Genomic DNA, 57,671 nt, shown 5'->3' with positions numbered 1-57,671 from the left:
TTTTTCCATACTCGCGAGTAAAACTTCAAATGCAGCTTTTGCTTGCGGCCAATCTTTACGCTCATAAGCGATTAATGCTAACAATGAAATTGCATCTAAGTTGGTAGGTTCAACTTTTAGTACTTTTGAAAGCATGCCTGCAGCACGTGTCATATTAGCTTCACTACCTTCGAGTAATAAAACTTGGCTGTAACTAATAAGTACCTGCATATTGTCAGGATTCATACGCAGTGCTTTATCAAAGGACTGCTGCGCCATATCAAACTCATTCAGCGACATAGCAACACGGCCGAGTAACATCCACGCCATTTCATCATCGCCTGAGCGGCTTAACTTAGTGCGCAATGCCAGTGCAAACGCTTGTAACTCATTTTGAGTAAGCGGCTCACCTTTTTGCATTACAGCACGCTCGCCATAATCAGCTAAATTATCCATTGCATCATGCCAAGCCGAAATTTGCTGCTGACTACCCGTTAGGCCATAAAAAACACCTGTTAGAGCAAGAACAAATGCGCCACCCGTTAAAGCAAAAATACGATTATTACCTTTGCTGTTTAGTGATTTTTCAGGAGATAACTCGTTCAATAAACGGCGTTTTAATTCAATAATTGATTCTGCATGATTTACTGTATCGATACGCTGATTATCTAAATCGGTTTGTAAATCAACTAAACGCTGCTCATAAATGCTAATTAGCTCCGCATTGGCGTTATGAGCAATTGTTTGAACGCGCTCTTTTTTTAAAAAAGGCAACATAACAAACCCAAGAGCAATCAGTGTGAGTAAAGCAAAACACGCCCACATTAAAATCATTTAACTTTGCTCCTGACGTTTATTTTGTTTGATTAGCTTAGCTAGCAACATTTCATCGTCGCTGCTCCATGTTTGTTTTACCGACGCTTTTCGCTGGCGAATAACAATAAACCCAAACCCGGCTATAACGATTAATACAGGCAATACCCACAAAACTAAAGTCGCAGGCGTAACCGGCGGATCGTAATGGACAAAATAGCCAAAACGGTCAATCATGTAATCAATCACTTCGTCTTTGTTCTTACCCTCTTTAACCAATACAAGCACCTTATCGCGTAAATCTTTGGCAACCACAGCATCCGAATCAGCAATATTTTGATTTTGACACTTTGGACAACGTAGCTCTTTGGTCAGCTCTTCAAACAATATTGCTTGTTTATTGTTATCAAATTGGTAACGATCTTGCTGTGCAAACACCCCTAGGCTTAAAAAAAGACTAAGCGTAAGTAATAACCACTTCATTATTTAAGCTCCTGCATAATTGGCGCAAATTTAGCTCGCCATACTCGTGGGTTTATATCACCCGTGTGATGCAACAAAATAGTGCCATTTTTATCGACTAAAAATGTTTCAGGCGCGCCCGACACACCTAAATCCAACGACAAAGTACGGTGTAAATCTAAAATATTAAATTGGTATGGGTCACCTGCTCGTTGCAGCATATCGGTGACTTCTGTGCGAAGTGATTGCATATCAAACGGACCATCAAAATCAGCATCGTAACCTTGCACGTAATAAAGCCCAATAATTTTAACGCCTTGCTCGCGTAGCTTAGTTAAATAGCCAAGTTCAACTAAACATGTAGGGCACCAAGTACCCCATACATTTAATAAGTAAACCTCGCCTTTTAAAGACTCATTAGTCCACTGTTTATTATCTTGCATTAAATCAGGTAAATTAAACGCTGGCATTTCTTGGCCTAAGCGCCCCGTTTGAATTTCACGAGGGTTAGCAAAAAGTCCTTGGTATAAAAATACACACACAAAAGCAAACACTAAAAGCGGTGCAATGGCTAAAACTTTGCGATTCATAAAACACTCTCCGGTGAATTTTTACGAGATGTTTTAGCTGATGTGCGGTAGCGTTTATCAAATAAAATCATGAAACCTGCAAACGACATAAGCACGCCACCAATCCATATCCAACGCACGAATGGTTTATGATAAATGCGAAGTGACCATGCATCACCACTTAGTTGCTCACCTAACGCTAAATATAGATCACGTTTAAAACCGGCATCTATTGCCGCCTCAGTCATAAACTGCATACCAATGTCATACTTACGTTTTTCGGCATGTAAGCGTGTTACTAGCTCATTATTTTTAAGCACCGATACAACGCCCGCATGACCACTGTAGTTTGGCCCGCGAATAGTTTTAACACCATCAAAGCGATATTCATATTCATTAAGCTGTGCTGTTTCACCCGGTTTCATCGATACATCACGCTCTACTGAATAAGCAGAGGTTAGTGTTACGCCCGCAATAATAAATGCAATACCAATATGCCCAAGTACCATAGCCCAGTAACTTACAGTAAAGCGCTTCAAACCTTCTTTTAAGGTGCCGTGCACAGCGGCTTTTGTGTAAATGTCGATCCCAGTTGATATGGCAATCCAAACCGCAAGCGTAGTGGCTAATAACGTAAGAGGTTTTACTAAATCGTAACTTGAGAACAACCAAGCACAGGTAATCACTACACTGGCTAATACGCCCATTAATATTTTGTTTTGTAAGAAAGCCCACTTGTTTTGCTTCCAGCGTAAAAGCGGCCCTATCCCCATCAAAATAGCAAACGGCACTAAAATTATTGCAAACATCTTATTAAAAAACGGTTCGCCAATAGAAATACTACCCAGCCCCATTTCTTTATGAACCATCGGCAACAATGTACCTAGCATAACAATTAAAGTAGCAACGACTAAAAATATATTATTGAGCCACAACGCCACTTCGCGAGATACAAACTTATATCGACCTTCACTGTGAACTTGCGACACACGCATTGCATATAATGCCAAACCGCCACCTACAACGACGCCTAAAAAGGCGAGTATAAATAAGCCTCTATCTGGGTCAGTAGCAAAAGCATGTACCGATACAATAATACCCGAGCGCACAATAAACGTACCTAGCAAACTTAAAGAGAATGCTGCAATTGCGAGTAATACTGTCCATGATTTAAATATGCCGCGTTTTTCTGTCACACTTAATGAATGCAGTAATGCGGTTGCAACAAGCCAAGGCATAAGCGCTGCGTTTTCTACTGGATCCCAAAACCACCAGCCGCCCCAGCCTAGTTCTGAATACGCCCACCAACTACCAATAGTCAGACCTAAACCTAAGAAACCCCATGCTGTCATCGTCCACGGGCGTGACCATTTAGCCCATGTGTTATCGAGTTTGCCAGTTAACAATGCTGCAATAGCAAAAGAAAAAGCAACCGACAGTCCTACATAACCCATGTAAAGTAATGGCGGATGAATGATCATGCCTGGATCTTGAAGCAGCGGATTTAAATCACGCCCCTCAACTGGAAAATAAGGAAGTAAGCGCTCAAACGGGCTTGAAAGCAGCAAGGTGTACATCATAAAACCTACACCTAAAAAGCCAAGCACACCCAATACGCGAGCACGCAACACCCAAGGTAATGATTTAGAACGCGCTGCAACGGCAGCTGTCCAACCCGCTTGCATAACCAACCATAATAAAATGGCGCCTTCATGACCACCCCACGTAGAGGTGATTTTATAGTACCAAGGTAGCGTACTACTTGAATGATACGCTACGTAAGATACGGTGAAGTCATCTGTTAAACTCGCATAAATTAGTGCAGCAAAAGAGATTAGTACAAAAGCAAATTGCCCTATTGCTAAAGATGGAGCCGCACGCATTAATCGAAGGTTACCGGTATGCGCGCCCCAAAGAGGAAAAATACACAGTAAAACGCTCAGCACCATGGCGAGCGTTAAAGAAAAATAACCAATTTCTGGGATCATAGCTAATTACCACTATCTAAGTTGTATTTTGGTTTTTCGTGCTTAATGCCTTTAACCGCCTCAGCGACTTCTGCTGGCATGTATTCTTCATCATGCTTGGCCAGTACTTCAAACGCTTCAATAACATTAGGCTCGATTAAAACACCTTGTGCAACAATACCCTGCCCCTCGCGAAACAGATCAGGCAATATACCTTGGTAACGCACAGTCACTAATGGTCCTGTATCAATTAACTTAAAGCTAACTTCTAAGCTTTGCTCATTTCTTTCAACAGACCCTGGCACCACCATGCCACCAATACGAAGTTTCTGGCCAATAAATGGTTTTTCTTTGTTCGGGCCTTTGCCGTCAATCAATTCACTCGGGGTATAAAATAAGTTTATATTTTCTTGTAATGCATAAAGTACTAAGCCAATGGCAGAGCCAATACCAAATAAAATAGCGACAATGACTAGTAAGCGTTTTTTACGTCTGGGGTTCATGATGCTTGCTCCTGCTTGGCTTGCTTAATGCGCTCTTCGCGCACAATTTGTTGCTCTACTGAAGCCATGATACGTTTAGTATCTCTTAAAGAGCTCACTAAAATACCCAGTAAAATAAGTGCACATGTGCCAAATGAAAGCCATACATAAAACCCATAGCCTCCCATTGCAATAAAATCAGAAAAAGAGTCAAACTGCATAATTACCCCCTATTAAGCAACTGGCGCACCCATGGGCGATGCTTTTCACGTTGCAAAATTTCATTTTTAAGACGAATTAAAGTGACCGTGCCAACAAAGGCTGCAAAGGCTAAAATATTTACCATTAGTGGCCAAAACATGCTTGGATCGACGGCATTGGTATTAAACTTAGTAATACTTGCTCCCTGATGAAGGGTGTTCCACCACTCAACCGAAAAGTGAATTATGGGTAAGTTGATTACCCCTACAATGGCTAAAATAGATGCAGCGCGCCCTGCTGATTTTTTATCTTCAAAAGCGTGGTATAACGAAATTACGCCCAAATATAAAAATAATAAAATAAGTTCAGACGTTAAACGTGCATCCCACACCCACCAAGCGCCCCACATAGGTTTACCCCATGCAGCACCAGTTATAAGTGCAATTGCAGTCATACATGCACCAACAGGGGCAATCGCTATAACGGCCAGCTCTGCATTTCTAAGTTGCCATACAAGCGCAACAATGGCGGCAATTGCCATTGAAGAGTATGCGCCCATAGATAAGATGGCAGAAGGTACGTGAATAAAGATGATACGGTAGCTGTCTTTTTGTTGGTAATCGGCAGGTGCAAAACCAAGCCCCCATGCCCATCCAACAATCATACTAACCACGGTAACTACGGCAAAATAAGGCAGTAACGTATTGCATAACTTATATGCACGCTCTGCTTTAGCATAGGGATGTAACCACTTCCACATTAACTTATACTCACTTTTAAAGCTGACGATATGGCAATTGGTGCGCTAATGATAGCGATAACTAACATAGCACCAAGGATGGCAAGTTGTCCGCTATAATCCAGCGACATGGTGCTGGTATCGATAGCCGACGTTGCAAAAATTAAAACAGGAATATACAAAGGCAGTACGAGTAAACTCATCAAAATACCTCCTTTTTGTAACCCCACAGTAAGCCCAGCACCAATTGCGCCAATAAAGCTCAATAGTGGTGTACCCAAGAATAATGTTAAAACAGTCGCTGTTAGCGCCGTAGTTTCGAGATTTAATAACAATGCAAATAACGGTGTCATTAGTACAAGCGGTAAACCTGTTACCACCCAATGAGCAGCCACCTTTGCAAGTACAGTTAAAGATAACGGATAAGAGGACACAATTAACTGCTCAAGTGAGCCATCGTTAAAATCATCTCGAAACAACTTATCCAAACCCAACATGGTAGAGAGTAAAGCTGCAACCCAAATAATACCGGGTGCCATTCTCGCAAGTAGACCCGGTTCAGGTCCTATTGCTAACGGAAACAATGAAATAACAATTAAAAAAACAATATTGGGTTTACAATTTCGGCTCGCTGGCGAAACGCAAGTTTTACATCTTTGGTAAATACCGCACTAAATAGCAACCAATAAGAATGTTGACGAGTCATTAGTAACGATACTCCAGCGTAACCGTTTGCAAGTTACTAAATTGAGTGGTTAAGTTTTGGTGGGTTGTTAATAAAATAGCACCACCGCTTTGTAAGTGTTGTTCAAAACGCTGCTGTAAAAAGGCAACACCACTTTTATCCAGCGCTGTGAATGGCTCATCAAGGATCCATAGTTTAGCGTCACTTAAACAAAGCCTTACCAAAGCTACACGTCGTTGTTGTCCAGCAGATAACATTCTAACCGGTACATCTTCAAGCCCAACAAGACCAAGTTGCGCTAAAATAGGATATAAGTCAGATTCGTTTATGTAGCCATTAATTTGTAACCAATGACGAACATTTTCGATTGCACTGAGCTGGGTATTTACACCTGTTTTATGACCTATAAATAGTAGCTCTCTGGCATACTCTTCATAGTACTTAGATATTGGTTGTTCTTGGAACAAAACAGACCCTTCATCAGGCACAGAAAAGCCAGCGATAATACGCAACAGCGATGTTTTACCAGCCCCATTAGGCCCCGCTAATTGCATGATTTGACCGCTATTAAGGCTGAAATCAAGATCCGCAAACAAACAACGATCTTGCTTGATACAGGTGACGGACTTAATGTGTAACAAGATGACGATTCTCTCTGCCAAAAATTAGGCGTTAGTCTACCATAATGATAGGGTAATACGAATATTGCTTTAAAATCGATTTACTTAAAATAGAGAAAACTTGATTTAAAATAATGAATACACCAACGCAAATAACATTATCCAACTCATTGGTCATTAATCAATCAACCAATACCCAAGCCAATGAGTTATCACAATTACCTAGTGAGGTACTTGCGGCTAAGAATATTCAATTTTCGAAAGACTCGATTGCGCTTGATGTATTTATTAATAAACATTGGCAAACATTAAGGCTTGGCACTACAAATGCGCCTCAAAATTTACAAAAAATAGCCAGTGCCAACATACAACTCAGCCCCGATGGCCAACAACTCAACATTACGCCAATAAATAGTACAACCCTTACTTTAAATCAACCAGCTCAATTACAGCGTTTATTAAATTATGTAAACACAGGTACCGAGGTACAAAGTCAACCGATGGATATACAAGTGGTTGTATCTCCTAGCCCTAAGCTAGTCATTAATAAACTCAACGCCAGTATCGCAATAAATAAAGAGGTTGCGCAGTTACTTACAAGCGAAGAGCCTTTAAAAATAATTGTTAGTACGAATAACAAAGGCACGCAGGTCAATGTTATTAATCGCTTTGCTGATTCAGTATATTTACAACCACTGAGTCAAACTAAGTTGACTAAATTACTTGCTACTTTGTTACCAAAAGCACAACTACAAGCAACCGCTAAACTGGCTATTTTAACTCATCCACAAAAGTCAGGCTCGTTTACAACACCTATTACTAATAAACAAATTACCGAGTTACCCAACGTACCTATTAAGGTAAGCTTAGTAAATCAAGCCGATAAGCTATTTATTAAAACCGACACTAGTAATATAAAAGTAACCCTTAACCACTCTTTTTCTAAACCGTTTAACGACCTGCTTTTATCTCAGAAAAACAACGCACTTGCTGTACCTGCTTTTGAAGCAAGCCTCAAAACAAGTCCACTCCTAAGCGCAGATAGCCCTATAAAATCTTGGTTGCAAAATAGTTTTAGTGATTTAAAAACACGTATTAATGACGCGGTTAAATATTTTGAAAATAAACCTTTTGCTGCACAAAAAAAATCTGAGTCAACAGTAACGCTTTTATCGCCTGCACTACAAAAAAGCGCTGCAGCCATACGGCTGACCGAATCAGCAATAAATAAAGTAAATATTACCCAACATGCCGCGACTCAATTAACCAGTAAAACAAATAACACGAGTAATATTTTACCAGAGCACTTTTCTAGGCTCCCGCCGCTTATGCAGCTGACACAACTTGTAAAAGCAAGTGTTAGTCTTTGGCAGTCACCTGCAAGTGCAACAGCCGATAACCCAATCTCTAATAACAGTACACCAACAGCAATAGTTAGCGCTAAGCAAAATGATACAAAAGCCAACCAATTGAGTACTTTGAACATGGGTGTCAGCAATAAAATTGATACGATAATTAAATCTGGAAATGAGGTTATTAATAAAGAGCAAGTAACCCTAAAAGCTCAATTAAGCATTAACGATAACAATAAAAGTACAGCAAGTTTAGCTCCCCTTAAAAACATAATGCCATTAGCAGATCCTATATCTAGCATTGCCTCTCGTAGTCAAATGCTACAACCCATAGAAGCAAAACTATTAAGCACATTATTAACGTTTCCTGATACCACAGCACCTACAGATAGACTGGCTAGTAATAAAGCATTTTTAAGTAATCAAATAATGGATATTGCCAATAAAGCGACGAAAGAAACACCCGACCTAACTCGCTTAGTCAATCAAGCATTTAATCGCATGGTCTCAAGTAATAATGTCAACCCTGCAACTATACAGCGTGAAGTATTAGCCACCTTACAACCATCTCAGCTAACAAGTGATATACTTCAAAGTAGCTTCACTAAAGGGCTTGAACAAGTTGCAGTGAGTATTTTAGCAGCCCCTATAATTAGCCAATCTGTAACACCAATAAGCTTTAATAACCAAACTGGGTTAGATGCACTTTTACAAGTCCTCATACCGACGTTTAAAACGGGCAACACGGGAGCAAAAATGCTTGAGCAACTCCAGCAGGCTCAAGTGCAAGCTTTAGCTAGCGAAATTGTACACGTTAAAAACACACTGACCCAAGTGAGTGTTTCAACACCCAATCAACCAGATACAAACCCGCTTGCACAATTTTTATTACCAATGAAATTGCCGCCAGAGGCAGCCCAAACAGAAATAACGCTAGGGCAGTATAAAAAACCAAGCGCAGATAAATTAGAAGATAAAAATGTATGGTTTGTGAGGTTAAACTTTGATTATGCCCAAATAGGCCAATTACAAATTACCGCGGAGTTAATGGATAAGGCACTTGATTGCCAGCTATTAGCATCAAGCCAAGAAATAAGTGCAATTGCTCACCCTCATTTAGATAATTTAAGATCAAAACTAGCTAAACATGGTTTACAAGTTGGGGAGCTTAACTTAAAACGAGGCGATGTAAATAATCAGGCATTTTATAAATCTCATGCAATTATTAACATTAAGGTTTAGCTATGAGTAATACACCTATTAATAAATCAGCCATTGGGCTTTTATACGAAGCAGGTAACACCCCCATAATTAGTGTTAAAGGGTTTGGTGAATTAGCTGACGAAATAATAGCAGCCGCTAAACTAAAGGGAATTATGATCCACGAGGATGCAGCACTTGCTAAAACGTTGTCGCACTTAAGCTTAGGGGAAGAAATCCCTAAAGAGCTTTATTATGTAATTGCAGAGCTTATTGCATTTTCGTATGTGTTAAGAGGACAATTCCCACCTGGATGGCAAGACTTTCAAGGTAAATTAAACATAAAAGCGTGAAACTTTTAAAGCACTAAGCGCCTTAAAATGGTTTGCGTAAATAGTTACTTAGGCAAGTTACTTATTTTTTTCTGCTCAAGCATTTCTTTCCAATGCATTACCTCGCTCGGTAAAATTGGGGTTTGGCCATTAAACCCTGCCACTTCAAGCATCTCATCAATACTTATAACCCCCTTTTTACTCTTAAATACACCTCGTACATAGGCAATGGCATGCAAACCGCGCTTAGAATGAAATTTTTGCTCTATATAAAAGTATTTGTGATCCCATCCAACGAGCCTGGTACTTATTGTATATTGTTGCATTGGTTTAATATCACGAATGTACGTAATAGCTGTTGCGTTAACAATTGGAAACCATCGACGTTTCATTATTTGCTTAAGAAGACCAACTCGCTCTGTCATCCAAGTGCGCGATAAATCCATCATTGCTAAATAGCGAGAATTAGTCATATGCAAGTTAATGTCACAATCACTTGGCAACGCTTTAAAATCAATATCTACTGTATCGAGTAAATTTTGAAATTGATGATTACGTTTGATTTTAAAAAACAATAAAAGAAGTCGAAAATATAAGTTCACAAAAAAGGTCTTACCAGTTTAATTTATTCGAGTGTAGCACAGCCTCTTGCTAAGACGAATATTCTACTTTAATCTTAAATAATTATTACATCAAAAAAATAACTCATGAAATCAAAACTAAACATTATCGTTGCGTTGGCCCTATTAATGCCTTGTTATAGTGCATTTGCGGATTTTTCATTACCAGGTAAAGGGACTGTTACTTACCCTACAGGTGTAGTAAAAGAATTTAAATTTGGTTTTGAATGGCAGAAAAAAACTGAAAAATTCACTATTGGCTCTAAAAGTTACAATATGGATCAAATTCCTAGCACTTACTCAGTAGCAATTACCCTTTCAAAAGATGACAGTCAAGTATGGGTGCAAGAATTTAATAATGGTTTTATACAAGAATTTGAATGGCAAATTGGCGAACATACGGTAATTTTAAAAAAACAAAAATTTAGCAATTCTGTAAAAGGTGATTATGTTATTGAGCTTAACGGCCGTAGCTATTTTTTTACTCGCAATAACGTCAGTATTTTAATGAACTTTAATGAAGAAGGTATTGAGACAATTGCAATTGATGGGGTAACAAAAAACATGGGTACTAAAGGCTAGTACCCATATTTTAAAACTAAACTTTAACTGTTTTACGATTAATACCGTAATCACGTAGCTTGTTAGCTACGGCCGTATGGCTTAAGCCCAATCGCTTAGCTAACTGACGTGAACTTGGGTAAGCAGGGTAGAGCTTACGCAGTAAGGTCGCTTCAAAGCGCTTTACTGCTTGGTCAAGTGAGCCTTCAAAATCGGACTCTAAATACCCCAAATCGTGAGTAAAAGTTGGTAACTGCAAATGCTCAACACGAAGCTCACTGTCATCTAATAAAGAGACTGCACGGTAAATCGCATTTTCAAGCTGACGAACATTTCCTGGCCACGGGTACTCTTGTAAAAAGCTTAAACATTCTTGAGATAATAAAGGTATTGCATGACCATTTTGCTGTGCATATTTTTGAATAAAGTGCTCAGCAAGCGGCCCCACATCTGCTTTTCTATCTCTTAGTGGCGCTATTTCTAAAGTAAGTACGTTAATACGGTAGTATAAATCTTCTCTAAAAACACCTTCTTGCACCATAGCAGGTAAGTCTTTTTGGGTAGCAGCAACAATGCGTACATTTACTTTAACTTCGTTTTCATCACCTACTTTTCTAAACGTCCCATCTTGTAAAAAGCGCAGAAGCTTAGTTTGTAGTTGAGTCGACATTTCGCCCACTTCATCTAAAAACACAGTACCACCATCGGCTTGCTCTAACACACCGCGCTTTGGTGCCGCATTCTCTTCATACCCAGCATAACCAAACAATTCAGACTCGGCTACATCATCGGGTAACGACGCACAAGACAAAGCAATAAACGGCTTAACAGAGCGATTAGACGCATAATGACATGCCCGAGCAAGTAACTCTTTGCCCGTGCCTGTTTCACCAGTAATTAATATAGGCGCTTCTAATTGTGCCATTTTACGTGCTTCACGAACAACACGTCGCATTGCAGTACTAAAATTATGAATCGTGGCAAAACTCTCTTGCCCATAACGTCTAAATGCACTAACTTGCTGCCCTAAACGACTTTGAGACTTTATATTTATAACCGCACCTGCAAGTACGTCGCCTTCTGCACCTTGAGGTACTGCAATTGGCAGAATATCTGCAATAAAATCTTCGCCAGCGACTTCAACACGCGTCGTTTGCCCTAGGACTTCTTTACTTTCTAACCAGCGCGTAAAGTTAAAGCCTTTAAGCAAGTTATTAATGTTTGCACCAATAACTTCTTTTTCAATAAGCTGTAAATCTTTACATGCGGCATCGTTACACAAACGCACCCAGCCTTTAGCGTCAATAGAAATAACCCCATCAGGTAATGCACGCAGTAAGGTATTTAATTCGTTATGCTCACGCTCAGAAGGTAAAAATGCAGTAGTACGGACGTCGTGTACACCGTCGATTAAACGTATAGATGGCATGATTTTTTGAAACTGCTCGAACTCAATTTCGGGAAAGCTAACATACATACGGCAATTAACAGAATCAACCTCAATACCTTTTAAGTCAACACTGTAGTTAACTAAAATATTAAGTATTTCTTGGGCTATACCGATTCGATCAGCACAGTGAATATCTAGACGCATACATCCTCAAAGAAGGAAAAACTAAATTAGTCGAATAATACGCTAAGTCGCATTGAGAAGGTAGTTTATTGTAAACATATTTGGACAAACTAGCGTTTTATTAACGCATAGAAGTTATAAACTAAAACGACTTCACAACAGTGCTCTACTGTTGCGAGATAATATAAGGTTTAACCTTGAGGATAGACAGACCATTCTTCGCCATCAAGCTGTATATAAGGACGTTTATTTACATACATCATGATTGTGCCAGCATTTTCGGCCACTTTTGGTGCTTTAGGCAAGTTTTCAACTAAATTAGCAATGCTGTTATGACCTCCAAAAACATTTGTTTCAAGTGTTTTTGCAACAATTTCAGACAGTGCAAAATAGCTGGTCGACTCGTTAATCAGAATTTGCGAATAATTTTTAACATCCGGGCCAATAAATTTAATAGCCGCTGGCACAGACACAATAGTTGGACTTGGTATTTCTCGCAGGCCAGCAAATTGCACTTTGTCACCTTTTAATGCCGCGCCATGCTCAGGCACTATCATTAACATGACGTTACGACCGCGCTTTTCAAGGTTTTTAATAAAGCGGTTTATATCCGATAATAAATTAGCATGTCGAATTGGATAACTTTCAAGGCTATTCATGCGTTTTTTGTTAGCCAGTTGGTTACCATCGTGCAAACTTGTTGTGTTGTAGTACATAGCACACGGCTTACAATCTTCTGCTTCGTTTTCAAGCCAGCTATTTAGCACTGCCCCATCAGAATAAATAGGGCTTTCATCAAAACCATATTGCGCCACGGGTAGTGAGTCAATATTAAGCGGTTTATTATTTAGGCCACCAAATTTATTAACCAATCCTTTAAAGTCATCAAAATGCCCGTCGTGATTCATCACTACGCTGCTTTGATACCCTAATTTTTCTAAGTTTTTAAATAAGTAACACTGCTCTGGTGCATCACTAAATAAAGCTGTTTGACTTGTTTGCCCACAACTTGCACGCAAAAGCCTAATAGCAGCGGGTCCACTGTACGAGGTTGCCGAATTAAAATCTGAAAACACCACATCGAAATCGTTGAACATATCTTCAACACTGACACCAATGGCGTTCAAATCATCAATTGCCATTGAACAAATATTTAATACAATCACATCAAACAACTCACCATTGTTCTGTGAAGGAAAATGGCTAACTAAATGGCTTTGTTGTTGATAAAAGTCTGTTAATTTTTCATCGGGTGTTTGAATAGCACGCGTAATAACTTGAGCTTGATTGTCAGACTCATTTATAACAAAGGTGTTAGTAGAATTGGTATTTGAAACGACTTGCGATTGCTCACCCTCTCCTTGCCAGCCAATAACAAGCAACCCAACAATTGTAATAGTTGTAAAGCGTAACCACTGCGATGTGTACCAAAAACACACTGTAATAACAAATAATGTCAATAACATATCTACACTAATTATACGCGCTAAAAGCTCAATGAAGTAGCCAAAACTAAAGTCTTGAACATTATTGGCTTGTTTAGTCAGCCTATTTAAAGGCGGCAGCCACGAGTCTTGGTACAATATAATAATTGCAAAAAAACCACCCAGAACATGTTTTGATTTTTCAAATATTGCTTTTTTAAACTTGAGCGCCAAAAGCGCGGCAAGCGCTGCATTAGTCAATACATTGAAATCAATTGCGCCGTAATAAAACAGGGCAAATTTAGCTAGAAAATAAAGATTCCAAGCCCCTAAACCTGATAATTTCACTGCTCATCCTTCTTTTTGTTGTTGGGTGTAAAAGGTTCAAGTACTTCGTGTTTAAAAGTAAGCTTGTAATAATATTTTTTTACTCTAGCTAATATATAGGTTGCTGACATACATAGCATAATACCGACTATCATTGCCAAAATTGCGGTAATAAAAAGCTGATTAATACTCATTGATTAGGCCTTTAATCTCATTACAAACGAAACCGCATCTGGTCGTGCATCATTTGAAAATTCAGGCGTTTCTAATGCCTGAGTAATACTTTCTGACACACTCGGCTCAAACTTATAGCTGTCATTTTCGGTTAACTGCTTAGAGTAATCAACAATAGTTTTGCCAACATAAAGCCGCCTTAATTGCTTGCATTCTTGCTGTATATGAAAATGATCTGAAATAACATTTTGCTGCACAAAAAAATCACTAGTTTGTAATTTAAATAAGTGCTTAATTGCATTATTCACATCGTTTTCCCTACAAGCATGCAAATATAAATAAACGGTATTATCAGCAAGACTAAATATGTCCCCCTCTCGCTTAATATGAAATAAGTGCAATGGGTGAATTGGCTCTATTCGCGGCAACAACTCAAGTTTAACTAACACGCCACTAACGCCTAGATTAACTGCAGAGTCGCTATGAACCTCTACTTGGCGAGTGAACTCATCAAAAGGAAGGTAACCTTTCGAGAACGTATTTTCAGTGTATTTTAAAACATGCTCAACTGAAGGCGGTAAGGGCCTAGAAAATTGAAAGCCTTGTATTGACTGTATTTGAGACAACAATCGCGAAGGCTCAGAAAAGCTATACAAAATTAGGTTAACGCCTAATGTCAAAAATAAACATTCATCTTGGTGGCGAATAACCCCATCTACATTTTGTATTACTAGTTTTAACCAACGACCGCAGCTTTTTCTGAGCTCAAAACACTGTTTGCCTAACTGTGCTAAATCTGTGTAACGGGTAACAGCAAACACCAGTGTGGATGCTTCTAATTTTGGCCCCTTGTCAAACAGTTCATTATTGTCTTTTACTGTATAATAGTGCGTAGGTAATTTTGTGCCGATAGGCACAGCACTTCGCACTAACCACACATCGTCTTCATCAGGAAAGTGTGAGCCATTAAATACTTTTGAATCGTTTACAGTTCCCTCTTCCACCAAAAATTGATTGTTTTCAAGCGACAATTGAAACTGCATAGCAGCAAACACACCGGTACTATGTTGCCAGTAATCGTATTCTAAAACGCGTGTAGCGGAGTCGTTATCAACAAAAATTAAACCATCAAAAATCTTATTGAGACGTCTAATTAAAAATCGATAATGTGTCACTTCAGGGCCTGATATTAAAAATAATAAGGTAACCCCTGTTTTATTGGCAAACTTACTGTAATCATTCATTATTACCTCTGTACTTGCTTCGCTTGCAGCACTCAGTAATTCTGTATTGAGGTGTATGAACACAAGCGCATTTTTTAAATTTTTATATGCGCTGATCTCTTTGATTATACCTTTATTTATTCGCTCTATTGAATAATGTTGGGTTTCAGATGAAAAAGAAAACGGATGAACCTTGTTACGTTTATAAGCATTGTTAAGTGCAGACGAAAAGGGCGATTCAAAAAATGATTCAACTTCTTGAGAAACTATATATATATCATTTGAGAAACTTTGATTAATTGCATGTAAAGCAAGTTCAACTACAAAATTGTCTAAAGGCGCCAAAACAGCATAGCTTGAAGCCGATTTTAACTCCTTTGCAGCCGACTCTAAACCCGTTATGTTAAAGTTATGCACTTAAAAAGTCCTTAAAAAAATACTTTTTTACTAGTTTTACCCGCTATTCTATATATAATAGCCAAATATTGTCCACTTTTAATAAAAATAAATATTACGCTGACAAAGGTTGTGATGAATAATTTAGCTACAAAAAGCTCTCAAATACTCACATCAAGTGACATAGAAAACCTAGCTCGCCGTTTTGGTGGGAAAAGCGATGACTACATAGAAATTATGAATACACAAAAAAATCAAAAAACAATTAATAAATATGCGCTATTAAAAGAAATTGATGACGCAATAAAAACATCTAAAGATAAAAAATAAAAAGGTAAACTCCATTGCAAAGGATCTTCATTAAAGGCATCAAGGGCGGAATAGGAAGCACATCGATTGTTGCTAATCTTGCGTGCGTTTTAAAAAAGTCTGATGTTGATGTTGTTGCCATAGACCTCGATGCTAAAAGCGACCTTGGTTTACACTTTGGTTTGAAGTGGACAACTACCAAAGGTTGGAGCAACGAAGACACTTTTGAAGATGCCTTGCTACACTTTCGTAAAGACAGTGACGGTGTTGTTTTTTTACCCTTTGGTGATAACGAAGCAACGTTGGATGATATTACTTCCATAATTAATAATTGCAAAAATCTGGATTATAAAGAATCAGCTTGGATTATATTCGACTGCCCTTCTCATATTAATATCTCTCACTATCCCTTAGATCAAAACGATATTGTTATAGAGCTTGTTACTTGTGATGCGATTTGCCACAGCCTCATATACAAACGCCTGCAAACTCTCAAAACAGTCGAATCGACCTGGAAACACTTTTTTGTAGTTAATCGTTACAATGCGGCTTCTGTTCTTGAATTTGACCTGTTCTCACTTTGGCAATCAACGTTGCCCTTGATGGCGCCATTTTTTATCAATAGCGATGAAGTTATTAAAGAAGCCACAGCTAATCGCAATGTTGCCCTTAATTGTGCACCTTACAGCGTAGCTAACGATGACTTTGAAACACTGGCCGGTTGGCTTGTAAGTAAAGCGGCGTTTTAACGATGAGCCTTACTCTTTTCTACAAAAGACCCATACACAGTACTTTATATATATTATTGAGTGTATTGTTTACTGATAGACTTGTGCGCTACATTTTATTTAAATTCCACAGTTATTTTAATCAACACAAAGTAAATGTAATTGAAGCTTTTTTTATGCCTTTTATTACTTTGTTCGTCTCATTATTTATAAATATAAAAAAGAACAGAGAAAACTTTGAGTTGACACTATATAACTATTACCCGCACTTAAGGCTCCCATATAGAACCTATATCTACTCTAATATAGTACGTTTTATAATTCAGAGCGTATTTTTGCTTTTTGCTGTTCACAAACCTAAAAAAAATCGGTATCCATAAAAAAGCATGCAGTAAATTATTTTTATGATGCAGTGAGTTACAGCCTAATACAACTTCGCTGGTACGACTTAAAGCTAGGTCGACTCATAAAGCGCTTGCTGTCTAAAAATAAATCTAGGTCTAAAAAAAGTGCTTTTAAAACAATGGCTGATGCACGTATTTGGCAAAACAAACTAATAAAATACATTGTTGTTGCGCTTATATTATTTTTGCTCGCAATTTTTGTCACCATTCCATTTAGCTTAGAAGCGCAAGCGGTCTTTATTAGCTTTATTTTATTGGTTGCCTACGCGCTTAAACGCGTAAAAGGTCAAATGGCCACTATTGTAATGATCACCCTTTCTGTCACTACATCGTCTCGCTATTTATGGTGGCGTTATACCGAAACACTAAATTGGGATGACCCCTTAGCGCTTGCGTTAGGCGCAGGCTTGTTACTTGCAGAAACATACGCCTGGTTAGTACTTATTTTAGGCTTCTTTCAAACTATTAACCCGCTTGAAAGAAAACCAGTCATGCTGCCAAAAAATACTGATTTATGGCCAACAGTAGATATCTATATTCCAACTTATAACGAACCTTTGAGCGTTGTAAGACCCACCACACTTGCTGCGTTGAGTATTGACTGGCCAGCAGATAAACTAAGGGTATATATTTTAGATGATGGTAAACGCCCAGAGTTTGGTGAATTTGCTAAAGAAGTTGGTGCGGGTTATTTAACAAGGCCAGATAACAACCACGCCAAAGCAGGTAACATGAATAGCGCTATGCGCTACACCGATGGTGAATATATCGCTATTTTTGACTGTGACCACGTTCCTGCTCGCTCATTTTTACAAATGACAATGGGGCAGTTTTTAAAAGACAGCAAAGTATGTTTAGTGCAAACACCTCATCACTTTTTCTCAGCTGATCCATTTGAGCGAAACTTAAATAACCACAGTCAAATTCCTAACGAAAATATGTTGTTTTACGGCCTTATTCAAGACGGTAACGATATGTGGGATGCCACATTCTTCTGTGGATCGTGCGCGGTACTAAAAAGAGAGGCGCTGGATGATATAGGCGGCTTTGCCTTTGAAACAGTAACCGAAGATGCCCATACCGCGTTACGTATGCAACGCGCAGGCTATAAAACAGCATATATAAATATTCCACAAGCAGCAGGACTTGCCACTGATAGTTTGTCGGCCCACATAGGTCAACGAATTAGGTGGGCACGAGGTATGGCGCAAATATTCAGACTCGATAACCCGCTTTTAGGTAAAGGGTTAAACATACCTCAGCGTCTTTGTTACTTAAACGCCATGCTGCACTTTTTATCCGGAATTCCACGCATTGTCTTTTTAACTGCTCCACTGGCACTTATATACTTTAATGCGTATATTATTTATGCGCCATTTATAGCTATTTTTGTCTATGTAGTGCCAACCCTTATCCAAATAAAAGCAACTAACTCACGCATTCAAGGTAAATACCGATACTCTTTTTGGGGCGAAGTTTACGAATCTGTGCTTGCTTGGTATATATTAAAACCAACTACGGTTGCCTTGTTTAATCCTAACAAAGGTAAATTTAACGTAACCGAAAAAGGGGGGTTAAACGATAAAGAGCATTACGATTGGGGAATATCAAAGCCGTACCTTATCTTATTAGCCATTAATTTATCAGGTATGTTGGTAGGTATTTTACGTCTATTTTTTGGCGATCCAACACAAGTTGGCGTATTGCTAATTAGTATGGGGTGGGCGCTATATAATATTATTATTTTAGGCGCAGCAGTTGCCGTAGCCGCTGAAGCACGCCAGGTTAGGCACTCTCACCGTATTAAAGCAAATTTTCCAGCAGGCGTTCGTTTAGCAAATGGACACACGCTAAAAGTAAAAATTACTGATTACTCAGACAACGGTGTGGGTATAGAAACCGACCACGATCACTCTTGTCGCGTAAACGATAAAATAGAATTATTAATGAGCCGCGGTAATAAGCAATTTTCGTTCACTACCCATGTTTGTAATACCCGGGGTAATCAAATTGGCTTAACCATTAAAGACTTATCTCTTGAAAAGCAGCGCGCATTTATACAATGTACATTTTCCCGAGCAGATGCATGGCTAGACTGGCAAAACAACTTCAGACATGACCGTCCATCTTACAGTTTTAAAGAAGTGCAAAAAACAAGTCTTAGAGGCTTTAGTAACCTGCTCTTCCACGCGCCAAAAGCGCTTCAACCTATTATTCAGTTTATGACTAATTTAGTTGTATACGTAAACTCATTTACTCCAAAAAGACCAATAGTGCATAATAATTATGATTAAAAAGTTGCTTAATACATTCCTAACATTGTCACTTATTTGTAGTGCTTACTTTGCACATGCAATTGAGCCATTACAAAATAAATCAATGTTTATTAATGGCTACCCTGAAAGTGCTCAGGTATCGAGTTTACGTTTAGAGTTTGAAGCTTTAGGCTTTACAGGCTTTAAACTCGATGGAGTAAATAATAACTCCCGCGTCGACTTTACTAACCGAATTGATAAATTAAGCACTAATTTAAAGCTTAATTTTTCGTATACAAATTCGCCTTCATTAATCGCTAATGTATCGCATTTAAAAGTTTACTTTAATGATAATTTAGTCACTGTTTTACCCATTAACGAGCAACTGAGTATTGTAAAAAACACAGTGCAACATAGTCTCGATCTTAACGCTAAATATATCCAAGATTACAACCAAGTACGCTTTGAATTGGTGGGTTATTACGACCTAAGATGTCAAGATTATTTCAGCCGCACTATTTGGACTGAAATTAACAAATCAAGTAACATTATGCTTGATCAAAAGCAGCTTGCTATAGATAGTCGTTTAGAATATTTACCAGAACCGTTTTTTGATGAAAAAGATTACAACAAGCTTAATCTACCGTTTGTATTTGCCAAAACACCCAATACGCAAACAATTGAAGCCGCAGCAACGCTATCAAGCTGGTTTGGCGCACAAGCCGACTGGCGTGGTTTTAATTTCCCAGTAACGGTAAATAAAGCACCTGACCAACACAGTGTGGTTTTTATTACTAATAATTCAAAACCTGATTTTTTAAAAGATTACCCTGATGTTGAAAAGCCAACCATAGAGATCATTTCAAACCCATTTAATCGTTATTATAAAATGTTACTTGTATTGGGTCGTGATGAAGCTGATTTAAAAACGGCTGTAACTGGTCTTGCATTTGGCCACAAAGTTATGACCGGAAGAAGCGCAAGTATTGAAGCTATTAATCAGTTACCACTGCGTAAAGCGTATGATGCACCGCGCTGGCTTAGAAGCGATCGTCCAGTGCATTTTGACGAACTTATTGATTACCCTACGCAATTACAGGCACAAGGTTTAAATAATGGCCCTGTAAAACTCAATATTCGCTTTGCACCTGACTTATTTACATGGCGTGAGAGAGGGATTCCTATTACGCTACAATACCGTAGCACTCCTGAATCAGAAGCCATCGACTCTCGTTTAAATATGCTAATAAACCAAGAGTTTATAAGTGGATTTTTGTTAGACGAAAACAACGACCTATTACAAACAGCGCAAGCATTGTTGCCGCTAGTTGCCAATACCGATACTACACAAAGCACTGAAGGTTTTTCTGTAAACGGCATTAATTTAGCAAACAGAAATGAACTTAACTTTGACTTTAGATTTGGCGTACTTAAAAAAGGTGAATGTGCTGTTGCCCCTCCTGGCGGTGAATTTGGTGTTATTGATGGCGATTCAAGTATTGATGTAAGTGGCTTTGATCACTACATTGCATTACCAGATCTAAACGTATTTGCTAATAGTGGTTTTCCATTTACTAAATATGCTGATTTACAACAAACCCTTGTGCTTATTGATGAAAATCCAACACCGAGCGCATTAACCGTTTTGTTTAACTTAACGGGTCATTTTGGTGCAATTACGGGTTACCCAACTCATAGAATAAGTGTTGCTCATTTAAATGAAGACGCTGATTTAGATGATAAAGACATACTCGTAATCGCAAAACCAAACAGCATTGCTAACGACTTAGATGAAGACGCACAAACAAATATTTTGCTTAATAATAATCAACGCGCAATTAAGCAAGCAATATACAATGGCGCCTATGATGAGCAAACTACCGAAAAGGTAGAGGTAAGCATTAAAAGTAGCGGCGATATGGCGGTTATAACGGGTTTTCAATCACCGTTTGATTCAGACCGCTCAATTGTTTCTTTAAGTGCCACTACGCAACATGCATTTACCATACTCGACGATGTATTAATGAACTCAGAAAAACTTGCCCAAATTAAAGGCAGCGCTGCCATTATCAACTCTGAGGGAATTAAAACTATTCAAATAGATGAGCAATACTTTGTTGGGCACATTCCGGTACATACCTTAGTGTGGTTCCACTTATCTGATCATCCATTTATATTGGCATTACTGTCTATATTAACGCTATTACTGATCTCATTTATTTTATGGCGATTATTACAAGCACTAACTTACAAGCGTTTAGCTGAAGGAGATAAATAATGAAATCACTCGTTAATATATTTTTTACTGTGATTGCACTATTTGCTTTTAATGCAAACGCACAAGTTGAACAGTGTGAGCCATGGCAGCCGTGGCAAGTATTTAAAAATAACTTTGTAAGCCAAGACGGACGCGTTATTGACCTAGGTAGTGAGCAAAGCATCACGACCTCTGAAGGGCAATCTTATGCGTTATTTTTTGCGCTTATTGCCAACGATAAAGCAGCCTTTGACTCTGTTTTAAATTGGACTCAAGAGCACTTATCTGAGGGCGATTTAAGTACGCGCTTACCAGCATGGAAATGGGGATTGGATAAAAACCGTGAGGGTGGCATTTTAGACTCAAACCCGGCGTCAGATTCAGACCTATGGATTGCTTACAGTTTATCGCAAGCTGCCATTTTATGGGATGAACGCCGCTACAGCATTTTAGCCGCAGTACTAGCACAACGTATTATCAGAGAAGAAACCGTCTATATAACTGGCCTTGGCTTATCGTTATTACCGGCACCTGCGGGTTTTGAATATGAAAACGAGCGCTATAGGCTAAACCCAAGCTACTCACCATTATTCATTTATCAACAATTTAAAAAGCTCTACCCACATTCACCATGGCATCAACTTCATGAAGGATCAGCCAAGCTTATTTTAGACACAGCAAAGCAAGGCGTAAGCCCTGACTGGGTTATGTTTGATTCGAACCGTGGTTTTTACTACGACAAAAAAACACGGATATAGGCAACTATAATGCTATTCGGGTTTACCTTTGGGCAAGTATGATGGCAAACGATGCGCCTTATAAACAAGAGCTGCTTACTCAGTTTGCTCCGTTTATAGACACAATTAAAGAACGTGGTTATGTTCCTTTAAATACGTATTCTCAATCAGGTAAATCTGAAAAAAGAGGGCCTTTAGGCTTTAACGCTGCCCTACTGCCTTTGTTAGCAGATGAAGGTAATAATAAATTAGTCATGGCTATTCAACAAAAACTAATGATTGATAAGTCTTTTACTCAAACACGCTATTACGACAGTGTATTACATTTATTTGGTGAAAGTGCTGTGAACAAGCGCTTTAAAATAACGGCTGATGGAACGCTACAACCAACGTGGAGCACTGAATGTCGTTAAGGTTAGCCTTAGCTTGTACATTGGCACTAAGCGCTAATTTAAATGCCGAAACAATAAATGATATTGATACACGATCAGTTGATTGGTTATTAAGTCAAATTAGTATCGGCGAAGCGCAGCAAAACAAAAAACTAGTTGAAGACAGCCTGCAAAAATTGGTTGCTATTGCCCCTACCCGAATAGAAACACAGTGCGCGCTTGCTCATTATGACTTTACAAATGGCAATACAGACCAAGCAAACTTGTTACTGAGTAAGCTTGATAACCAACTAATGCAACAAACACCTTGCGTTAAAAAGCTCAAGATTATGTCTAGTATTCAAGGTAAAGACAAAGCTGCAATTCAAGAAGCAAAGCTACTGGCTCGCGCTGGCAGATACGATCAAGCGCGCCAAATTTATAATAAAATATTTAACAGTGTTTACCCTACCCTAAACTTTGAACTTGAACATTTAAGCTGGTATGCCCAAGACAGTGGACAATGGCAAGGGGTTAAAAATGGTTACGAGCAATTATTAAAGCGTTATGACAACTTAGGCCAAGTGGAAGTTGCTTATGCAAGGCATTTGCTAAGACGTAACCCGCGCGATAAAAAAGCTATGCGTATTTTAGGCAAGTACGGCTCTACATCAGGTTTTAGTGATGAAGTTGAAGGAATATGGCTCTCAGCACTGAGAAACATGCCGATAAACAGTAGTACTGATGAGCAATTTAAACAATACTTTACACTTTACCCGTTTAGTAATAAGGGCGAGTTACAGTATCAAGACTTTAAAAAACAATTAAAAGCACGTCAAAAGTTATTAGCTGATCCGGCTTATCAGCTTTGGCTAAAAGGCGATAAACTACTTGAACAAGAAAGGTTGCGAGCAGCAGAGCCTTTACTATTAAAAGCCTTAAAAGGCCGCCCTACAGATGGCGCAATAATGAATAGCTTGGGCATACTTTACCTTCAACTAGGTGACCATGAAAAAGCCTATAATTATTTTACGCGCGCACAAAAATATACCCCCGATTTTGCACAGCGAAATACCCTCAAAAGTATGGCCAAAACGGCTAAGTTTTGGCTTTATGTTCGCCAAGCAAGAGACGCTATAGATAGTAGTGAATTTAGAGTCGCCAAATTAAAACTGGATTTAGCCGCTGCATTAGAAGAAGAACCCAATACCGTATTGGCTAATCGCGGAACCTTACAATTTGCTCAAGGGCAATATTCACAAGCTGCACTTACCTATCAAGTTGTACTTAAAAACGAGCCTTTAAACGAAAGCGCTCTATTTGGCTTGCTTGAAATAGCAGAGCTTGAGCAAAATGAAAAAACGCTCACGTCGTTTTTTAACCATCTTTCTTTTTCTCAAAAAGAAGTATTAAGAGACTCCTACTTAACTTCGTTAAGCGGTTTATATCGAACTAAAGCCACTAATCTTGCTCAAGCGGGTGATTTAGATGAGGCTGAAAAAACATTAGTAGAAGCAATTAAAGTAACACCTCAAGAACCTTGGTTATATTATGATTTGGCGTTTATATACCAGCAAAAAGGGCTTACCGACAAAGCGCGTTCATTGTTTAACAATGTACTGTGGCAGTTTCCGTTAAACTCTCAGCTTCGTTATAGCCATGCACTATTTTTACGCTCTTTAAGCGATTATCAAGGTGCCCTTGCCACGCTACAATATATTCCGTTTAAATTACGCGATGCTGACATTGTTGCCCTAGAGCAACAATTACAACTTAATGAGTCTTTAGCACAGAGCGAGCGCTTTATTAATACAGAAAACAAAGCTGCTGCTATTTATCACTTAAGCGCATTAGAGGCGCAAAATTTAACGCCAGCGATGAAAGTAGAGTTAGCACGAAGTTGGTTTAGTATTGATGAACAAAAGCACGCTTTAAACCTAATGAATGAAGGATTAGTTGCTGACCCATCCTTGTCTCCCTATTGGCACATGCTTTACGGCGAATGGCTGTTAGCACAAGGTAATAATGGGGCAACCACTGAGTGGTTTAATAATTACAGGCTCCCCGAAAGTGCCTCTGAAAGCGACATAAATCAGTATGTTCAATTACAAAACGCCTATTACACTGAGTATTATAGCGCCAGTGATCTTATTGCTAAGCTAAATCAGCTTGATCAAAAGTACTCAAGCTCGCCGGCTACAACTACTGCATTAATAAACGCAAACTTAGCGCTTGATCAAAACCAATCCGCTATTATTTTGTATGAACAAAAAGTAAAAAATAAACAGCTGATTGAACCGCAAGCCCTAATGGCAATATCTAAAGCCTACAGAGCCCTAGGCGATGATTTTCAGGCCAAAGAGGTTGCACTAGAAGCCATTGAACAAAGTACAACACAAGAAAGTTATTTTCAGCGTCAAATTATGGAATCGTTAAACGATTTTAATTACGCGGGCGATGCGCTTTATTTAGCGCAGCAGCTTATTCAAAAGTCACCAAACGATTTAGAGCTTCGTTATTTAGGGGCGCAAGTTGCTACTAACTTCAATGAAACAGAGCAAGCGCAAACTTGGTATGCACAAACACTTTCGCCTAATCGTCAACTCAACGAAAAAGAGCTCTACACGTCGCTTGCGCGCATTGATGAAAACGACGAGTGGTATATAAATGGTGCAAAACGAGAGTTACTCAATCAACAAAATAAAAACCAAGCCTATATTGCGGTTGGCGTTAACTTTAGCGGACAAGTAAGCACCGAAAGCGAGGCCACGTTAGGTGCTGGTTTAGTCCCTATTGAAGCGTATTTCCCGCTTTGGCAAGGGCAAGGGTTTGTAAAAATAGACCCAACGACCATTAGTGCTCAAACAACGCGGTTTGACGAACAATTTGCTGGCAGCCGTTACGGACAAGGTGCCCTGTGTATATTTACCTGTGGTATTGACGAAGTAAGCCCTGAGCAAGATGGTGTTGATATTGGTATTGGCTGGCAAAACGAAAACTGGCGCGTTGACGTTGGCACCACACCACTGGGTTTTTTAATTGAAGACATTGTATGGGGTGTTAATTACTCAGACAATTTTGGTGACTTTGGTTACAGCCTTGAATTAGAAAAGCGACCAGTAACCAGCTCAGTATTGGCGTATGCAGGCCTTGAAGACGTTAATACAGGTGAAATTTGGGGTGGCGTTCGCTCAACCGGTTTAACCGCCAATGTTTCTCATGATTTAGGCGGTGATTGGGGTTTTTGGTCTAGTGCTGACTTTACGTTGTATAAAGGTCAAAACGTAAAAGACAACCAACGCTACCGCTTAATGGGAGGCACCTACTACCGTGTAATGAGTAATCAAGAACGCGAGTTTACGGTTGGCGCGAGCATATTGCACTGGGCATATAAATTTAATTTAAGTGAAGAAACCTGGGGCCATGGTGGCTACTACAGCCCACAGAACTATATAGGGTTATCAATCCCTTTAACTTACGATGCCCGTTGGGGTGATGACTTTGTATACCGTGTAAAAACAGGCGTGTCGTATTCACAAACTAAAACGCAAGCAATCGACTTTTTCCCTAATGATTCTGACCTGCAAGCAGAAGCTTTTATTCGCCAACTTGAAACCGGTGTAGACCCTGCATTTGATTCAGATACCAGTGCAGGTGTATCGTACAATTTAGAAGGCAGCTTTGAATATAGAATAACGCCACATTGGTTCTTTGGTGGTTATTTAGCTATTGACCGCTCTGATTTTTACGAACCTAATTTTGGCCAACTTTATATCCGCTATTACTTTAATCCTGTTTACGGAACGCTTGAGTTCCCAGGCACTCCTATTGTTCCTTACGCTGAGTTTTAACTTGGCGTAAGGTGATACACCGCGAACACTTCCCCTAGCACTAAGGTATATGTATACTTGAGCGCAATTGTAACTAGGATAAGGGTGTGTCTCTTACTTTGTGGTGTTATAGCCATACAGCAAATCATTATCTTAGCTACAAATACTATACTGATGGTCGAGCATTTTAGGGGTAAAAACTCTAAAATAGCTAAAGCAAAAAATTATAAGGCTATCATAACAATACTTAAAGTTAGGAAGTAAATATGAGTTCAACTCCAGATAGTGGCTGGTGGGGCCACCCTAAAGGACTTTCAACCTTGTTCTTCACTGAAATGTGGGAACGAATGAGTTATTACGGTATGCGAGCTATGCTCGTATTATTCATGACCGCAAGCTTACAAGAAGAAGGCCTTGCCTTTACTGTTGCAACTGCTGCTGCAATTTATGGCCTATATACAGGCTCGGTATACTTTTTAGGTTTGCCCGGTGGCTGGCTAGCAGATAGATTGTTTGGTGGTCAAAAAGCAGTTTGGTATGGCGGCATAATTATTATGATTGGTCATATTATTTTGGCCGTTCCACATGATTATTCATTTTTTATTGGTTTAATATTTGTTGCAACAGGTACTGGTTTACTAAAACCAAATATTAGTGCAATGGTAGGCCAGTTATACAGCGATGCTGATGAGCGTCGTGATGGCGGTTACGCTATTTATTACATGGGTATTAACATGGGTTCTTTAATAGGTTACTACGTATGTGGTTACTTTATGGAGAACGTAGGCTGGCACTGGGCATTTGGTGCAGCAGCTGTCGGTATGGCCATTGGTTTAGTGCAATACAAACTTACACTTAATAACTTACCAGAGCACAGCGCTTTACCTGCTAACCCATTAAGCGCTAAAGGCACTTCACGTACATGGGGCGCTATCGCGTTGTTTGTGGCTGTTGTTGCAGGCGTTACCATAGCCGCTATGACGGGTGCCATTATTATAAACCCTTCGGTTGTAGCCGGTTATACAGCAGTTATATTCACTGTTATATTCTTTGTGTATTTTGGTCTTATTTACTTTAAAGGTAAATTAACCGATGCTGAAAAACAAAGAATGTGGGCACTATTTTTAGTCTGTGTTGCCTCTGCGTGTTTTTGGTCTGGTTTTGAGCAAGCTGGCTCTTCACTTAACCTATTTGCCCGTGATTACACTGACCGTCTTATCGGTACTTTTGAAATTCCAACTACGTGGTTTCAATCTTTAAATTCACTATTTATTATTGCTTTATCGCCATTTTTTGCTGCGCTTTGGATAAACCTTTCAAAGAAAATGATATCGCCTACTTACAGCGTAAAATGTGCATTTGGCTTAATTATTATGGCTTCAGGCTTTTTAGTAATGTTTATGGCAGCGCATTACGCAGCTGAAGGCTTAAAAGTAGCGCCTTACTGGCTAGTTACTACGTACTTTTTACATACTGTGGGTGAGCTTTGTTTAAGCCCTGTTGCATTAAGTGCGGTAAGTAAACTATCGCCACGTCGTTACACGGGTCAAATGATGGGTGTGTTTGTATTGACGTACTCAATAGGGAATGTAATTTCAGGCTTACTAGCTGGTAACTTTGATCCAAACAACGTATCTGAAATCCCTAACTTATACCTACAAATTGCATTATTTAGCATTGGTGTTGGTATTATTCTGGTACTTATGAGCTTTAAAGCGAAAGTATGGGAAAAACAAGGATTAGAAACCCAACCTAACTAATACTTTTGTTTTAATCATTATTTACTGCACAATTCAAATGTAGTAATAAATAAAAAATGCCTCCATAATTGTTATGGGGGCATTTTTATACAGCTATGATCCCCTACTTTTAACTGATATTATGCATTAATAAATTGTTAAATTAGACACCCGAGGACTGCTGTATATGTTATTGGACAAGTTATTAAAAGTAGCTGCAATTTCATTTTTTCTCTTTATTTTAAGTGCGTGTGGAGGTGCAAGTGATGCAGTAACGGTTAATCCAAATGATCCTGTTGAGCCCGAGCCAACCTTACTTTCTTTAACAACCGCTAATGGTTTAAACTCAACCCTTGATGACGGTGGTTTTGAATTAATTATTCCAGCCAATGTAGCCTCATCGAATAGCGAAATCACCTACGAAAAAACAACATTAGATGACGCCAACGCACAGCTGAATATTATTTCTGATTTACATACACTTTTACCAAAACCCGAAATAACATTTTCAAATTCGATTACCATCAGAATCAAAATACCGCAAGACTACGCTTTGGGTGGTCAATTATTTATAGCAAGACAGTTAGGCCTCAATAGTTGGGAAACAATTACTAACTCTACCGTAAGTGGTGACTATGTTAGTGCTCAGGTTACCCAAGTAGGCACTTATGCAATTCAAATGCAGCGAAAAGAAGCATTTGCAGATATAGGCCCCACGTGTGAAGCAAACGCAACAAGCCAATCGGTACGTTTTGTACATGTAGCAGACTTGCATGCCCGCTTTGGCTATCAAGAACAATACTTTAGCCGCATTAAAGCCTATTACAACCAGGTAGCAAGTCAAACGCCACATACACTATTTACAAACGGGGGGGACGACTACGAGAAAGGCACTGTTGCGGAGCAGCTCTCACAGGGTACAGCCACTGAAGAAGCCATTAAAGCCATGCAGTTTGATATACGCGTAGTAGGTAATCATGACTATGCATGGGGACCTGAAAAACTACTGAGTTATTCGCAGGATGATAAAGCTATTGTATTAGCGAGTAATACACGATACGAAGGCGAACAACTCCAAGACTTTGCTGCGGTTAGCTTTGCAAAAGTACAAGTTGGGTGCGTTACTCTAGGTTTGTTCGGTATGACATCGGTCCCATGGAATGAATTAGATGAGCCAATTCAAGACGACCCGATTCCTGATTTTATCAAACAATTTAAAATGAGCTGGGAATGGCAACAAGTAGCACAAAGCATTGTAAGCCAATACCGTGATGATGTTGATTACATGGTCATGCTAAGCCATTTAGGCGTAGGCCTAGATACCGATATGGCAACTGACGTTGAAGGCATTGATTTAGTATTAGGCGGCCATACCCATGGCGGCGAAAGCTTTGATACACTAGAAAATGGCGCTATTGTTATTCAACCTGACTTTTATGCAAAAGGGATAACCGATTTAACGCTAGAGTTTAACTTAGCTGATAAAACATCGCCTGTTGTGAACTATCAAACAATTGCCACCGAAACAATTACCGAACGCGATGAACCGACAAAACAAGCCATTGACGAAATTATGGGCCGTTACGCGCCTGATGCACAAACTGAAATAGCTATTTCAGAAAACTACCCGAGTGCAATTGAGTTAGCTGAAATAACAGCGTTAGCCGCACAACACGCAAGCTCAGTTACTGCTGCACTTTTAAACCCTGAACTGGTTCAAAAACGTTGGACCCCGGGCACGCTTACACAAGAAGATTTCCACGAGGCATTTTATGTAGAAAGGCAGCCCTCGAATACACCTGGCTTTAACGCAATATATAAAGTGACAGTAACGGGAACCGACTTAGCATCTATGTATGCAAGCCAACCAGATTGGTTTTTACTCACACCAGATAACGTTCAAGCCACTAACAATTATAACGTTGCCTTATTTAAAGGTGCAGCACTTAACCCTGAGTTATTTTTTAATGGCGTGACATTTTCAGACGTAGAGCCCATCGCCGAAGCATGGTGGTTACTAGATCAATATGCACGATTTAGAACTAGCCAATGCTTATACCTTGATACCAATAACCAATTGTTTTCATGTACAAACGAAGAAAACATAACGGTATGGAACTTTGATAATACAGCAACCCCACTAGCGGCAGACTTTGGGCCTTCAGTACTCAGTTACTTTGACCCTGAAGAAAAAGAGTGGGGCCCAGAAGAAACTCAATATAAAACCACTACCGAACTCAGTATTAGTGATTTAAGTGATGGCCCTTCAGGTGTTATGGCATTTTCAAGGCATGCACCAACCGAAGGCTTGCATATTGCCTTAAATACCCCCGCTAACGGCGATTATGCCGCTGATGGCATGGTTTCAGACTACACGCTTGTAATGGATTTATATTGGCCCGCTGAAGGAAAAGATATTTACCGTGCAATTATGCAAGCCAATACAACTGATTATCTTAACGATGATGCCGATATGTTTATTGACCCAAGCGGTGGCTACGGACAAGCAACTAGCGATAGTGGCTATTTTGGCAATACACAACCTGATACTTGGCATCGTGTAGCTTTTGTATTTTATACAGCACCCACTAATGGGGTGTTTGAAGTTTATATAGATGGAGAGCTTGCTGGCGTAAAAGAGGATGGCGAAATCGACAGTCGATGGGCACTCAACCAATCTGTATTACTATTTACAGATAACAATTACGAAACGGTACCAGGGTACTTAAACTCCCTGCTTTATGCTGGTCGTGCTATGACCAGAGATGAAATTAAAAGTATGGGTAGCGCGCAACAAAAACTGTCCTTTGAACAACCGACGCGAGTGCTAAATCAAACCATTGAACGTCACTACCAAGCTGCACCAGCGATAAAAACGAACCAATGGATTGAGCAACGTAACAAGTTCTTTGGTGACAACTCTAAAAGTGTAAATAATTAAATACAACTAAGCTTTTGCTTGTTCATTCTAAAAGGAGGCTTCACGCAGGTGAACCCTCCTTTTTATTATTTAAAAACAAAAAGTTAAGAATAAAAACCACTATTCAATCCTATGGTATATAACTTCATTTTACTTAACTGTATTACAAACACGTAACTTTATAATAACCGTCCTATAAAATTTACACATACACTACACACTAAATAGTGCCCCCCTCTTCCCCAAATTAAGAATCTGGTTGATTATCTACTGCAATATGACAACAACACATAATCGCAGTGCTTAATTGCGGGAGTAATAATAATGAGTGAAGTAACTAACTATTTAGGTTTAGTCGGTATTGAGTTTACTGAATACGCCACACCTGATGCAGATTATATGGATAAAGTATTTACTGACTTTGGCTTTTCAAAGCTTAAAAAGTTTAAAGGTAAAGACATTGTTTATTACAATCAAAACGACATTCACTTTTTACTGAACAATGAGCGTGAAGGTTTTTCGGCTGAGTTTGCTAAGAGCCATGGCCCTGCTATTTGTTCTATGGGTTGGCGTGTTGAAGATGCTCAAAAAGCATTTGAAACAGCAGTAGAGCGCGGTGCAAAACCAGCCACTGACTCAACGCATAAAAACATGCCTTACCCTGCAATTTACGGTATTGGCGATAGCCTAATTTATTTTATTGACCAATTTGGCGATAAAGGCACAATTTACGAAAGCGATTTTGAAAATTTAGAAACGCAAACGGTTGTCGAAGACAAAGGCTTTAAACGCATCGATCACCTAACTAATAATGTTTATAAAGGCACTATGGAAACATGGGCAAACTTTTATAAAGACGTGTTTGGTTTTACAGAAGTACGTTACTTTGACATTAAAGGTCAAAAAACGGCGCTAATTTCGTATGCGCTTAAATCGCCATGTGGCACCTTCTCAATCCCAATCAATGAAGGTAAAGGTAATGACAACAACCAAATTGACGAATACTTAGGTGAGTACAACGGCCCAGGCGTTCAACATTTAGCGTTTTTAACAGATGACCTAGTAAGTTCTCTTGATAAGCTTGATAAATCAACTATTGCAACGCTTGATATTATCCCTGAATACTACGACACCATTTTTGACCGTGTGCCGTGGGTAAAAGAAGACAAAGACAAAATTCGCGAACACCAAATATTGGTAGATAGCCAAAGCGAAAATTGTTATCTACTACAAATTTTCTCTAAAAACTTATTTGGTCCAATCTTTATAGAAATGATTCAACGTGTTGATGATGGCGGTTTTGGTGAAGGTAATTTCCAAGCGTTATTTGAATCAATTGAACGCGATCAAGAGCGCCGCGGCGTTTTATAAAATATTTGAGTAAATTAAAAGCAGCGACCTTCGCTGCTTTTTGTCGTTTTAATATTTAAAATGTATGGCTTAAAGTGCAAGTATGCTTAAATAAATACTCCATTGTTGCCATACAGTTAAACCAAAGGAAATGTAATGAGCCTAATTAACGAAACCCACGATATTAATTTAACGAGCTGGGTAGAGTCAGCGAATGTTGCCAATTGCGACTTCCCTATTCAAAACTTACCGTTTGCCGAGTTTCGTCGCAAAGGTACTAACGAAGAATTTCGTGGTGGTGTTGCAATTGGTGACCAAGTAATTGATTTAGCAAAACTGAGTAAATTAAATGTTTTAACAGATGACGCTAAAACAGCCGCTGATGCAGCAAGTGAAGCAATTCTAAATACATTTATGGGTTTAGGGGGGCAGTATTGGTCAGCACTTCGTTTAGCGCTTTCAAAAGCACTACGAGCAGGCTCTGAGCACCAACAAGCGCTCAGCGATACGCTTGTAGCACAAGCTGATATTGAGTTTTCATTGCCATGTCGTATTGGTGACTACACCGACTTTTACACCTCTATTTATCATGCAACGGCAGTAGGTAGTTTATTTCGCCCTGATAACCCACTTTTACCAAACTATAAATGGGTACCTATTGGCTACCATGGCCGTTCTTCATCTATTGATGTATCTGGGCAAACATTTCATCGCCCTAAAGGGCAAACTAAAGCGCCTGATGCGGATGTACCGTCTTTTGGCCCATGTAAACGCCTTGATTACGAGCTAGAGCTTGGCATTTACTTAGGGAAAGGAAATGCGCTGGGCGATGCAATTGCAATCGAAAATGCGGAAAACCATGTATTTGGTTTTTGTGTATTTAACGACTGGTCTGCCCGCGACCTACAAGCTTGGGAATATCAACCACTAGGCCCGTTTTTAGCGAAAAACTTTGCATCAACAGTGTCTCCTTGGATTGTTACCACAGAAGCACTCGCACCTTACAGAACAAGTTGGACGCGTAATGAGAGCGATCCACAACCTATGAAATACTTAGAGTCTGCAGGTAACCGCGAGCAAGGCGCGTTTGATATTCAAATGGATGTAAAAATTCAAACCGAAAAGATGCGCAGTGAAGGACACTTACCTACCCGCGTATCTACTTCAAGCTTTAAGCACTCTTATTGGACTGTAGCGCAAATGGTGACTCACCACACAGTAAATGGCTGTAACTTTATGCCAGGTGACATGTTAGGCTCGGGTACTCAATCGGGTCCAACGCATGAAGAAGCAGGGTCTTTACTTGAACTCTCGCGTGGCGGTAAAGAAAAAATTACGCTAAGTAATGGCGAGCAACGCAGCTTTTTAGAAGATGGCGATAACGTTATTATGCGTGGCTGGTGTGAAAAAGAAGGCTATGCACGTATTGGTTTTGGCTCTGTAGAAGGCACGGTACTGCCTACAAAATAACACGAACATTAAAATAACTATTAAAAGGGCAGCTTACTAAAAGCAGCCCTTTTTTATTAATTTTTGAACGGTTACAATTTTTTCCTAGCTTTTTTAACTCAAATTGCTATCTTAATTGCGTTAATAGCCAGTGTTTATATGCCATGTCAGTATTTATAAAGTCTTTTTATCATAAATTTTTCCCAGCTCGTCAGCTACTTATTCGTCAAAATGGCGAGGTTAAGCATGTCGTTTTAGCGTCTTGGTTTCAGTTTTCTATAATATTACTTATTTTAGCAACTGTGACTTGGTTGAGCATTTCAAGCATTCGCATTTATACCCAGACAAATAAGATATCTGACATAGAACAAAGCCAAATAAATAAGCAAACACTTTGGCAACAAAAAGTTAGTGAGCAGCAAGCCCTTCAAGCTACGCAATTGGAGCAACTTGAAGTGCTTGAGCAAAAGCAGGCGCTATTGCAAAGCATGATAGAATCTCTTCCAGCCTCAATTAGCAAAGACGCAATTAAACTTGATGAAGAACTTCAGTCACCAATTAATGAAATCGATGGCGAATTTCATGAGCCATTGATAGATGAAGACCCAAAAAGTAAACAAGTACAATTAACAGCCCCGGTAACCTTTGCAACAAGGACCGCTCGTTTAAATAACTATTATGAGCAAAGTTTTACACTGCTAGGTAGTCAAATCAAAGAACGTCACGAAGCTATTTTAGCAATGGTCAGAGGTGCAGGTCTTGAATCGGCACTTGATCAACATTTAATATTAATCGCTCAAACAAACGCACAAGGTGGCCCACTTGATATATTTGACGAAACAAAAATCCCAAGCCATTTTTTAGCTATTGTTGATAAACTATTAATATTAAATAATCTAGAAACTTTTTTGACCGAACTCCCAAATACACTTCCTTTGGCTAATGCTAAATATTATATTTCGAGTAACTTTGGTCTTAGAAAAGATCCAGTCAATAGTAATCACGCATTCCATAAAGGGATTGATTTAGCTGGTTGGCATAAAACCGAAATATTTGCCCCTGCAGACGCTGTAGTACTAAGAGCCGGCCGTAACGGTGGTTATGGTAACTTTATTGAGCTTGAACATAAAAATGGCTTAGTGACACGGTTTGGCCATTTAAATAAAATTAAAGTAAAAAAAGGTGAGCTGATCACTAAGCATGACGTAATTGGTTTAATGGGCAGTACAGGTAGAAGTACTGGCACTCATTTACACTACGAGGTATTACTTAACGGTAAACAAGTCAATCCTCTAAAAATAACAAAGGCGCTTTCTCGTGTTTGGTAGAAAAAAACAAAAAACAGGTAGTTCTAGTTTAAAAAGAGTGAACCATATACCGTCTATTATTTCACAAGACGTACGCCTTACAGGCACGCTAATTAGTCAAGGTGAAGTGCAACTTGATGGCCGTATTGATGGCGATATTAAAGTTGAACATTTAATAATTGGCTCATCAGGTGTTGTTGAGGGTATTGTTGAAGCTAAGAGCGTCATTGTTAAAGGTAAGGTTATTGGCTCAATTAATGCTGGAGAAGTAAAAGTAAAAAATGGTGCTCATGTTCATGGCGATGTATTTCACGATACGTTAAGTATTGATGCTGGTGCTATTATTGAAGGCAGCTTAAAACAACGTTTTGAAAAAGACGATGCTGAACTAATTAACGAAAAATTAAAACCTACAAGTGAAGTAAAAGCATTGCTAGAGAAAGACGACAGCAGCCTGTCGTTTGTAAACAAACAAGCCGCCGATAAAACTAAATCTAGTTAAGTGCTACTTTTTCTCGGTAATATACATTGTAATATCTGCAGTGAAGACAAGTTCGTTGCGGGTATTATAAAGTTTTACAGGTACTACCAAGTCTTCTTTATCAATCCACTTACGCGGTAAATCAATTTCAGCAACTGCAGTAACATCTGTATCCACTTTAGCCAAATACCGAACCGTCATCCCTTTTGGTATCCAACGATGTGTTTTAACGGGTACTGTGGCATCTACCATTACACCTGCACACAACTCAGCTAAGTTACACTGCGCAATAGCATGAATAGTTCCAATATGGTTATGAACACTGCGACGGTTTTTAACTACCGCGCTGCAATGCCCCTCTCGCAAATCGAGTATATAAGGTTTCATAGAGCCAAAGTAAGGTGCTTTAAAACAAACCGCTTTTGTAAAAAGCCAATTACCAAAGGGTAAGTTTTTAAATTTATGCCACGTTTTTACAAGTGGTGATTTATTACTCATTAATATTTTCCGTCAGTAATTTTTTTCAAATTAACACATCTGACCAGTTTTAAAAAGTGCATTTACACTGCCTTTTTAGCCTAATTCAATCAAAAAGTATCAATCACAACCTATGCAGGGGTCATAAGCCCTTTCTTTTTTAAGAGTGCCCACCTAAAATACTCGGCAAAAGGAGACTCAATGCAAACACAGCCCGCTAAACATAATATGACTTTGTTACTTATCCTGGCGTTACTCATTATATTTTGCCCTATGGCAATCGATATTTACTTACCCGCTTTTCCTACTATTGCAGAGCAATTTGCAGTTACAGAACAACAAGTGCAACAAACCGTTGCTATATTTATGTTGACCGTTGGGTTAGGTCAATTAATTGCAGGTCCCCTTGCTGATAAGTATGGCAGAAAGCCTGTTGCTGTTATTGGCATAGGTATTTATGCAAGTTCAGCATTACTGGCTTACTACTCCCCTTCTTTTGAAGTATTAATGCTTGCACGTGCCTTTCAGGGCTTTGGGGCTTGTGCCACTTTTGTTGTCGCATTTGCAATAGTACGTGATAAGTTTGGAAGTGAAAAAAGTGGGCAAATCATTACCTATTTAAATGGTATTGTTTGCTTTATTCCTGCTTTAGCGCCTATTTTAGGAGCTTGGCTAACTGTTCAGTTTGGTTGGCAAATGAACTTTTTATTTTTAACTGGCTTTGCATTGGTGGGTTTTATTGTAACTCTGTGCTTTTTTAGAGAAACACGCCCCGTAGACAGTGTCTATCAGGGTCATATTCTCGATTTAAGGCGTTTTATACCAATCATTTCAACCCCGTTTTTTTTATTTAATAGCCTACTTTGTATGGTCACTATGTCGGTTATTTTAGTCTTTGTGACTTTAGCCCCCGGATGGATCATTACTGAACTTGGCGGCAGCGTTGCTAATTTTACTTTTTGGTTTTCACTCAACGCTGTTTTAAGCATTATTGCCAGCTTTATTATGCCTCTATACATAAAGCGCCAGCCAAAGCGTGCTTTAAAAATAGGGTTAGTTCTTTTAGTTGGCTCTGGTTTACTCATGCTAGTTTTTAGCCAATATAAAACAGCATTAGCACTGATGATCCCCATGTTTGTAGCCGCTTTTGGCTTTGCACTTACATTAGGCTCTGCAGCGGGAAGAGCACTAAGCTTATTTCCTAAACAAGCCGGAACAGCCTCAGCTTTGCTAGGCGCAATGCAAATGAGTGGTGCAAGCCTACTGGTATTTATGACACAGTTTTTGCACTTACCTACACCCATTTTGATTGGCGTTCACTTTTTATTATTGGTGCCCTTCACTTACTTACTGTTTAAAAAAGCTCAATTTTCATAACCAATAACATCTTTAACAAAAATTAATATAGGTAAGAATACGTTTCGCCTATACTCATTTAGAAACTGGCTTGTTCAGGATTCATACATAACGGAATAATTTCAATTTTGTACATAATCATGTGTTGCAATCTAGATATGACTGCTCTACTGTTAACTAAAGTTAGCAATTAGTTAACAAGAAAATTCTGGGATGTAAAAATATGAAAAAAATAAACTCGCCTTAGCATTTATCTTATCTGGCATATGTGCAGCAGGAAATGCAAATGCGCAAAACGATCGCTTCATTATTCAAGTTGATAACAACAAAAAAGGCGTAGTAAAAGCCCTTGCTAAAAAATTGGGTGGTGAGATCAAGGTTGATGGCAATGGTTTTCTTGCGGCTAAATTTACTGGCCAAGATCTAACCAGTTTAAAAGGGTTACTTAATAACCCTCATATAAAACTCATCGAAGAAGATCACAAGCGCGCACCTTTATCTGTATTTAATGATGATATTGGTAACCCCATGCAACAGCAAGTTACCCCGTATGCCGTTTATCAATCACAAGCCAATCAAGTTACATTTAATGCTAATGCAGGCATGAAAGTGTGTGTTATTGATTCAGGTTTAGATAGCACTAACCCTGATTTTATTTGGGGAAACATCACAGGTGATAACGACAGCGGCACAGGCAATTGGTTTGATAATGGCGGCCCACACGGTACTCATGTTGCAGGTACTATTGGCGCAGCTGATAACAACCTTGGTGTAGTGGGTATGGCACCAGGTGTTGCTATGCATATCATTAAAGTATTTAACGAAGCGGGTTGGGGTTATTCATCAGACTTAGCGCAAGCTGCTAACTTATGTTCTCAGGCAGGTGCAAATATTATTAGCATGAGCTTGGGTGGTGGTGGCTCTAATAGCACTGAATCAAATGCATTTGCTAACTTTACTAACGCGGGCGGTCTTGTCGTAGCTGCAGCAGGTAATGATGGTAACAATGTTCGTTCATACCCTGCTGCGTACTCATCAGTAATGATGATAGGTGCAAATGATGCAGATAACCAAATTGCTGATTTTTCACAATTTCCAAGTTGTTCGTCAGGTAAAGGCAGACGTGTTACAACTGATGAAACGGTATGTGTAGAAGTAACTGCAGGTGGTGTCGATACGCTATCAACCTATCCTGCTGGTATGGCTTCAGCGGCAAATATGTCGGCTGATAGCACGCCATACGCTTCATCTGCGATGGAAAATACAGGTCAAGCATCAGCAACTGCATACTTTATGGGAACTGCAGACAGTATTGATAGTGGTGCAGCTGGTAAAGTATGTTTAATCGACCGTGGTGTGGTTTCTTTTTACGACAAAGTAGCAAACTGTGAAAACTCAGGTGGTATCGGTGCCGTTATCATTAATAATGAAGCTGGAATGCTTTACGCAACACTTGGCGATACTAACAATACAGCAATCCCAGCAGTAGGAGCCGCATTTGAAGATCGCAGTGCATTACTTGCAAGCGAAACTGTTACCATAGATATTGGTGCATCTGACTACGGATTTATGAGCGGCACATCGATGGCTACGCCCGCTGTCTCGGGTATTGCTGCACTAGTATGGTCTAATCACAGTGAGTGTACAGGTACTGAAATTCGTGATGCACTAAAAGCAACTGCACAAGATCAAGGCGCATTAGGTCGTGACGATTACTTTGGATACGGTATTGTTAAAGCAGCCGATGCTGACGCTTACTTAACAGCAAATGGCTGTGCCGGAGGTGGTGGTGCAGAGCCAGAGCCTGTAGGTGACGTAACGCTTTCTACTTCAGGTTATAAATCAAAAGGCACTAAATATGTTGACCTTAACTGGGTAGGTGCGGCAACAAGCCACGTTGATATTTACCGTAACGGCAGCAAAATAACAAGTACTGCTAATACAAATAGCTTCACCGACAGAATATCAACCAAAGGCGGCGGTACATATACTTACCAAATATGTGAATCGCAGAGCGATTCAGTGTGCTCAAACAATTCAACCGTTAGTTTTTAATAACAACCAACCTTTACAAAGCGGGCAATAGCCCGCTTTTTATTTATCTACATGCCTGATAATATCGGTTATCTTTTATCTATAACCCATTGTGATGATCAACCCTGACTTTTTACTCTCTTTTTTATTTGCCAGCTTTTTAATGGCTGTTGCCCCGGGTCCATCTAATGCATTTTTAATGGCGCAAACATTTGCAAATGGTAAAGCCGCCGGCATGCAAAGTGCTTTTGGTTTTGCATTAGGCGGGGTTATTCATACTCTATTTGCTGTTGTAGGCCTAAGCGCAGTCCTAAAAGCTTCTCCAAGTGCCTATGCCGCAGTGCAATATGCAGGCGCAGCATATTTATGTTATTTAGGGTTTATGATGATTAAAGGCACGCTAAAGCAGCCAGAGCCTATATCTGATGACAAGCAAACCGATAAACCGCATATCAGTACCAGTAAAAAAAGTAATGTCATGTTTCAAGCAATGATGACTGAAGTGCTAAACCCTAAAGTGGCGTTATTTTTTATTGCATTTATTCCGCAATTTGTAGATCCAGTGCTTTCATCAGCTACTTTTCAGCTCGCTTTTTTTGGCTTGCTTTACCCTATTTTTGCTTTTCCGATTGACTGCACGTATATTTATTTTGGCGACAAAATTGCACAGTTTTTTAGACGTAACCCAAATAGCCAACTTTGGATTGATAGGATCACCGGCATTGTATTTATAGCCCTTGCTATCAATCTATTATTTTAACTAACCTGCACTTTGGTTAAGAGACTTATTACCCAGAGTTTAAGTTAACTAATAAAAAAGAATCAAAATGGAACAAAAAAGACAATCTCTTCCCGCACAAAAAAATATAGCTTTAGTTGCCCACGACGGTAAAAAAGCTGCATTAAAATTATGGTGTGAAAAACATAAAAATATATTAAGTAAGCACACTTTATATGGCACAGGTACTACCGGGCATTTAATCCAAAAAACCACGGGGCTTGATGTTATTCAACTTTTAAGTGGTCCAATGGGCGGCGATCAACAACTAGGCGCTAAAATAGCAGAACATGAGATACATGTTTTAATATTTTTTTGGGACCCATTAGCATCACAGCCTCATGACCCTGATGTTAAAGCATTGCTGCGTTTAGCCGCTGTTTGGAATATTCCGGTGGCGTGTAATGAGGTGAGTGCAGATATGTTATTAAGCTCTCCCCTTATGGATGTAGAGCTTGAACGTACATTGCCAGATTACGAAAAATATCTCGCAACCCGACAAATAGATCTTTAAACCTGGATTGTAATCTAGGTTATTTATAAAGCATGCTGGCCCATTTAGTCAGGCCAGCAGTTACACTACCAAAGTGATCCCCGTTAACCATTTTTATATTGCCTAAGTGCTCGCTTAAGGCCGCTTTAATCAATGGTGATTGTGCACTACCGCCTGTTAAGTAAATAATGTCTGGCGTGGTCGCAGCGTCGCTGATTGCTTGTTTTGCTAAAGTAACTATTTGGCTAATACTACTCTCAACGGCAACAGCTAAATCGCTTACCGATACATTTTTATTCAGCCCACTATCTAAAAAGCTTAAATCACAATCAAACGCACTTGCAGACGAAAGCGCTATTTTAGCCGCTTCACCTTGTTGTACTAACTGATGACCTTGCTTGTTTTGCTGTAAATGTATTAAACGCTTATAAAGCTCAGGTGCACTTACATCACGTAATTGTGCATTTAGCTCTCGGGTATGGCTTTCACTATAAAATTGGCTTTGTAAGTTTACATCGTTAATTTTACACGCTTGCCAAAACGCTTGATTAGGCAAAGGTAGACCTGATTTAAACGTACTGCCTAAACCCAATAACGGCATTAAACCATGAAAGCTCAACGCAATATCTAAATCGTTTCCGCCAACACGTTTACCACTGTGCGATAAAAAATCGCTATCGCGCTGGTTATTTCCTCTAAAACTCGGGCCCATTTGTACAAATGAGCAGTCGCTTGTACCACCACCAATATCAATAACGAGTACTTTTTGATCCTGAGTTAAATCACTCTCGTAGTCGATACCCGCAGCAAGTGGCTCATATAAAAACTCTACGTCTTTAAAACCAGCACGTTTAGCAGCACGCTCTAAAATACCGACCGCTTGTTGATTTGATTGCTCACCACCCACAGCTTGAAAGTTTACTGGGCGACCAATCACAGTTTGTGTAAGTGTTTTACCTAAAGAGAGCTCAGCGCGTTGCTTAATTTTTAAGATCATCGCGGTTGCAATATCTTCAAAAAAGTTAATTTGACCTTGCTTTAAACCTGTTGCGCCAAAAAATGATTTAGGGGACTTAACAAAGTAGCCTTCTTCAGGAAACTGCACGTACTCGCTAATCGCTTCACGGCCAATAAATAGGGTCTCATCTGAAGGTTGTAAATCAAGGTCTGACTTAATACGAGGTAAGGTATTTAATAATGCTTGGCGCTGCGTTAAAAAGTCATGCTCATGGGCTGTGCCATGTAAATGCTTAGCAACAAAGTCAACAACCAAGGCACTATGATGAGTGTAAAGTGTAGACGGTAAGTAATGTTTTCCTTGCTCTAACGGTACTAATTGAACATTGCCCTCGCTCATTACACCCATAGCACAATTAGAACTACCGTAATCAAAACCTACAAACATACTTCACCAAACATTACCAAAAAGGCCGCGCAATTTAGCACACTTTGAGAAAATTATAAATGTTATAAACTATCTCTGACCCGTAAAAACTAGCAAAACGCGGTAAACCGTTTTTTGTTAAACCATGAAATCGGTACGTTACAGTGCTGCCTATCTCTGGCGGAGATCTTCGTTGTGTATCACTAAACCCAGTACCAATAGAAAAAACCTGCCCTTGTGTTGTTTTCACCTTCAATGCCCCTAACATGTCTTGGTATTTACCTTTACCGGGTAAGTGCGCAATTACAACCGCTTCCGCATCCAAATATGGCTTTAATTTTAGTAAGGCATTGCTTCGCCCATCAGTATGCTTAGCACTGGCTAAATGAAGCATTACACCTTCAGCACCTTGATTAGTTATTTTTTCAAAGTATTTTGTTAGCTGCTCATTGTTAATAAAACTGTGTTGCTCAACAGCACTAATGTGCGGCGAGTTTAGGCTATTAATAAGTTCATTATAGTTTGAATAACGAGCACTAAAAGGCAAGGCTGGATCTGGCATATCAAATACTTTATAAGTGATAGTTTGCCAATCATGATTATTAGGGTTTTTAGTTCTGACTATGCCACTTAGCGTAGAAAAGTGCTCACGCTTGGTCCATAACTCACCATCAAGCCATACATTTGGCAATGGAGCTGTAAACCAGCCCGGCGCATTGATAATATTGCCCTTGCGAGTGACAAACTGCGTACCGGTCCATATAGCTCTTACGCCATCATATTTTTCACTGACTAAATATTTACTTACATCATAATGTTTAGTTTCGTCATATACTTTCGCCAGTAAAACAGAGGGTTGTGCTGCACTTATACATTGCGTAAAAAGTATAACAACAATTAAAAGCAGGTGTTTAATAGTAAACATTGGTGCATCCAAGCAAATCAAAGTTACCTTAAACTATAGTTGAGATTGCACCCATTGCCAAAACTCATCTAAGTTGCCCATTTTATAGGTAGCGTGGCTAAAATCGTGATCTTTAGTATGGCTATTAGCAATGGCTACAACACGTAACAAGGCGTTTTTAGCCGCCGTAACGCCGGTAAATGTATCCTCAACGGCTATTGCATTGCCCGGGGATATATTCATTTGCTCAAGCGCAAGCTTATAAGGATCTCCCGCAGGTTTAGGATTAGTTACATCGTCTTTTGTAACCACCGTGTCAAACAGCTCATAAAACCCTAAACCTTTTAGTATTGGCATGGCTTCACTTTTAGCACTGCCTGTTACTAGCGCCATTTTTAAGCGACTAGCCTTTACCGCCGCCAACGTTTGCTCTGTAAATGGCATCAGTGGCGGTAAATGTGTTATTACATATTCACCAAATAGACGATATTTTTCATCAGCTAAAAACTGTGCGGTTACTGATAAGTTATGCTCTTGCTTAATCTCTATTGCAGCTTCTAAGGTGGGCCGTCCTGAAAAGCGCTGACAAAAATCATTTTCTAAATAACTAACACCGAAAGGTTTAAGTAATTTACTCCAACATACAAAGTGCATGCTTTCTGAATCAACTAATGTGCCATCCATATCAAATAACACTGCTTTTAAAGTCATCCTCATCCCTTATTTAACCTAAGATAAATTTTAACAATAAAAAAGGCGCCTTAAGCACCTTTTGTATAAATACAGTTATTGCGTTAAGCCAGCTGGCGGCTCACCCGTTGCTTCCTCACCCGTTTCAACATCAACAAGCTCGTAGCCACGGGTTTTACGTACAACTTTAAGTACTGGCTTATCAAATGCTGTTTTTAGACGATCTGAGTCATCTTTTAATTCATCAAGAGTTGTACCAAAAGGGGCTGCGCCTGTTTCTGACCAGTTAGTCACTTTACCATTTAGGTTATACTCTACTTCATGTATTTGATATTGCGCTGCTTCGTCTTTCGTTGCTTCACAAAAAATTACACGGTAATTCCAAAATCCAGCCATCTTTTTATCTCTTTAAATTAATTAACGCTACTTTACCAGCTTTATAAAAACATAAAAGCCTGCACAAGGCAGGCTTTTAAAAATTAATATAATTTAAGGTTATCTTTAGAAGAAGTTAACTTTAAATTCAGCACCTACATAACGCTCTTCGTTAACAATACCTGTATTGTTATTAAAGTCTACAGCACCAATAACTTGTTGCTCGTCAAATAAGTTACGAACAAATGCAGCAACTTCGTATTCGTAATCGCCTTCAGACCATGTGTAACCTGTACGCAAACCTGTTTCAATAAGCTCTTTACCTTCAAACTCTACTGATTCGTAAAGGAACATGTTGATTTTACTGCGATAAGAAATATCACCGCTTGCGAAGAAGTTACCATCGGCAAGTTCTTTAGTGTAGCGAAGCGTAAAGTTAGAGATCCACTCAGGAGCATGCGGTAAGCTATTACCATCAAGGAATACTTTACCGTCTACTACTGGGTCTGTAATATTTAACGTTGAACGGTCAGGAGCTGCAATACTTAGATTACTATCTTTGATTTCAGTTTTATTGTAGCTTAAGTTAAATGTAGCATTAAACTCATCGCTCAATACCCACTGCGTATCTAACTCAAAACCATAGCCAGTCGTTTTATCAGCATTAACTAAACGGTTAAAGTTAGCACCACCGCCTACAGCGGTAAGTTGCTGGTCGTCCATCGTGTAATAAAACACAGTCGCGTTAACACGACCTTGGCCATCTAACACGTCTGATTTAATACCCGTTTCGTACGATGTTACCGTTTCTGATTCAGCTGTTGTTACATCATCACCAAACAAAATACGACCTTGTAAACTAGGTGCGCGGAAGCTATTTGCTACACGGCCGTACCAGTTAACATCATCGTTTACTTTATAATTTGCAGATAAGTCCCAGCTAACATGGTCGTCACTAACATCACGTTCTACAAGTAAAGCTCCGCCGCCAATTGGGCTAAGAGTACGATCAGCGACAAAATCTTTATCATCATCAGAGTAACGAAGACCCGCTGTTACTTTTAAATCATCTGAAAAAGTATAATCTAAAGAACCAAATACAGCCCATGCAGTTGTGTCTTGTTGTTGACGAACATAGCCATTTAAAGCACCAGCATTAGGTGTTGAGAATGTATCGTAGCTGAAGTTTTCAATCGTTAGCTCTTCATCAAAGTAAAACACACCTACTTGATAATTTAAATCACCATCAAAGTTACTAGATAAACGTAGCTCTTGCGTCAACTGGTCCTGCTCTGGAATACCATCAGCACTCTCTGAAGCAAATGGAATGATACCAGGACCTTGGTAATTACCATCAGCGATAAATGCTGCACCGTAACCGCCGTCAATATCAGCGCGCGAATATATTTCAGCACTTTCCCATGCAGAAATTGAAGTGATTGTGTGGTTTTTAAGTTCCCACTCAAGCTTTAAGCTTGCGCCTTCCGATTCTACTTGTTGAGTAGAACGAGATGCTGCATCTTGAAAAACAATATCGTTTTCAAAGTTGTCTACAAGCTCATTAGTACCTGGTTTAATTACGTTTGCACGAAAGGCAATAGGCGAGCCATCTAAATCACGTGTGTGATAGTTTAATAAAGCAGTAAAATCATCGCCTTCGTATAAAAACTGAACACGTGCCGCTTTTTCAGTGTAACCACCTTGCTCGTCTTTAGCTTCAAAGCCTGGAGCTTGGTTATCAATGTAATCATCTTTATCTTGCCATAATAATGAAACACGAGCAGATAAACGGTCTGTTAACGCACCACCTACAGCACCACTTGTGTCTACAGCGCCACGGCTACCGTATGAAACAGAGCCATAACCATCAAATTCTTGGCTTGGTTTAACAGTATCAAATTTAACAAGGCCAGCTGGCGTGTTACGGCCAAATAAAGTACCTTGTGGACCACGTAATACTTCTACGCGTTCAACATCAAATACAGGGAAACCTTTTAAAATCGCATTTTCTTGCACTACTTCATCGACAACAAGTGATACTGGTTGTGATGCATTTAAATCGAAATCGGTATTACCTAAACCACGAACATAAAAGCGTGGGAATGAACGACCAAATGAAGATTCAATAGATAAACTTGGAATTTTCGCATTTAAAAAGCGAATATCCATACCTGCGGAACTGTATGCATCAAGGTTATCACCTTGTAATGCAGATACTGCTACAGGTACTTCTTGTGCATTTTCTACGCGTTTACGGGCGGTAACTTGAATAACTTCTAGTTGATTGCTTTTTTTAGCCGTTTCTTCTTCAGCGGCGAATGCAGAAATAGATGTTCCAGCAGCCGAGAGTAGTGCAGCGTTTATAATTGTCGCTATTGCAGATTTTTTTAATGATTTCATGTCGGGTATTAACCTTTAGTATGCACTCTTGTTCAACGGTTTTTTGTGTTGCGCAATGTATTCATTGCGGGCTCGTTCAATTTTTCGCGACTTGCGTCATGCGCGCGGACCTTATAGCCGAGAGTACAAAAACGACGTAACAAGGCTGAACGAACGATTAGGATTATACCATTGTGTGACAATTTTACTGCATAAATATAGACATAATTAGAAACTTTTTTGCAACATTTAACTACAAAATCACGTTTTTTATCACTTTTTAGATGTAAAAACCCATTACAGAGGACATATGTCCTTTCTTGATTTTCATAAAATAGAGTAGTACAAAGGTATTATTTTATATGCTAACCCAAAATAGAAACGTCTGTGTTTATATAAAAAGTCGCCCAGGTACGACTTTAAATATTTACTATATTTGAACTATGAGCGCTTAAAAGCAATTTCACCGTCGATATGAATATCGCGCTGTGGGAAAGCAATCACTACATCATGCTTTTCAAATACAGCGTAAATACTAAAACGAATATCACTACGCACTCTTCTAAGCATGGTTTCAGACTCTGCGCACACCCAAAAAATAGCATTAAATACAAGCGAGCTATCAGCAAAGTCATCAAATAAAACTGATGATTTAGGGTTTAATAAAATTAGATCATGATCATCAAGTACTTGCTGAATTAATTTTTTAACAAGCAGTACATCTGATCCATATGCCACTCCTACACTTACCGATGAGCGCGCATTACCATCAATTAATGTCCAGTTGGTTACTGTGTTTTCTAATAACTGACTGTTGGGTATGAGCATATGTACGCCATCGTTTCGACGAATACGCGTTGAACGTGTATTTATTGTTTCAACCACTCCTTTTGCATCACCGACTTCTAAAAAATCACCAATACGAATTGGTCGCTCCCACATTAATATCCACCCACTTATAAAGTTATTAATAATATTTTGTGCACCAAACCCCACACCAATTGCAATGGCACCAGAGACAAATGCAAATGCCGTCAGTGGAATATTTAATACTTCAAGGGAGGTAAAAATTAAAATAGCGATGCTTAATATAAAATAAATACGCGTAAATAAGTGCACCGCATCTTGGCTTAGCTTTTTCGCCTGTAAGGTTTTTTTTATAAGCTTGCCTATATGTGTCACTAAAAACCACATAGCAAACAATATCAAAGGAACTTGAATTACCTTAACGACAGTAATTTGCACATCGTTATACGTAAATATCACAAAAGCTAAATACTGATTAATTTGTTCGAGTGTCATAAATTTTCCAAAATATCTTTTTATTTGTATGTTATTCAACCACTATAAAATTGTGGTTTAGGTTTTACTAAGATCAACACTTAATAATATAGCTAAAACGCCAAGTTAATAAGTTCAAAATACTTTTTAAGGGCAATTTATTAACTTTTTATTACATCCATTACTATATCAATAGTGTATGAGTACTGAAGAGCACTCATGACGCAATTTACACTCAATTAAATATCCGCTACTTTGCAGCCACAGGTAAATTTTAAATGACTTCAAAGCAATTTGGGTTTTTAGACAAGGCAGAGTCTATGTTGTGTGATTGTTCCCCGCAAATAGGCTATAACACAGCATAAATGCTAAACATGCGCTGCCCTTTGGGTTCGTACTAGGGGCGATTTACTCTTTGTTGCTCTGTTTTTACTTAGTCCAATGTCAGCAGGCCCTGGCCTGATAACGATTCAAACATCAAATTAAGTAGCTTAAATGTATATTTTTAGGGCACTTTTACCCTCCTTGACACTAATTATTAGCTAATTTGAGTTAAAACATCCCTTAATATCGATAAACTTTATTGTATATAAATCAAAATTTGGTAAGTTAACTGGGTTTTTCGACTCACAAAGCCTATTTCGGCTAATTTTTCTATGGAGTTATTATGCGTAAAACCCTGATCGCCACTACTATTGCTAGTGTATTATTACTATCTGCCTGTTCTGAAAATAAAACAGAAATACAAACAATGGAAAAAGAAAGCGCAGCACAAGTGCAAGACGTAAATGCAAGCAATGTGTTATTCAAACCAAGTCCTTTACAATACATGGCACCTGAGTTTGATAAATTTGGTACTAAAGATTATGAAGCCGTGTTCGATGCGGGTATTGCAGAGCATACAGCTCAAATTCAAGCAATTGCTAATAACCCAGAGCCAGCTACATTCAAAAATACGTTAGTTGAAATGGAACTATCGGGTGAGTTATTAAACCGTGTATCAACGGCATTTTACAACTTATCGGGTTTAATTTCAGATGACGAATACCAACGCATTAGTAAAAAAATGGCGCCAGTATTATCGGCTCACTCTGATGACATTTATTTAAACGGTGCTCTATTTAAGCGCGTTCAAACAATATACGACAACCAAGCAACACTAAGCGCTGAAGATCAACGCCTTGTTGACTTTTATTACAAACAATTTGTAAAAGCTGGCGCTAAATTAAATGACGAAGAAAAAGCAAAAATGCGCGAAATTAACGCACAGCTTGCTAACTTATCTACTTCGTTTTCGCAAAACGTTTTAAAGTCGTTTAAAGAAGATGTAATTGTTGTTACTGACAAAGCTAAACTTGCTGGTCTTTCTGAAGGTGAAATTGCAGGCCTTGCATCCGCAGCTAAAAAAGCGGGTAAAGAAGGCTACATGATCACGCTTGTTAACACCACGCAACAGCCTATTCTATCAAGCCTTGAAAACCGTGAATTACGTGAGCAAATTTTTACTGCATCTGCAAACCGTGCAGCACAAACTAATGGCCCTATCATTATTGAAGAAACAAACTTACGTGCACAAAAAGCAGAGCTTTTAGGCTACAAAGATTGGGCTTCGTATGTAATGACGTCGCGTATGGCGCAAACAACTGAAAATGTATATGGCATTTTAGATGACCTTGCTCCTAAAGCAGTTGAAAAAGCGAAAATTGAAGCCGCTGCTATTCAAAAAGTGATTAACGATTCGGGCGAAAGCTTCGAACTTAAACCGTGGGATTGGGCATTTTACGCTGAAAAAGTGCGCGCTGAAAAATACGACCTAGATCCTGCGTTAGTTAAACCCTACTTTGAAATGAGTTCAGTAATTAACGATGGTTTATTCTTTGCAATGAATAAACTGTACGGTATTACGTTCAAAGAACGTCAAGACTTACCGGTTTACCACGAAGATGTAACTGTTTACGAAGTATTTAATGCTGACGGCAGTGCAATTGGTTTATTTTACATGGACCCATACGCACGTGAAGGCAAGCGTGGCGGTGCATGGATGAGTGCATACGTAGGCCAAAGCGGCTTAAAAGGCACTAAACCTGTTATTTACAATGCACAAAACATTCCAAAACCAGCTGAAGGCGAGCCAACGCTTATGACCTTTGACGAAGTATCGACTATGTTCCACGAATTTGGTCATGCGGCACATGGTTTATTCTCAGATGTTAAATACCCAAGCCTTGCAGGTACAGCAACAGCACGTGACTTTGTTGAATTTCCATCTCAAGCACACGAAGATTGGATGATTGAACCTAGCGTACTTGCTAATTACGCTAAGCACTACAAAACAGGTGAGCCAATTCCACAAGCATTGCTTGACAAAGTATTAGCATCGCAAAAATTCAACCAAGGTTTTGGTACTACTGAATATTTAGCGGCTGCTTTACTTGATATGGAATGGCATTCATTTGGTTCAGATAAGAAAATCAATGATGTTCAAGAGTTTGAAAACGCAGCGCTAAAAGCACATGGTATTGATTACTACCCAGTGCCACCGCGTTATAAATCAAACTACTTTAGCCATACCTTTGCAGGCGGTTACTCTGCGGGTTACTACGCATACCTTTGGACTGAAGTATTTGCAGCCGATGCGTTTGCACATATGGAAAACAACGGTGGTTTAACACGTAAAAACGGTGATAACTTCCGTAAAGAAATCCTATCAAAAGGTAATAGCCGCGACTTAATGCAAAGTTACATTGAGTTTAGAGGTCAAAAACCAACAACCGACGCACTACTTAAGCGCCGTGGTTTAGTTGAATAAATAACTTAATTTATTAAGCTCACTTTTATAAAAGCCCGCTTGCGGGCTTTTATTGTTTATACATTAATTTATAACAGATAAACTGCTGCCATTAATTATTAAAAGACGACGGCTATGCGGTACTTATTTGCAGTAACTTTACTTTGGGCATTTTCATTTAGTTTAATTGGCGTGTATTTAGCAGGTCAGGTTGATGCATGGTTTAGTGTGTTAATTCGCATAGCACTAGCAACCCTCATATTTTTACCATTTTTAAAGTTTAAACAAACACCTAAACCTTTAGCCTTAAAGCTCATGCTGATTGGCGCTATACAACTTGGTGTTATGTATAGCTTTTACTACCACTCCTTTTTATTTTTAAGCGTCCCCGAAGTACTGTTATTTACAGTAATGACTCCTTTGTACATTACCCTGCTAAATGATGCATTGAACAAAAATTTCAACTCACGCTTTTTTATAGTTGCACTTATTGCTGTAATTGGTGCAATTACCATTCGTTACGAAAACCTAAATAGTAATTTCATAATTGGCTTATTATTAGTTCAAGGTGCGAACATAAGTTTTGCTGTAGGCCAAGTAACCTATAAACGCTTAATGATGAACAATCAGCTTGATGATAAAACCGTATTTGGATGGTTTTTTATAGGCGCACTTATTATTGCCACAATTTGTTATGCATTATTTGGTAATTCAAACAAATTACCAACCACTTCTACTCAGTGGGGCATACTGATTTATTTAGGGGTTGTTGCATCAGGCTTTGGTTACTTTATGTGGAATAAAGGCGCAACACTCGTCAACGTTGGAGCTCTGGCTGTCATGAATAACTTACTTATCCCAGCAGGGATTATTGTTAACGTGCTTATTTGGAACAGAGACGCTGACATAGTTAGGTTAAGTATTGGTGCAGCTATAATGTTAGGTGCATTATTAGTGAATCAAATGCTTAATAAAAAAGTAAATTAATAAACTTGTAGCTAAATTGTCATTAATAATCATTAAGGTAGTACAAATTTTACTTTTTAAGGATAAACAATGAAACGTATTACCTTACTTACAAGCTGTATATTGTTAGCCACACTTGCAGGCTGCGACGACGATGTAGAAATAGTAGAAAAAGAAGTGGTTGTTACCAACACCGAAGTTGAAATTGTAGAAGTTCCTACCCCTGTGGTTGTTGAAGTTGCACAAGGTAGTAATATTCAACTAGGTGCACGCCCAGATTATTTAATTAACGATATGGCGCCAGGCGAGCTAAAAACACAATTAGCATCATGTCAAGATAGCCCATTTTATACTACCGACTTTTCAATCGGGCACCGTGGTGCGCCAATGCAATACCCTGAACATACAAAAGAGTCATACGTTGCAGCAGCGCGTATGGGCGCAGGTATTGTAGAGTGCGATGTAACGTTCACAAACGATAAAGAACTGGTATGCAGGCACTCACAATGTGACTTACATACCACTACCAATATTTTAGCTATTCCTGAACTTGCAGCTAAATGCAGTGTGCCATTTACACCAGCCGACCCTGCTAATGGTATTGCCGCTTCTGCAAAGTGTTGTACCAGCGATATAAGCTTAGCGGAGTTTTTAACCCTTGAAGGAAAAATGGATGGCGCGAATACAAAAGCCACCACGGTGGCAGAATATCTCGACGGCACCCCAAATTGGCGCACTGATTTATATGCCACCAACGGCACATTGATGACCCATAAACAAAGCATTGCACTGTTTAATGAGCTAGGTGTAAAAATGACACCAGAGCTAAAATCGCCACAAGTAAGTATGCCATTTGATGGAATGACACAAGAACAATACGCGCAAAAAATGCTAGACGAGTACTCGCAAATGGGTGTACCAGCCTCAAAAGTTTATCCACAATCGTTTAACTTAGACGATGTTAAATATTGGATTAACACCAATCCAGAATTTGCAGATCAAAGTGTTTATTTAGATGGCCGTGACAGCGAAGCCGGATTTGATCCAAGTAACCCACAAACATGGCAACCGGGTATGGATGAGTTAGTGGCTGATGGGGTGAAAATTTTAGCCCCACCAATTTGGATGATGCTAACTATCGATAATAACAATAACATTGTTCCCTCGCAGTACGCTATTGACGCAAAAGCGGCAGGTTTAAAGCTTATTGCATGGAGCCTTGAGCGCTCGGGTCCGCTTAATGAAGGTGGCGGTTATTACTATCAATCAATTGCTGATGTAATAAATAACGATGGCGATATGATGACTGTCGTTGATGTACTCGCAAAAGACGTAGGGGTAATGGCTATATTTTCTGATTGGCCGGCCACGGTAAGTTACTACGCAAGTTGTAATAAAATGCCAGCAAGTATTTAATACCAATCTGCTTATATATGGGGTCTATTTAACGTTAAGAAAATTACGCTAGAACTAGGCAAAAATTTTTTTATCTAGTTGTTCTAAATAAAAAATTTTTAACGACGTTATAGTGAAATTTAATTCGTTAAATTGATCAAAGATTTATGCTGGTTGGTATAAATACTCTACAACAAAAGTCGTTTATTTTATCGCGCTCAGTTACCATAACATTATATATAATTTTATTTAACTGAGCGCTTTTTATGATAATCAAACAACATAATGCTGACTTGCCAACTCCTACAGGTTTAATGCGAACAACCGTATACCGCCCTCAAGCGCAAGGACTGTTCCCTGCTATCATTTTTTATTCTGAAATATTTCAGCAAACTGCACCTATTGCACGCAGCGCAGCTATTTTAGCAAGCCATGGTTTTGTGGTATTGGTACCGGAAGTATTTCACGAGTTAAATCCTATAGGCACTGTGCTTGCTTACGACGATGCAGGTAAAGATAAAGGCAATGCCGATAAATGGGCAAAGCCACTTGAGCATCATGATAGCGACACGCAAGCCATGATCGACTTTATAAAGCAGCAAAGCTATTGCACAGGAACCGTAGGCGCAATGGGCGTATGTATTGGCGGGCATTTAGCTTATAGAGCCGCACTTAACTCTGAAATTAAAGCGGCATTTTGTTTATACGCAACTGATATTCACAGCGATACATTACCTGCAAAACCAGGTAATAACTCATTCGAGCGTATGGCTGATATACAAGGCGAAATTCACTTTATATGGGGTAAACAAGACCCGCATGTGCCAAAGGAAGGCCGCGCTAAAATATACCAACAATGCGTAAGCACTGGCATTAATTACCAATGGCAAGAGGTTAATGCACAACATGCCTTTATGCGTGATGAAGGTGAGCGATACGATGCAGCCCTTGCCATTAATATGTATCAACAAGCAGTGGCATTATTTAGCCGTACTTTATAAGTGTTTTATAAATGCTTTATAAATATTTAAAAAGCGAAAATAATTAAACGCTTTTCAGCATACCTAAGGCGGTATGCTGTTTTACAAAGTATGCTTTTAAGTAATCAATGAATAACCGTAACTTTTTAGAGCCTGCGCCACCGGGTGGAAATACCCCGTAAAGCTCAATATCTTTGCTTTTATAATCATCTAATATTATTTCAAGCAGTCCAGCTTGCACTTTTGGCCACGCATCGTAAAGCGGAATACGCCCAATGCCATGCCCTGCTTCAACAAAAGCAGTGCGTGCAGCTGCGTTATTAGTACTTAAGGCGCCTTGCATTGTAATATCGTGTTTTTTGCCATCTTTTGACAGTGTTAACGTTTTACTGCCCAATTGATAAACCACCCATTGATGATCCGCTAATTCTAAAGGTGTTTTAGGCTTACCAAAATGTGTAAAGTAATCCGGCGCGCCACAAATACAGGTGCTCATTGTAGTCAGCTTGGTTGCCTGCAAGTTAGAGTCACTCAGTGCTACGCCCCTAATTGCAAAATCAAACCCATTTTTAATAATATCAACCACATCGTCAGTAAGCTGTAAGTCTATTTGAATTTTAGGGTATTGGCGCTTAAACGTATTTATTGCAGGCACAATTAGCTGCATCCCCACATTTACAGGGCAACTAATTTTAAGTAAACCTTGTGGCTCACTTTTTATATTTTCTATTTGTTGATTAGCCGCATTAGCTTGTTCGGTAATAATTCTACAACGCTCATAATAAGCAATGCCCGCTTCAGTGAGCGCCATGGTTCGGGTTGAGCGATTTAGTAAAGTAACTTCAAGCTGAGTTTCTAACTTTTTTAAATGATAACTGGCTACGGCTCGCGTGAGCCCTAACTGTTTAGCTGCAGCGGTTAAGCTGCCCTGCTCTACAATTTGCGCAAATACGACCATGCTCTTTAACTGCTCAAACGACACCTTCATATGTGCTCCGTAGCGTGTTTTAAATTCAACCCTTCTATTGTATCAATTATTAAACCAATAAAGTTAAATTTATCATCGTTGTTTAAAGCTCTTTTAGTGCATATAGTAATTGGTAAGCAAGATTAACTAATTCAAATCATCAGAAGGAATATATTCAATGTCTAAAAAAATACTTATGGTTCTTACATCTCACGCAGAACTTGGTAACACTGGCGAAAAAACAGGTTTTTGGGTAGAAGAATTTGCAGCCCCTTATTATGCGTTTGTTGATGCAGGCGCTGAAGTAACGTTAGCGTCTCCAGCTGGCGGTCAACCACCCATTGATCCGACAAGTACACTTGCCGATTTTCAAACAGATGCAACTAAACGTTACGACGCAGATAGCGCGGCGCAAACATTAATGGCAAACACTAAAGTATTGAGTGAAGTGAACTCAAGCGACTTTGATGCTGTATTTTACCCAGGCGGCCACGGTCCATTATGGGATTTAGTTGATAACACTGATTCGATCTCACTTATCGAAAGCTTTGTAAAAGAGCAAAAACCAGTTGCTGCAGTATGTCATGCAAGTGCTGCATTTTTAAATGTTAAAGATGCCGATGGCAATGCATTAGTAGCGGGTAAAAAAGTAACCGGTTTCACTAACTCTGAAGAAGCTGCAGTGCAACTTACCGATATCGTGCCATTTTTAGTTGAAGACGAGCTAATCAAAAAAGGTGGCGATTATCAAAAAACTGACGACTGGGGTGTATTAGCATTAGAAGACGGTTTAGTCATTACCGGCCAAAACCCAGCAAGCTCTGAACTAGCTGCCAAAAAACTATTAACAAAATTAGGTTAATAGTGAGTAATAATTAAAATTAAGCACAGCATTTTATGCTGTGCTTTTTTAATTGCTTTTCATTAGCAAATACAATTCCTATACTGGCAACTCTTAAAGTCAATTAGGGCGATTATATGGCAACCAAGCCAACCACTCTGTCATTACTAACTAATACCCGTTTCGCAATATTTAGTATTGTTGTTCTTTGCTTCGTACTACAAGTGATCAATAGTCTACCTGGCATAAATCTTAATGGTTTAGGCATATATCCACGCAGTATCCAAGGGTTAATTGGCATACTATGCGCACCTTTTTTACATGGTAGCTGGTGGCACTTCGCCAGTAATATGATCCCATTTGTAGTATTAAGTTGGCTAATTTGCCAGTACAGCGTAAAACGTTTTTATAACGTATTTATTTTTACCGCTCTAGCCGGTGGACTGTTAGTTTGGGCTTTTGGGCGCAGTAACATACATGTTGGTTTAAGCGGTGTTATATATGGTTTATGGGGCTTTATTCTATGCTATGGCTTAGTAAGACGCTCGTTAAAATCAATTATAATTGCAGTAGTAGTGGCTATACTTTACAGCGGTTTTATATGGGGTGTTTTACCCCAGCGCTATCATGTATCGTTTGAAAGCCATCTATTTGGAGCGCTAAGCGGATTGTTTTTAGGCTATAGATTAGCAAAAGCCGATAAATTAAATATTTAGGGCCTTTAATTAATTTTTTATGGCCACATTTCTGAGTAAGTATTAAACATTTCCATTTAACATTGAGGTTATTTATGAGTGATCAAAACGAATACACGCCACCAAAAGTATGGACGTGGGAAAGTGAAAGTGGCGGTAAGTTTGCCAGTATTAACCGCCCAATTGCAGGCGCAACTCATGACAAAACTCTACCTATTGGCGAGCACGCATTTCAGCTTTATTCTCTTGCTACGCCCAATGGCCAAAAAGCTACAATCATGTTTGAAGAGCTTTTACAGCTTGGTTGCACCGATGCAGACTATGACGCATATTTAATAAACATAGGTGATGGCGATCAGTTTGGATCTGACTTTGTTGATATTAATCCAAACTCAAAAATCCCAGCGCTAATGGATCATTCAACCACCCCACCTACTCGCATTTTTGAGTCTGGTTCTATTTTACAGTATTTGGCTGAAAAATTTGATGTGCTCATCCCTAAAGATTTAAAAGCTAAAACAGAGTGTCGTAACTGGCTATTTTGGCAAATGGGCTCAGCGCCATACTTAGGTGGTGGGTTTGGTCACTTTTATAGCTACGCACCAAGTAAAATGCAATACCCTATTGACCGTTTCACCATGGAAACTAAACGCCAACTTGACGTGTTAAATCGTCATTTAAGCGAAAATGAATACATGGCGGGTGATGAATACTCAATTGCCGATATTGCAATTTGGCCGTGGTATGGCTCGCTTGTTTTAGGGGACTTATATGATGCAGCTGAATTTTTAGATGTCACCTCATACACTCATGTTGTTCGCTGGGCTACGCAAATATCAGAGCGCCCTGCTGTAAAACGTGGTCGTCGCGTAAATCGCACATGGGGCCCTGAAGAAGAGCAAATGGCAGAGCGCCATAACGATAGTGATTTCGAAGGTTAAATCTACAAAACAGCAAGTAAAGTTGTTAACACTTTAACCTGCTTGATAATTTTAAGGCTCATAATGATTATTTTATTATGAGCCTTTTTACTGTGCTAACTTTTTTACTTT

General features: G+C 39.1%; 44 protein-coding genes and 3 pseudogenes (1 of these 47 running past the window's edge). 26 read left to right on the top strand and 21 right to left on the bottom strand.

Annotated elements, in window-relative coordinates:
• The 9 genes and pseudogenes from ccmI to ccmA form a co-directional block, all read right to left on the bottom strand.
• Positions 1 to 813 carry the 5' portion of a c-type cytochrome biogenesis protein CcmI gene (gene ccmI, locus P20652_RS11690; RefSeq protein ID WP_008167672.1) on the bottom strand. It extends 438 nt beyond the left edge of the window, so only the first 813 of its 1,251 coding nucleotides appear in the window; it begins with the start codon at positions 811 to 813; its stop codon lies beyond the left edge, outside the window.
• Positions 814 to 1,275 carry a cytochrome c-type biogenesis protein gene (locus tag P20652_RS11695; protein ID WP_008167671.1) on the bottom strand — a complete coding sequence of 154 codons (462 nt, stop codon included), beginning with the start codon at positions 1,273 to 1,275 and terminating at the stop codon, positions 814 to 816.
• Positions 1,275 to 1,844: a redoxin family protein gene (locus P20652_RS11700; protein WP_008167670.1), complete on the bottom strand. Its 570-nt coding sequence runs from the start codon at positions 1,842 to 1,844 to the stop codon at positions 1,275 to 1,277. The genes P20652_RS11695 and P20652_RS11700 overlap by 1 nt, the downstream gene beginning before the upstream one ends.
• Positions 1,841 to 3,811 carry a heme lyase CcmF/NrfE family subunit gene (locus P20652_RS11705; protein WP_008167668.1) on the bottom strand — a complete coding sequence of 657 codons (1,971 nt, stop codon included), beginning with the start codon at positions 3,809 to 3,811 and terminating at the stop codon, positions 1,841 to 1,843. The genes P20652_RS11700 and P20652_RS11705 overlap by 4 nt, the downstream gene beginning before the upstream one ends.
• A 2-nt stretch (positions 3,812 to 3,813) precedes the next feature.
• Entirely contained in the window at positions 3,814 to 4,293 is a 480-nt protein-coding gene (gene ccmE / locus P20652_RS11710) for a cytochrome c maturation protein CcmE (protein WP_008167667.1), read from the bottom strand.
• Complete coding sequence (gene ccmD, locus P20652_RS11715; RefSeq protein WP_008167665.1) at positions 4,290 to 4,493, bottom strand: heme exporter protein CcmD; 204 nt, start codon at positions 4,491 to 4,493, stop codon at positions 4,290 to 4,292. Before ccmD ends, ccmE begins: the two co-directional genes overlap by 4 nt.
• A 2-nt stretch (positions 4,494 to 4,495) precedes the next feature.
• A complete protein-coding gene (locus P20652_RS11720) occupies positions 4,496 to 5,233 on the bottom strand; it encodes a heme ABC transporter permease (protein ID WP_008167663.1) in 738 nt (245 codons plus the stop codon).
• Positions 5,233 to 5,918 (bottom strand): annotated as a pseudogene (ccmB, locus tag P20652_RS11725) (heme exporter protein CcmB). The gene P20652_RS11720 and the pseudogene ccmB overlap by 1 nt, the downstream one beginning before the upstream one ends.
• The gene (gene ccmA / locus P20652_RS11730; protein ID WP_086005527.1) at positions 5,918 to 6,538 is read right to left on the bottom strand and encodes a cytochrome c biogenesis heme-transporting ATPase CcmA; all 621 of its coding nucleotides are present in this window, start codon (positions 6,536 to 6,538) and stop codon (positions 5,918 to 5,920) included. Before ccmA ends, ccmB begins: the two are co-directional and overlap by 1 nt.
• Before the next feature lie 113 nt (positions 6,539 to 6,651).
• Between ccmA and P20652_RS11735 the strand changes: the two genes are divergently transcribed.
• Positions 6,652 to 9,111, top strand: a complete 2,460-nt coding sequence (locus tag P20652_RS11735) for a flagellar hook-length control protein FliK (protein ID WP_008167656.1) — start codon at positions 6,652 to 6,654, stop codon at positions 9,109 to 9,111.
• Between the two features lie 2 nt (positions 9,112 to 9,113).
• On the top strand, positions 9,114 to 9,422 hold the full coding sequence (locus P20652_RS11740; RefSeq protein WP_008167654.1) for an EscU/YscU/HrcU family type III secretion system export apparatus switch protein: 309 nt from the start codon (positions 9,114 to 9,116) through the stop codon (positions 9,420 to 9,422).
• Positions 9,423 to 9,466: 44 nt separating this feature from the next.
• Here the strand turns inward: P20652_RS11740 and P20652_RS11745 are convergent, their stop codons facing one another.
• On the bottom strand, positions 9,467 to 10,003 hold the full coding sequence (locus P20652_RS11745; RefSeq protein WP_033017322.1) for a thioesterase family protein: 537 nt from the start codon (positions 10,001 to 10,003) through the stop codon (positions 9,467 to 9,469).
• Between the two features lie 105 nt (positions 10,004 to 10,108).
• Here P20652_RS11745 and P20652_RS11750 point away from each other — a divergent pair, with 105 nt between their 5' ends.
• A complete protein-coding gene (locus tag P20652_RS11750) occupies positions 10,109 to 10,603 on the top strand; it encodes a hypothetical protein (RefSeq protein WP_033017321.1) in 495 nt (164 codons plus the stop codon).
• Between the two features lie 16 nt (positions 10,604 to 10,619).
• On the opposite strand, the gene tyrR is transcribed toward P20652_RS11750, so the two are convergent.
• The 3 genes from tyrR to bcsE form a co-directional block, all read right to left on the bottom strand.
• Positions 10,620 to 12,176, bottom strand: coding sequence for a transcriptional regulator TyrR (gene tyrR / locus P20652_RS11755; RefSeq protein WP_008167648.1), 1,557 nt, complete (start codon positions 12,174 to 12,176; stop codon positions 10,620 to 10,622).
• 170 nt (positions 12,177 to 12,346) lie between these two features.
• The gene (gene bcsG, locus P20652_RS11760; RefSeq protein ID WP_008167647.1) at positions 12,347 to 13,927 is read right to left on the bottom strand and encodes a cellulose biosynthesis protein BcsG; all 1,581 of its coding nucleotides are present in this window, start codon (positions 13,925 to 13,927) and stop codon (positions 12,347 to 12,349) included.
• Between the two features lie 176 nt (positions 13,928 to 14,103).
• Positions 14,104 to 15,720: a cellulose biosynthesis protein BcsE gene (bcsE, locus tag P20652_RS11765; protein ID WP_008167642.1), complete on the bottom strand. Its 1,617-nt coding sequence runs from the start codon at positions 15,718 to 15,720 to the stop codon at positions 14,104 to 14,106.
• 114 nt (positions 15,721 to 15,834) lie between these two features.
• On the opposite strand from bcsE, the gene bcsR reads away from it, so the two are divergent.
• The 12 genes and pseudogenes from bcsR (at position 15,835) to P20652_RS11820 (ending at position 35,857) form a co-directional block, all read left to right on the top strand.
• Positions 15,835 to 16,029, top strand: a complete 195-nt coding sequence (bcsR, locus tag P20652_RS11770; RefSeq protein ID WP_008167640.1) for a BcsR/BcsP family cellulose biosynthesis protein — start codon at positions 15,835 to 15,837, stop codon at positions 16,027 to 16,029.
• A 14-nt stretch (positions 16,030 to 16,043) separates the two neighbouring features.
• Entirely contained in the window at positions 16,044 to 16,757 is a 714-nt protein-coding gene (gene bcsQ / locus P20652_RS11775; protein WP_008167638.1) for a cellulose biosynthesis protein BcsQ, read from the top strand.
• 2 nt (positions 16,758 to 16,759) lie between these two features.
• Positions 16,760 to 19,434 (top strand): annotated as a pseudogene (gene bcsA, locus P20652_RS11780) (UDP-forming cellulose synthase catalytic subunit).
• Positions 19,427 to 21,673 (top strand): cellulose biosynthesis cyclic di-GMP-binding regulatory protein BcsB, encoded by a 2,247-nt coding sequence (bcsB, locus tag P20652_RS11785; protein ID WP_008167633.1) that lies wholly within the window; start codon positions 19,427 to 19,429, stop codon positions 21,671 to 21,673. Before bcsA ends, bcsB begins: the two are co-directional and overlap by 8 nt.
• A pseudogene (bcsZ, locus tag P20652_RS17840) lies at positions 21,673 to 22,802 on the top strand (cellulose synthase complex periplasmic endoglucanase BcsZ). The gene bcsB and the pseudogene bcsZ overlap by 1 nt, the downstream one beginning before the upstream one ends.
• Positions 22,793 to 26,611, top strand: coding sequence for a cellulose synthase subunit BcsC-related outer membrane protein (locus P20652_RS11790; protein WP_008167629.1), 3,819 nt, complete (start codon positions 22,793 to 22,795; stop codon positions 26,609 to 26,611). The pseudogene bcsZ and the gene P20652_RS11790 overlap by 10 nt, the downstream one beginning before the upstream one ends.
• Before the next feature lie 245 nt (positions 26,612 to 26,856).
• Entirely contained in the window at positions 26,857 to 28,350 is a 1,494-nt protein-coding gene (locus P20652_RS11795; RefSeq protein WP_008167628.1) for a peptide MFS transporter, read from the top strand.
• Positions 28,351 to 28,516: 166 nt separating this feature from the next.
• A complete protein-coding gene (locus tag P20652_RS11800) occupies positions 28,517 to 31,270 on the top strand; it encodes a metallophosphoesterase (protein ID WP_008167627.1) in 2,754 nt (917 codons plus the stop codon).
• Positions 31,271 to 31,573: 303 nt separating this feature from the next.
• On the top strand, positions 31,574 to 32,620 hold the full coding sequence (hppD, locus tag P20652_RS11805) for a 4-hydroxyphenylpyruvate dioxygenase (RefSeq protein ID WP_008167626.1): 1,047 nt from the start codon (positions 31,574 to 31,576) through the stop codon (positions 32,618 to 32,620).
• Between the two features lie 135 nt (positions 32,621 to 32,755).
• Positions 32,756 to 34,069, top strand: a complete 1,314-nt coding sequence (gene fahA / locus P20652_RS11810; RefSeq protein ID WP_008167625.1) for a fumarylacetoacetase — start codon at positions 32,756 to 32,758, stop codon at positions 34,067 to 34,069.
• Positions 34,070 to 34,212: 143 nt separating this feature from the next.
• Positions 34,213 to 35,376, top strand: a complete 1,164-nt coding sequence (locus P20652_RS11815; RefSeq protein ID WP_008167624.1) for a M23 family metallopeptidase — start codon at positions 34,213 to 34,215, stop codon at positions 35,374 to 35,376.
• A complete protein-coding gene (locus P20652_RS11820; RefSeq protein ID WP_008167623.1) occupies positions 35,366 to 35,857 on the top strand; it encodes a polymer-forming cytoskeletal protein in 492 nt (163 codons plus the stop codon). The genes P20652_RS11815 and P20652_RS11820 overlap by 11 nt, the downstream gene beginning before the upstream one ends.
• A gap of 3 nt (positions 35,858 to 35,860) precedes the next feature.
• On the opposite strand, the gene P20652_RS11825 is transcribed toward P20652_RS11820, so the two are convergent.
• The gene (locus P20652_RS11825) at positions 35,861 to 36,334 is read right to left on the bottom strand and encodes a hotdog fold domain-containing protein (protein WP_008167622.1); all 474 of its coding nucleotides are present in this window, start codon (positions 36,332 to 36,334) and stop codon (positions 35,861 to 35,863) included.
• A gap of 180 nt (positions 36,335 to 36,514) precedes the next feature.
• Between P20652_RS11825 and P20652_RS11830 the strand changes: the two genes are divergently transcribed.
• The 4 genes from P20652_RS11830 to P20652_RS11845 all read left to right on the top strand — a co-directional run bounded on the left by P20652_RS11830 (position 36,515) and on the right by P20652_RS11845 (position 40,995).
• Complete coding sequence (locus P20652_RS11830; RefSeq protein ID WP_008167621.1) at positions 36,515 to 37,690, top strand: multidrug effflux MFS transporter; 1,176 nt, start codon at positions 36,515 to 36,517, stop codon at positions 37,688 to 37,690.
• Between the two features lie 231 nt (positions 37,691 to 37,921).
• Positions 37,922 to 39,724 carry a S8 family serine peptidase gene (locus P20652_RS11835; RefSeq protein ID WP_033017318.1) on the top strand — a complete coding sequence of 601 codons (1,803 nt, stop codon included), beginning with the start codon at positions 37,922 to 37,924 and terminating at the stop codon, positions 39,722 to 39,724.
• A gap of 94 nt (positions 39,725 to 39,818) precedes the next feature.
• Positions 39,819 to 40,463, top strand: a complete 645-nt coding sequence (locus tag P20652_RS11840; protein WP_008167619.1) for a LysE family translocator — start codon at positions 39,819 to 39,821, stop codon at positions 40,461 to 40,463.
• Between the two features lie 67 nt (positions 40,464 to 40,530).
• Complete coding sequence (locus tag P20652_RS11845; RefSeq protein ID WP_008167618.1) at positions 40,531 to 40,995, top strand: methylglyoxal synthase; 465 nt, start codon at positions 40,531 to 40,533, stop codon at positions 40,993 to 40,995.
• A gap of 19 nt (positions 40,996 to 41,014) precedes the next feature.
• Here P20652_RS11845 and yegD read toward each other — a convergent pair whose 3' ends face one another.
• From yegD to P20652_RS11875, 6 genes are all read right to left on the bottom strand, one after another.
• The gene (gene yegD, locus P20652_RS11850; RefSeq protein WP_008167615.1) at positions 41,015 to 42,379 is read right to left on the bottom strand and encodes a molecular chaperone; all 1,365 of its coding nucleotides are present in this window, start codon (positions 42,377 to 42,379) and stop codon (positions 41,015 to 41,017) included.
• 34 nt (positions 42,380 to 42,413) lie between these two features.
• Positions 42,414 to 43,283, bottom strand: a complete 870-nt coding sequence (locus P20652_RS11855; RefSeq protein WP_139048206.1) for a DNA ligase — start codon at positions 43,281 to 43,283, stop codon at positions 42,414 to 42,416.
• Between the two features lie 33 nt (positions 43,284 to 43,316).
• Positions 43,317 to 43,973 (bottom strand): HAD family phosphatase, encoded by a 657-nt coding sequence (locus P20652_RS11860; protein WP_008167611.1) that lies wholly within the window; start codon positions 43,971 to 43,973, stop codon positions 43,317 to 43,319.
• 75 nt (positions 43,974 to 44,048) lie between these two features.
• Positions 44,049 to 44,348, bottom strand: coding sequence for a hypothetical protein (locus tag P20652_RS11865; protein ID WP_008167610.1), 300 nt, complete (start codon positions 44,346 to 44,348; stop codon positions 44,049 to 44,051).
• A 105-nt stretch (positions 44,349 to 44,453) separates the two neighbouring features.
• Entirely contained in the window at positions 44,454 to 46,727 is a 2,274-nt protein-coding gene (locus tag P20652_RS11870) for a TonB-dependent receptor (RefSeq protein WP_008167608.1), read from the bottom strand.
• 420 nt (positions 46,728 to 47,147) lie between these two features.
• Positions 47,148 to 48,008: a mechanosensitive ion channel family protein gene (locus P20652_RS11875; RefSeq protein ID WP_008167607.1), complete on the bottom strand. Its 861-nt coding sequence runs from the start codon at positions 48,006 to 48,008 to the stop codon at positions 47,148 to 47,150.
• Between the two features lie 646 nt (positions 48,009 to 48,654).
• Here P20652_RS11875 and P20652_RS11880 point away from each other — a divergent pair.
• The 4 genes from P20652_RS11880 (at position 48,655) to P20652_RS11895 (ending at position 54,137) form a co-directional block, all read left to right on the top strand.
• Entirely contained in the window at positions 48,655 to 50,796 is a 2,142-nt protein-coding gene (locus P20652_RS11880) for a M3 family metallopeptidase (RefSeq protein ID WP_008167604.1), read from the top strand.
• A gap of 114 nt (positions 50,797 to 50,910) precedes the next feature.
• Positions 50,911 to 51,762 (top strand): carboxylate/amino acid/amine transporter, encoded by an 852-nt coding sequence (locus P20652_RS11885; RefSeq protein WP_008167603.1) that lies wholly within the window; start codon positions 50,911 to 50,913, stop codon positions 51,760 to 51,762.
• A 69-nt stretch (positions 51,763 to 51,831) separates the two neighbouring features.
• Positions 51,832 to 53,157 (top strand): glycerophosphodiester phosphodiesterase family protein, encoded by a 1,326-nt coding sequence (locus tag P20652_RS11890; protein ID WP_008167601.1) that lies wholly within the window; start codon positions 51,832 to 51,834, stop codon positions 53,155 to 53,157.
• Positions 53,158 to 53,402: 245 nt separating this feature from the next.
• Positions 53,403 to 54,137 carry a dienelactone hydrolase family protein gene (locus P20652_RS11895; RefSeq protein ID WP_008167597.1) on the top strand — a complete coding sequence of 245 codons (735 nt, stop codon included), beginning with the start codon at positions 53,403 to 53,405 and terminating at the stop codon, positions 54,135 to 54,137.
• Positions 54,138 to 54,180: 43 nt separating this feature from the next.
• On the opposite strand, the gene P20652_RS11900 is transcribed toward P20652_RS11895, so the two are convergent.
• A complete protein-coding gene (locus P20652_RS11900) occupies positions 54,181 to 55,104 on the bottom strand; it encodes a LysR family transcriptional regulator (RefSeq protein ID WP_008167595.1) in 924 nt (307 codons plus the stop codon).
• 157 nt (positions 55,105 to 55,261) lie between these two features.
• Here P20652_RS11900 and P20652_RS11905 point away from each other — a divergent pair, with 157 nt between their 5' ends.
• The 3 genes from P20652_RS11905 to yghU all read left to right on the top strand — a co-directional run bounded on the left by P20652_RS11905 (position 55,262) and on the right by yghU (position 57,560).
• Entirely contained in the window at positions 55,262 to 55,945 is a 684-nt protein-coding gene (locus P20652_RS11905; protein ID WP_008167594.1) for a type 1 glutamine amidotransferase domain-containing protein, read from the top strand.
• A 116-nt stretch (positions 55,946 to 56,061) separates the two neighbouring features.
• Positions 56,062 to 56,640, top strand: a complete 579-nt coding sequence (locus tag P20652_RS11910) for a rhomboid family intramembrane serine protease (RefSeq protein WP_008167591.1) — start codon at positions 56,062 to 56,064, stop codon at positions 56,638 to 56,640.
• A 74-nt stretch (positions 56,641 to 56,714) separates the two neighbouring features.
• Entirely contained in the window at positions 56,715 to 57,560 is an 846-nt protein-coding gene (yghU, locus tag P20652_RS11915; RefSeq protein ID WP_008167589.1) for a glutathione-dependent disulfide-bond oxidoreductase, read from the top strand.
• Positions 57,561 to 57,671 lie beyond the last annotated feature (111 nt).

Origin of the sequence: Pseudoalteromonas sp. BSi20652, from assembly GCF_000239855.1 — a bacterium.
Lineage (GTDB): Bacteria > Pseudomonadota > Gammaproteobacteria > Enterobacterales > Alteromonadaceae > Pseudoalteromonas.
The sequence above is the reverse complement of the archived record's forward strand: the minus strand, read 5'-3'. Positions and strand labels throughout refer to the sequence as shown.

Coding starts and splice junctions, on each gene's coding strand:
- P20652_RS11840 (WP_008167619.1), top strand. CDS start 39,819: ATGATCAACCCTGACTTTTTACTCTCTTTTTTATTTGCCAGCTTTTTA.
- P20652_RS11895 (WP_008167597.1), top strand. CDS start 53,403: ATGATAATCAAACAACATAATGCTGACTTGCCAACTCCTACAGGTTTA.
- bcsB (WP_008167633.1), top strand. CDS start 19,427: ATGATTAAAAAGTTGCTTAATACATTCCTAACATTGTCACTTATTTGT.
- P20652_RS11705 (WP_008167668.1), bottom strand. CDS start 3,811: ATGATCCCAGAAATTGGTTATTTTTCTTTAACGCTCGCCATGGTGCTG.
- P20652_RS11790 (WP_008167629.1), top strand. CDS start 22,793: ATGTCGTTAAGGTTAGCCTTAGCTTGTACATTGGCACTAAGCGCTAAT.
- P20652_RS11865 (WP_008167610.1), bottom strand. CDS start 44,348: ATGGCTGGATTTTGGAATTACCGTGTAATTTTTTGTGAAGCAACGAAA.
- yegD (WP_008167615.1), bottom strand. CDS start 42,379: ATGTTTGTAGGTTTTGATTACGGTAGTTCTAATTGTGCTATGGGTGTA.
- yghU (WP_008167589.1), top strand. CDS start 56,715: ATGAGTGATCAAAACGAATACACGCCACCAAAAGTATGGACGTGGGAA.
- P20652_RS11880 (WP_008167604.1), top strand. CDS start 48,655: ATGCGTAAAACCCTGATCGCCACTACTATTGCTAGTGTATTATTACTA.
- P20652_RS11750 (WP_033017321.1), top strand. CDS start 10,109: ATGAAATCAAAACTAAACATTATCGTTGCGTTGGCCCTATTAATGCCT.
- hppD (WP_008167626.1), top strand. CDS start 31,574: ATGAGTGAAGTAACTAACTATTTAGGTTTAGTCGGTATTGAGTTTACT.
- ccmE (WP_008167667.1), bottom strand. CDS start 4,293: ATGAACCCCAGACGTAAAAAACGCTTACTAGTCATTGTCGCTATTTTA.
- fahA (WP_008167625.1), top strand. CDS start 32,756: ATGAGCCTAATTAACGAAACCCACGATATTAATTTAACGAGCTGGGTA.
- P20652_RS11700 (WP_008167670.1), bottom strand. CDS start 1,844: ATGAATCGCAAAGTTTTAGCCATTGCACCGCTTTTAGTGTTTGCTTTT.
- P20652_RS11735 (WP_008167656.1), top strand. CDS start 6,652: ATGAATACACCAACGCAAATAACATTATCCAACTCATTGGTCATTAAT.
- P20652_RS11720 (WP_008167663.1), bottom strand. CDS start 5,233: ATGTGGAAGTGGTTACATCCCTATGCTAAAGCAGAGCGTGCATATAAG.
- bcsR (WP_008167640.1), top strand. CDS start 15,835: ATGAATAATTTAGCTACAAAAAGCTCTCAAATACTCACATCAAGTGAC.
- P20652_RS11815 (WP_008167624.1), top strand. CDS start 34,213: ATGTCAGTATTTATAAAGTCTTTTTATCATAAATTTTTCCCAGCTCGT.
- P20652_RS11800 (WP_008167627.1), top strand. CDS start 28,517: ATGTTATTGGACAAGTTATTAAAAGTAGCTGCAATTTCATTTTTTCTC.
- P20652_RS11695 (WP_008167671.1), bottom strand. CDS start 1,275: ATGAAGTGGTTATTACTTACGCTTAGTCTTTTTTTAAGCCTAGGGGTG.
- P20652_RS11890 (WP_008167601.1), top strand. CDS start 51,832: ATGAAACGTATTACCTTACTTACAAGCTGTATATTGTTAGCCACACTT.
- P20652_RS11825 (WP_008167622.1), bottom strand. CDS start 36,334: ATGAGTAATAAATCACCACTTGTAAAAACGTGGCATAAATTTAAAAAC.
- tyrR (WP_008167648.1), bottom strand. CDS start 12,176: ATGCGTCTAGATATTCACTGTGCTGATCGAATCGGTATAGCCCAAGAA.
- P20652_RS11905 (WP_008167594.1), top strand. CDS start 55,262: ATGTCTAAAAAAATACTTATGGTTCTTACATCTCACGCAGAACTTGGT.
- P20652_RS11910 (WP_008167591.1), top strand. CDS start 56,062: ATGGCAACCAAGCCAACCACTCTGTCATTACTAACTAATACCCGTTTC.
- P20652_RS11855 (WP_139048206.1), bottom strand. CDS start 43,283: ATGTTTACTATTAAACACCTGCTTTTAATTGTTGTTATACTTTTTACG.
- P20652_RS11795 (WP_008167628.1), top strand. CDS start 26,857: ATGAGTTCAACTCCAGATAGTGGCTGGTGGGGCCACCCTAAAGGACTT.
- P20652_RS11845 (WP_008167618.1), top strand. CDS start 40,531: ATGGAACAAAAAAGACAATCTCTTCCCGCACAAAAAAATATAGCTTTA.
- P20652_RS11870 (WP_008167608.1), bottom strand. CDS start 46,727: ATGAAATCATTAAAAAAATCTGCAATAGCGACAATTATAAACGCTGCA.
- P20652_RS11740 (WP_008167654.1), top strand. CDS start 9,114: ATGAGTAATACACCTATTAATAAATCAGCCATTGGGCTTTTATACGAA.
- P20652_RS11885 (WP_008167603.1), top strand. CDS start 50,911: ATGCGGTACTTATTTGCAGTAACTTTACTTTGGGCATTTTCATTTAGT.
- ccmD (WP_008167665.1), bottom strand. CDS start 4,493: ATGCAGTTTGACTCTTTTTCTGATTTTATTGCAATGGGAGGCTATGGG.
- P20652_RS11830 (WP_008167621.1), top strand. CDS start 36,515: ATGCAAACACAGCCCGCTAAACATAATATGACTTTGTTACTTATCCTG.
- P20652_RS11900 (WP_008167595.1), bottom strand. CDS start 55,104: ATGAAGGTGTCGTTTGAGCAGTTAAAGAGCATGGTCGTATTTGCGCAA.
- P20652_RS11860 (WP_008167611.1), bottom strand. CDS start 43,973: ATGACTTTAAAAGCAGTGTTATTTGATATGGATGGCACATTAGTTGAT.
- P20652_RS11875 (WP_008167607.1), bottom strand. CDS start 48,008: ATGACACTCGAACAAATTAATCAGTATTTAGCTTTTGTGATATTTACG.